This is a genomic window from Halobellus limi (assembly GCF_004799685.1).
GTDB lineage: Archaea > Halobacteriota > Halobacteria > Halobacteriales > Haloferacaceae > Haloquadratum > Haloquadratum limi.
Genome location: NZ_CP031311.1, coordinates 2,076,944 through 2,132,134 on the forward strand (window position 1 = coordinate 2,076,944; position 55,191 = coordinate 2,132,134).

The following is a 55,191-nucleotide window of genomic DNA, read 5'->3' on the forward strand; positions in this document are numbered from 1 at the left end:
GCGCCCCTGACGCGGACGGATTTCGACGCCTCTCCGACGCGGATGTTGAAACGTCTTAGTACCGCGGGACGAACGGGGTGGTGTGACAGAGAATCGAGCCCTCTCAGAGCAGGCCCAAGAACGGCTCGCCGACGTCGTCCGCCTCCAGCCGACGAAGAACAAGGAGCTTCAAGACCAGTGGGGAATGGATTCCGGGAGCGAGGTCCACCAGTACCTCGAAAGCGAACTCAAGGACTACTACTACCGCGACGACAACAGCCTCATCCGCGCGACCGCCGAGGCGGCCGACCTCGTGGACGTCGATCCCGGCGTCGAGGGGGGCGAGGAGGCGGAGGGCGGCGTCCCGTCGGTGATCCGCGTCCCGGAACTCGAAGCGCAGGTGTTCGAGGTCCTTGCGGGTCACGACGAGCGATCCGAGAGCGTCGTGAGCGTCCTCAACAAGGTCCGCGACGCCTTCGACGCGGACCCGCCGGTCGAGGACGTCCGCCAGGCGCTCCAGAGCCTCCGGCGGAAGGGGGCTGTGGAAGTGATCTACCGGACGGTCCCGACGTTCCGCCTCGCCGCGCCGCGCGGGGAGATCGACGTCGAAGTGACGGACTGATACTGATTACTCTTGTCTCTTACCGCCGAGCGCCACCCCCGTTGACAACGCTCGACGGGACAAAGCGAGAGTAATCAGTACGATTCCGTCGGTCCGCGGAGCCGTACGGACGCGACTCCGCGCCTCGTGTCTGACCGGACTCCCGCGCGTCGGGCCGTCACTCCCGTTCGATCTCTCGCTCGCGGACCCGCTCGCGTCGGCGGCGAAGCAGCCGCTTGATTCCCTTTCCGGGCCCGCCCTCGATCGGCCACCCGCGGCTCCGCCAGGCGGGCGGTTCGGGTTCGAACTCCGGACACGACCCGGCGCACTCGGCCGCGGTCTGTGATCGGTCCTTCGCGGCGCAGCGGGGGAGGAGCGCGCGCCCGAACCGCCGGAGCTCGAAGTGCCTGCAGTCCGGTCGCATCGTCTCGTGGTAGGAGCGCCACCCCCGTCCGTAGGCGCGCTCCGCGAGTTCGAGCCGTCGCCGCCGGTGCTCGTCGTCGTTCCCGTCACCTTCGGGCGTCACCTCGCTGGGGTACCACTCGACGGACGCGACCGGCTCGTCGTCGAGTCCGTCGGTCCCGTCGGCGTCGATCGACAGCGTCAGAATTCCGACGTCGACGGGAAGATCCTCCAGCAGCGCGGGCTCGACGCGGCTCCCGGTAGACTCGGTCGCCACCCACACCTCGTCGGCGAGGGCGGTCTCGACGTCGTGTTCCAACTGTCCGGCGAGCGCCCGCGCCGCCGACGCGTCGAGGTCGGGCTTGTTCTCGACGGCGACGATCCGCCGGAGCCAGTCCGGATACGGCGCGATCCGTCTGATCTCGATCCGGTTTCCCCGCCGGCGCTTCTCGACGACGCCGCGGTCGGCCGCCCGGTGGACGGCCGCGCGGACGTACCGCCACGGGTAGCCCGGGTCGGGGAGCGCGTCCCGGTACCACGCCCACTCCTCGGGGGCGTTGCGGACGACGTGCAGGAGGTCCGAATCGAGCTCGCGCCCGCCGAACTGCCGGCGGGCCGCGAGACCCTCGGGGTCGCACTCGAGGACGACGGTGTCCCAGCGGCGCTGCTGCGTTCCGAGCTGTCGCGAGACGAGGACGGGACTCTCGCGGGCCGACTCGGGCGGCCACGACGTCTCCGCCCACCGGCAGACGAGCAGCTCGAACCCGAACTCGGCGTCTCCGGGGTACACGCGTGTCGACTCCGCCGCCTACGCGAGGTACTTCCCGTCCTCGGTCTCGCCGTTCTCGGCGGCCAGTTGATCCAGGTACTCGTGGGCCCGCTCGAATATCTCGCGGGGGCCGTCCTGCGTGATGGTGTTGAGCGCCTGCTCGTAGTCCCGCCACTGGAGGTCGCGGTGCTCGTTCGAGAGCTCCGCGCTCGCCTCGAACGACCGCGCGATGAACAGGTGGACGGTCTTGTGGATCGTCTTGCCGTTCGCCTCGAAGACGTAGTCGTACTCCTCGCGGAACCCGTCGATGAGACGGAAGTCCTCGATCCCCGCCTCCTCTTTCACTTCCCGAATCGCCGTCTGCTGGAGCTCCTCTTCGCCCTCGACCCCGCCTTTGGGGAACTCCCAGTCCCCCGGTCGGCTCTTCAGGAGCAAATACTCCCGTTCGCCGCGGGTGTCGCGGAAGAGGATCGCTCCAGCGCTTACCGCTTCCACTGTCATTAGCTACACAAACCAGACAGGACGTTAAGAGGCTATCGGACGTTGGAGGCGGCGACCCCGGGTGCGGCCGCGAACCGGTCGGACGCCCGCGGCGACGGTCGACTTCATATACGATCGGGCGGCCAGGGGTGCTGTGACGTAGGAGTCACCCCGCGTCGAGTCGCGGTTGCTCGGCACGCCGACGCGGGGACGACGGTGGCGGCCGCCGGTGCAGCGAGGAGCCGGCTGCCGTCCCGTGCGCGTGCCGACTGTTCGCCAGATTGCGTGCCCTAGGAAGGTGAGGTGACGGGGCCTCGGAGTGGCCCGCGGCCCGCTCCGGGAGCTGCGGGACTCCAGTCGGTGCACTCGGTCGTCGCCCGGCGCGGAAGCGGGCGGCTCGCCAGCGACGTCGCCGGCGGGAGCGACCGTCCGATGGATGTACTTTTACCGCTCGGTGCCGACGTCTCTCCTAACCCAGCGAGATCCCAGCCATGACCTTCGTCACGAAGCTCCGCTTCCAGTCGGGGAACCGCTACGAACTGGAATCGGAAGTCTCAGACCTCAAGTCGATGCTCGAACGCAAGGGCGCGGAGTGCAAGGGCCCGCACGCGGACCCGCCCGAGCGAATCACCGTCCCGCAGTACAAGTCGCTGCAGCCCGGCGACGCGTTCTCGGCGTGGGATTACACCGTCTACTCGCGGCAACTCGAGATCCACGGCAACGACCACATCGCTCGCGAAGTCGGTCACATGGACTTCCCCGAGAGCCTCCACGTCGAGATCGAGGTCGAACAGCAGAAGCCCGCCGGCCACCTCCAGAAGTAGCGTCGCGTCGGAACCGGCGACCGAAGCGCGGGATCGTCGTCGACGATATCCGAACCGAAGGATCGTCGTCGGCGACACCCGAACCGCAGGTCGGAGCCCGACGCAGCCGAGGCGTGGGATCGAGATCGACGCCGTAGGCATCCGAATCCGGGATCGGCGCCGACGGATCGAGCCCCGTGGTCAGCCCTCGTTTTGCAGCACTTCGACGACGCGGGCGGTCCCGCGGTGCGTCGACTCGTCGAACGACTCGATCTCGATCGTGACTTTCGCGTCCACGAGCGACTGGTCCGCATCGGGCAGCTCCAGGACCGTGTCGCCGACGCGGACGAGCAACCCGTCGTCGGTTCGACCGGTGACGAACGCCGGGACCTCGTCGCCGACCTCGAAGGACGGCGTCGACGAGCGGAAGCGGAGGCCGGCCAGGAATTTGTCGAGGCGGCTCATACGCGGCTCACCTCCTCGCTCGCGCGGTCGGAGACGTACTCGCGGCCGTAGCCGGTCCACGCCGCAAGCAGGAAGACCGCCACGAGGAACCAGCCGTGGAAGACGAACGGGAACACCGAGGCGGGGTTGACGACCATCGCCTGCGTGAACCACTCGTACTGCTCGGGGAGCCGCTGCATCGCCGAGTAGCCGGCGAGCAGGCCGCCGCCCCACGGGAAGATGTAGCCGAGCGCCGCCGTGTTGGCGTCGAGGATGTTCGCCCGCCGGTAGCCGTTGATGTTGAACCGACGCCCGAGCGTCTTGATGTACGGCGCGATGGCGATCTCGGCGGCGGTGTTGATCGTGATCATCGCGTTGACGATCGCCGTCCCGAGGACCATCGTCGTCTCCGCGCGGCGGACCGAGGTCGCGACGCGTTCGAGCAGGAACTCCTGGATCGCGTCGAAGCCGCCGCCGCGCTGCATCAGCTGTGCCGCCGCGACGATCAGGAGCACGAGGACGATCAGCGGGAAGAAGCCCACCGCGCCGGTGTAGAGGCTCCCCGAGACCGTCGCGCTGCCGGGATCGACGGGGACGACCAGCGCGCCGAGGATCGGGACCGCGTCCATCGACTGGACGAGCGCGGACTCGCGGGACCCCTCGAAGGCGAGGATCGCCGAGGCCTCCGAGAGCCCGAGCACGAGATTCAGTACCACCGAGAGGACGATGCCCCACGAGATCGCCTCGACGATGTGTCGGCCGCGGACCGCGGTCACGATCACGACGGCGATCGAGGCGAGGTGGACCAATCCGAGCGCGGTCCCCTCGCCGCCGGTCGAGGCGGCGGCGACGGACGTGCCCTGCATCGTCTGGCCGACGATCAGGTACGCCGCGAACGCGAAGACGGCCGCGACGATCGCGTACTTGAACCGCGAGGCGACGACGCCGCCGATGTCGGCGTCCTGCGTCACCGCGGAGACGATCGTCGTGTCGCTCACGGGCGCGAGGTTGTCGCCGAAGACCGCCCCCGAGAGGATCGCGCCGAAGAGGAGGATCGGGCTCGCGCCGACCGCGACGCCCGCGGGGAACACCAGGGCGGTGAACGCGATCGCGGTCCCGTAGCCGGTCCCGATCCCCGTCGCCAGGAGCGCCGCGAGGATGAACGTGATCGCGGGGAACAGCGCCGCGCCGACGCGGACGGCTTCTGCGGCCCAGACGAGGCCGTCGACGAAGCCGCCGACCTGGATGGTCTCGGCGAACATCCCCGCCCACAGCCAGGCGACGATCGCGGTCGCGGCGACCCGCTGGGTCATCCCGTCGAAGAGGATGTCGGCGTAGGTCTTCCAGGAGCCGCGGACGAAGAACATCCCGACGATCAGTCCGACCAGGATCCCCACGATGAGGCCGCTGGTGTCGCCGATGCCGAGCAGTCCGCTCTGGACGATCGCCCAGAGGATGAAGAAGGCGATGGGGATCGCACTGGCGGCACGCCCCCCATAGAACCGGAGCGCCGTCGATTCGTCGGTGCTGGTACTCATCGGCCGAGTTGTGGAAAGCGTGCCGGATAAACGAACCGATCCGTCAGGCGATCGGGGCGGGGGTCGGCCGCACGGCCGCGCCCACGGAACCGCTGCCGACGTGATTTTACCGTCCGCCCTCCCAGGAGACGGTATGACCGCGTCCGATCTCGTCGAACTCCGACGCGACCTGCACCGCCACCCCGAACCCGCCTGGCGCGAGTTCTACACCACCGCGCGAATCGTCGAGGAACTGGAGGAACGCGACCTCGACGCGCTCTACGTGGGACCGGAGGCGCTCGCCGAGGGGGACCGCGTGGGCGTTCCCGACGAGGACGAACTCGACGCCTGGCTCGATCGCGCCAGCGACGCCGGGGCGCGAGGAGACGTCTTAGAGCGACTCGCGGGGGGACTCACCGGCGCGGTCGCGGTCGCCGAACGCGGCGACGGCCCCACGGTCGCCCTCCGCGTCGACATCGACGGGCTCCCCATCGAGGAGTCGGCGGCGAACGAGCACCACCCCGCGGCCGCGGGCTTCCGCTCGGAGAACGAGGGCTACATGCACGCCTGCGGCCACGATGCCCACGCGACGATCGGAATCGGCGTTCTGGACGCCGTCCTCGACAGTGACTTCGCCGGCACGCTGAAGGTGTTCTTCCAGCCCGGCGAGGAGCGGATCGTGGGAGGCGAACCGATGGCGAATTCGGGCCACCTCGACGACGTCGACTACCTGCTCGCGGTACACGTCGGTCTGGACCACCCGACCGGCGAGATCGTCGCCGGGGTTGACGGGTTCCTGGCCGTCTCGCAGTTCGAGGCCGAGTTCGTCGGAAATCCCTCGCACGCGGGGGCCCGCCCCGAAGAGGGCGACAACGCGATGCAGGCGGTCGCGACGGCGATCGAGAACCTCTACGGGATCCCGCGGCACGGCGACGGCGCGACGCGCGTCAACGTCGGCGTCGTCGAGGGGGGAACCGCGACGAACGTCGTCGCCGAGCGCGTCGCGATCGAGGGCGAGGTCCGCGGCGAGACCACCGAGCTGATGGAGTATATGGACGACCGGGCCCGCCGCGTCCTCCGGTCGGCGGCCGAGATGCACGGCTGCGACGTCGAGACCGCCACCGCCGGTCGCGCGCCGTCGACGCGGAGCGACGACGGACTCCGCGAGGTCGTCGCGGCCGTCGCCCGCGACACCGACGGGGTCACGTCGGTGCTCGAATCGGACCACCTCGGCGGGAGCGAGGACGCGACGTACCTGATGCGGCGCGTGCAGGAGCGCGGCGGGTACGCGGCGTACGTCGGCGTCGGCACCGACCACCCCGGCGGCCACCACACGGCCACCTTCGACGTCGACGAGGCGAGCATCGACCACGGCGTCGAGGTGCTCTCCCGAGCGGTCGTCGAACTCGGCGCGCGTCGGCCCTGAGCCGATCGCTCGCGCGACGACGGTAACTCTCGCGACAATCTGCCCGGCCGCGTCGCCGATCGGGCGGTGAAACACGTCCGACCACCGTCAGACTCTCCGGAAAGTATTTGATCCGGATTCAGTGATACACACAGGGATGAACAGTCGAACTATCGACGTGGTGACCGACTGGGAGACGGTCGCCGCGCCGGACGGATACGAGGGGCTCCACGAACTCGCCGACGGGGAGTTCAGCGGGGCCGTCTCCGCCGGGATGACCTGGGCGTTCTTCTTGAACGGCCGCGTCGTCGGCGTCTTCGAGGGGGACATCGAGGACTTCGAGCACGCCGAACTGACCGCCTACCGCGCGGCAGATCCGAGCCTTCCGCTCCTGTTCTCGATGCGGGAACGCGGGGGGGAGACACGGGCGAGTTACTACACGAACGAGACGCCGCTGTCGGAGGCGGACGAGACGCTGTCGAACGGCGGCTTCACCGGCTACATCGAGCTTTCCGAGAACGTGCTCTCCGGGGATTACTACGTCGTCTACCACGGCGGGAAGTCGATGAGCGCCGCCTTCGTCGGGAGTTCCGAACGCCTGATCACGGGCGAGGAGGCCTTCGAGAAGGCCGCCGACGAGGTGGGGATCTACGAGGTGATCGACGCCGACGTCGAACTCGTCGAGATTCCGGAACCGCCGTCGGCGGCCGCCGAGGACGACGACGGGGAGTCGCCCGTAGTCGGCGACGCCGGGGGAGAGGACGAAACCGGAGACGGACCCGACGAGGCGGCCGAACGGGGCGACGATATCGAGAGCGAGGCGGACGCGCCGGAGGAGGCCGAACGGGAGGACGAAAGCGAGTCCGACGAGCCCGAGGCCGGACCGGACCCGGTCGCGGAGGCGGAGGCGGACGACGGGACGGAGGCCGAGACGGAAGCCGACGCCGGCGTGGCGACCGCGAAGACCCCCGGCGACGACTCCTCCGAACCGACCGCGCGGGACGCCGATCGAGAGGACCCGTCCCCGCGGGCTGACGCCGAGGAAGAGTCGGCCGAGCGGGATCCGCGGGGACCGGACGCCGACGCGACGGCGGAAACGGGGACGACGGATGGCGAGAGCGAGACGACCCCGGACCGTCCCGCCGACCCGGCGTCCGACGGCCAGCGCCCCGAACGGTCGCAACCCGAGGCGACGGCGGACGCCGGCCCCGACGAAGCCGCCGTGCCGGAGGGACCGGCGGCCGCCGGAGCGGAGACCGACCAGTCGAGCGGGGGGAGCGCCGTCTTCTCCGACGAGGAGCGCTGGCGCGAGGCGAAGACCATCCCGTCGCTCGACCCGAGCGCGTCCAGCGGGAACGGGACCACCGGCGGGACGGGCGGCGAGGAGTCCGAGCGGCGGTCCGCGCGCGAGCGCGTCGCGCGGATGCAGCGGGACCGGAGCGCGCGCAAGGCTGCTCGCGAGCGCGCGGGGTCTGCGTCTCAGACGTCGGCGTCACCGGCGAAGGCGAGCGCGCGGGAGTCCTCTCCGGCGGCGGGTGAGGGGATCGAGCGCCTGAAGAAACGACTCTCGCGGGCACGGGACAGGGTCGAATCGCTCGAAGCCGAGCGGGAGGAACTGGCAGCGGAACGGGACGAACTCGAATCAGAGCGCGCCGAGAGAGACCAGCGGATCGAGGAACTCCAGGCCGAGCGCGAGGAGCACCGCGAGCGCATCGAAGAACTCGAAGCCGAACGCGACGCCCTCGAAGCGGAGGTCGAACGTCTCGAATCGGAACTCGAAGCGGTCTCGTCGGATGGGGAAGTCGCGGGGGAGGCGACGATGTCGCCCGAACAGGCGCTCTCGGGGACGAACCTGTTCGTCCGGTACGACCGGAAGGGAGAGGCGACGCTGGAACACGCACACGACGGCGAGGCCACGCGCGAGGACGTCAGCGGCAACCTCCGGCTCGAACACCACACCACCTTCGAGACCGACGGACTGGTCGTCGACGGGCGCCCGTACGCGGAGTTCTTACACGACAGCACCGAGTACTCCTTCGCGCACTGGCTCGTGACCGACCTGCTCTATGAGATCGGCCAGACCGGAAACCGTTCGGGGCTCGCGGGCGTGTTCGACGCGATACCCGACGTCGACCGCATCGAACTGTACGGCACGGTCGGCGTCGAGACCGACGAGGGCGTCGAGCAGCGCGACTTCGACGTCATCTTCCGCGACAAGATGGGCGATCCGCTGTTCGTCGCGGACATCAACGCCTCCAGGAACGCGACGACGGAGGCGATGGTCGACTCGCTCGTGACCAACACCGGCACCATCGCGGCCGAGGACGACTCGCTCGCGGCGGGGTTCTACGTCACCGAATCCTTCTACGAACCGGGGGCGCTGGAGACGGTCGCAGAGGAGACCGGCGGCGGACTGCTCTCTCGGTCGAGCAAACTGTCGTACGTGAAACTGTCGCGAAAGCGCGGCTACCACCTCTGTCTCGCCGAGGCGCGAAACGGCGAGTTCCACCTGAACGTCCCGGATCTATAGGATTCGGGACGGAGACGAGATACGGAAAAACGCTCGACTGGGCGTCAGTTCTCGACTTCGACGGTCTCTTCGATCTTCATCTCGTCGAGTTTGTCGACGATCTCGTCGAGTTTCCCGTCGAGTTCGTCGACGAACTCCGCGGTCCGTTCGGTCGTGATCGCACCCTGGCTCGACGGTTCGATGAGGTTCTCCTCTTCGAGGACGCGGAGCGAATAGCGCACCTTGTGGTGGGGGTAGCCGGTCTCGTTCGACATCTTCACGATCCCGATGGGTTCGCTCTCGATGACCATTCTCAGGACCTGCAAGTGGCGTTCGAGCATATCCACTTCCTTTTCGAGTCGGTCTATCATGTCATCTGTTAACTTGTCTGGGCAGGATTTAAATGTTGCCCTCCGGACCGCAGAACCGGCCGACGAGGGTCGGAACTCCCGACCCGCACGGGTGTTGTTACCGAGTACGAGCGGGGGTGTAAATAACGGTTCGGGTCGATTCTCACGCGGCGCATCGGTGGGGCCTCGCGCGAGGGGGTCCGTCGGGACCGGGCGGTGGAGTCGTCCGGTCGAGCCGTCCCGATCCTCCGGACGTTCGCGGACCGTAATGGGTTTTACGGGGCGCGGAGAACCGGCGTGTATGACCGTCACGATCGTCGGCTCCCAGCTCGGCGACGAGGGCAAGGGCGCGCTCGTCGACCTGTGGGGAGGCGACGCCGACGTCGTCGCCCGGTATCAGGGCGGCGACAACGCCGGCCACACCGTCGTCGAGGGCGGCGACGAGTACAAGCTTTCGCTGGTGCCCAGCGGCGCCGTCCGCGACAAGGTCGGCGTGCTCGGAAACGGCTGCGTCGTCAACCCGAAGACGCTGTTCTCGGAGATCGACGACCTCCGCGAGCGGGGGCTCGACCCGGACGTCCGCGTGGCCCGTCGCGCGCACGTGATTATGCCGTATCACCGTCGGCTCGACGGCATCGAGGAGGAGGCGAAGTCCGACTCCGACCTCGACGCCGGAACGACGGGTCGCGGGATCGGCCCGACCTACGAGGACAAGGCCGGCCGCCGCGGCATCCGCATCGGCGACCTGCTCGACCCGGACGTGCTCCGCGACCGCCTCGAGTACGTCGTCCCCCAGAAGCGCGCGCTGGCCAGAGAGGTCTTCGGGGTCGATCCCGGCGAGGCCTTCGACGTCGACGCCGTCTTCGAGGAGTACCGCGAGATCGGCGAGCGTTTGAAAGAGGAGTCGATGACCGTCAACGCCGGGGAGTTCCTCGGCTCGCACCTGGACGACGGCGACGACGTCCTCTTCGAGGGCGCCCAGGGCACCTCGATCGACATCGACCACGGAATCTACCCGTACGTCACCTCCTCGAACCCGACCGCCGGGGGGGCCTCCACCGGAACGGGGATCGGCCCGACCGTCGTCGGCCGCGGCGAGGTCGTCGGCATCGTCAAGGCGTACCTCTCGCGGGTCGGTACCGGGCCGCTCCCGACGGAACTGACCGGCGACGACGAGGACCTCGCCGACTACATCCGCGAGAAGGGCGGCGAGTTCGGCACCGTCACCGGCCGTCCCCGCCGGATCGGCTGGCTCGACATTCCGATGCTTCGCCACGCTTCCCGCGCCAACGGGTTCACCGGCATCGCCGTCAACCACATCGACGTCCTCGCCGGCCTCGAGGAGGTAAAGGTGGGACACTCCTACGACCTCGACGGCGAGGAGCTGTTCACGATGCCCGCGACGACAGAGCGCTGGGGTCGCTGTGAACCGAACCTCCGCGAGTTCGACACCTGGCCGGAGGTCGACTGGACGGCCGTCGCCGAGGAGGGCTACGACGCCATCCCCGAGAACGCGCGGACGTACCTCGAGTACGTCTCCGAGGAGGTCGGCGCCCCGGTCTACGCCGTCGGCGTCGGCCCCGACCGCGCGGAGACGATCGAACTGGCGAACCCCTTCGAGGCGTAGGCGCGCGCTCGTTCCGGAGTTGGCCGCGGAGGTCGCGAACCCGTAGCCTTTTCACCGCCGCTTTCCTTCCGTAGCGTGATGAAAGAGTCTCTGATGGACATCCTCTGTGACCCCCTCGACAAGAGCGACCTCGAACTCGAAGTCGACGAGCGCGACGGCGAGGAGATCATCGAGGGACGACTCGTCGGAACCGTCACGGGCGAAGTGTACCCCATCGAGGACGGCATTCCGAACCTGCTGCCGCCGGACATGCGCGACGAGGAGTGAGCGGGGACGGCCACCGTAGTACACCCTGAACGCTTTTACTCGTCGCCTCCGTTGTCACCGACGTGTCAGAACCGCTCCGGGTGGAACTGAACCGCGAGTCCGTCCACGCCATCGACGTCCCCGACTCGTTCACCGCGGAGGGGCCGTTCCACGTCGAACTCCGCAACGACGGCGGCGCGGCCCACGTTCACCTCCACCTCGACGACGACCTCTCGCGCGTCGCACGGCTCGACGACGTGAACCACTTCGTCGAGGCGGGTGCGAGAAAGCGGGTCCCGATCGGTGTCCGCCCGAATCTCGACCCGCGCACGGGGCGACTCAAGATCGTTTCGGGATACGGCGCGGAGGAAGCGTACGTGGACCTCACCGTCGTTCCGAAGTCGAGCGGGCGCGTGGACGCCGGGCGGACGCGGGACCGGCGAACCGGTCCGGGAGACCGCGCCGAGAGCGACGCGGCGGACTCCGCACGGGGACCGTCGGCACCGTCGCGGGCGGGAGGGGAGTCGAGCGAGGACGCCTCGCCGGGCGGAGCCACGGCGCCGGGCGGGTCCGGGGAACGCGACGGGGACGAAGTGAGCGGGGAGTCCGCGACGGCGGCAGACGGGTCCGCGGCGCGGGACCGACGCGTCGCCTCGGCCGGGGCGTCGACGGGCGATGAGGCGGGAGCGAGAAACGACAGAACGGGATCGAGAAACGACGGAGCGGAGCCGTCGAATCGAGCCCGCTCGACGTCCCCCGACGAGGGTGGGACCGCAGGCTCCGCGGCGGGGTCGACGGTCAGCGCGGCCGCGAGCCGATCGGGGTCTCGATCCACGCGTGAGGGGCTGAGAGACGCCGCCAGTCTCGAATCGCTGCCGAGTGGCGTCTCCGCCTGGCGGGAATCGCCCGAGGCGATCACGTTCCTCGCGCTGGCCGTCGTCGCGGTGGTCGTCGGCGTCGGCGTTATCGCCGTCGTCGGCGAACTCCTGCTCGCGTTCGTCGTCGCCGCCGTCGTCGCGGGGGCCGTCGCGGTCGCCGGGTGGCTCCTGCTCGGGTAGCGCTTCGCCGCCGCTCGCGGAGCGCGCCCCTCACTGGAGGTAGGACGGGTCCTCCGCGTCGCAGTTTTCTTCGTGGGCTTTCGCGTCGTCCTCGTCGTCGAGCAACAGTCCGCACTCCTCGCACTCGTACCAGGTCTGGCCGTCCCGTTCGACGGTCGATACCATACCGTGAGCCACGTTGCCACGACTCAAAACGCTTCCCCCGTGACGCGTCGGCGGGCGAAACGCGCGACCGCGCTCTCTCGGGCAAGACAAAAGACCGGGCGAGCCGAATCGGGGGTATGAGCGCGGACGACGCCCTCGAACTGACCGTTCGCGGGGCCGAAAAGCGAGACGCCGGGCGCGGCATCGCCCGGCTTCCGGAACCGGCGCGACGACGCCTGGGCGTCCTCAGCGGCGACACCGTCGTCGTCGCCGGCGAGCGAGAGACCGTGGCGAAGGTGTGGCCCGCGGGCGGCGACGTCCCGAACGACGTCGTCCTCGTCGACGCCGACACGCGGACGAACGCCGGCGCGAAGATCGGAACGACCGTCGAGGTTCGGAAGGTCGACGTCGACGACGCCGACTCGGTGACGCTGTCGATGCCCGAGGACGTCGCCTTCGCGGACGACGACCGCGCGGTCGAACTGATCAAGCGAGCCATCCGCGACCGGCCGATCAAGCCGGGCGGCCAGATCCACTTCGAGACGCTGAGCGACGACCCGTTCGTGGTCTCGGAGACGGTTCCGGAGGGGATGGTCCGCGTCACCGACGAGACGGAGCTCCGACTGACACGCGAGGGGCGGCTGAGTCGCGTCGTCTCCTCCATCTCGGAGGGCGTTCGGGGCTCCGGCGGCGCCCGAGGGTCCGGCGGCGACGACGGCGGCCGAGGCGGGGGTGGGAGCGGAAGCGGCGGCACGGGCGGCGTCGCCGCCGACAGCGGCGTGTCGATCACCTACGAGGACATCGGCGGCCTCGACGAGGAACTCGACCTGGTCAGGGAGATGATCGAACTCCCGCTCTCGGAGCCGGAGGTGTTCGCCCACCTCGGGATCGACCCGCCGAAGGGAGTGCTCCTTCACGGGCCGCCGGGAACCGGGAAGACGCTGATCGCGAAGGCCGTCGCCAACGAGGTCGACGCCACGTTCGTCGACGTCTCCGGGCCCGAGATAATGTCGAAGTACAAGGGCGAGTCCGAGGAGAAACTCAGAGAGAAGTTCACCGACGCCCGCGAGAACGCGCCGGCGATCGTCTTCTTCGACGAGATCGACTCGATCGCGAGCAAGCGCGACGACGGCGGCGACGTGGAGAACCGCGTCGTCGGACAGTTGCTCTCGCTGATGGACGGCCTCGACGCCCGCGGCGACGTCGTCGTCATCGGCGCGACCAACCGGGTGGACACGCTGGATCCGGCGCTGCGCCGCGGCGGCCGCTTCGACCGCGAGATCGAGATCGGCGTGCCGAACGAGCAGGGGAGAAGAGAGATACTCGACGTCCACACCAGGCGGATGCCGCTTTCCGACGACGTCGACGTCGACCGACTGGCCGCGCGAACGCACGGCTTCGTCGGCGCGGACCTCGAATCGCTGACGACGGAGGCGGCGATGATCGCGCTCCGTCGCGGGCGGCGGGCCGACGCCGAGGCGCCGATCACGGATCTGGAGGTGACCCGATCGGACTTCGAGGCGGCGATGGCCGCGGTCGAACCCTCGGCGATGCGGGAGTACGTCGCGGAGTCGCCGACGACGACGTTCGACGACGTCGGCGGCCTCGACGAGGCGAAGCGGACCCTCGAACGCGCCGTGACGTGGCCGCTGACGTACGGCCCGCTGTTCGACGCCGCGAAGGCGGACCCGCCGACGGGCGTCCTCCTGTACGGCCCGCCCGGCACCGGAAAGACCCTCCTCGCGCGCGCCATCGCCGGCGAGAGCGGCGTCAACTTCGTCCAAGTCGCGGGCCCCGAACTGCTGGACCGCTACGTCGGCGAGTCCGAGAAGGCGGTGCGAGAGGTGTTCGAGCGGGCGCGACAGGCCGCCCCGGCGATCGTCTTCTTCGACGAGATCGACGCCGTCGCGACGAACCGCGACGCCGCGGGCGGCGACTCCGGCGTGGGCGAGCGCGTCGTCTCGCAACTGCTGACCGAACTGGATCGGCTGGCCGACCACCCGAACCTGGTGGTCCTCGCCGCGACAAATAGAAGAGGAGCGCTCGATCCCGCCCTCCTGCGACCCGGTCGGCTGGAGTCGCACGTCGAGGTCCCCACGCCGGACGAGGCGGCCCGGCGGGAGATCGTCGACGTTCATCTGGAGGGAAAGCCGCTCGCCGACGACGTCGACCGCGACGAACTCGCCGCGGCGACCGAGGGCTACTCGGGGGCGGACGTCGCCGCCGTGGTCCGCGAGGCGGCGATGCGCGCGATCGAACGCGTCGCGACGGCCTACGAGGGCGAGGCCGCCAACGAACACGCCGACGAGGTCGTCGTCTCCGGAGCGGACTTCGAGGCGGCGCTGGAGGCGGTCGGGCCGTCGGGGTAAGTCGCTGTCTTGAACGCGCGTGGGTGTCGACCTCAGTCCCAGAACGACTGCGTCCGCGCGTACTGCCGCTCCTGTTCGAGGATGTCGCGGTAGAAGTCGGCCTCGTCCTCCCGCAGTTTCCCGATGATCCGGGCGGCCGTCTGCGGCCCGACGCCGCGCCCGGCGAGCGCGATCACGGCCTGCTTGCCGTGGCTCTGGACGAGACTCGCAGAGCGGTAGGCCCGCTCGACGAGGCGCTCTTCCTCGTCGTCGCGCTCGTCGGGATCGGCGCGGACCGCCGCGGGCGTCTCCTCGTCCCACGGATTGAGACAGGCGATCCGGGTCGCGCCGCACTCGGGGCACTCGGGCTGGTCGCGCACGCGACGCACCTTCGTCGTGTGTTCCCACTCCGAACAGTGGAGACAGAGCAGCCGGACGCGGTCGTTTCGAATCCGCTCTTCGATCGCCTCGATCACGCTCGCGTCGGCGTTCTCGGGGACGAGCAGTTCGCGGCCGCTGGAGCGGCCGTCGACCCCGATCGGCGTCCGCTCCCGGGCGGTCGCCAGGGTGAGACGCTCTTTCTCGTCCCGGAGCCGGTCGAGCAGGTCCGCCGTCTCCTCGACGGCGAGGTCGACGTGGAACACCTCCCGGACGGCCTCGTCGTAGACGGGCGTGTCCTCCAGCGCCGCGAGCAGGCGATCGGCACCGAAGCGCTCTCGGCCCTGGTAGCGCTTGAGCGCGCCGAACTTCGCGGCGACCTGCGCGAGCGTGAACTTCAGCGCGTCGGAGTTCTTTAACGCGAGTTCGAGCACGGCCTCGACGTGGTCTGGATCGGTCGTCTCCAGCACCTCGACGACGTCGCGGGCGGACGCCCGCGAGGAGACCTCAAGTTCGATCCGGTAGGGGCTGATCTCCATCCCCACCGACGTGCCGGTTCGCTGCCCGACGAGCGCCGCGAGCAGTCGACCCAGCGTCTCGTTGACGCGGTGGCCGTACGGGCTGTTCAGCACGACCTGCCGGGCTTGCCCCTCGACGACGAGCCTCTCGGCCGTCGGAACCGGGTGGCCGGCCTCGACCTGCCGCTCGATGGGTTCGAGCGCCGCTTCGAGCGTCGCCGCGTCGGTCGGATATCTGGCCCGAAGGTCGCGGGCGACCGCCGCCCGCGACGCCCCGCTCTCGAACTGCCCGGCGGCGACGTCGCGGATCTCGCCCACCTCGTTGGCGACGGCGGCCGGGACGGGGATCTCCGAGCCGGTCCAGGAGGGGACCTCGCCGCTCGGGTCCTCGATCGGCGTGACGTTCACCCGCGCCTCCTCGTCGTCGATGTCGTTGATCCGCCACATCTCGCCGCGCTGGACGAACGCCGCGCCCGGTTCGGCGAAGTTGACGACGAAGCGTTCGTCGAGCGTGCCGATCTGTCCCCGCGAGGAGATGTCGTGGACGTCGTAGGTCTCCTCGTCGGGGATCATCGAGAGGTTGGCGTAGAAGTACTGCCACGTCCCCCCGGACTTCTCAAGGCGGTCGGCCTCTTCGTCGAGCCACAGCAGGCGGTTCTTCGAGAGCTCTCTGACCACCTCGCGGAACGTCTCCGTATCGAGGTCCGAGAACGGATACGCCGCGGTCACGAGGTCGTAGGCCCGTCGCGCCGACACCTCGCCCTCGTCCATCACGACGCCGACGATCTGGTTGGCGACGGTGTCGAGGCTGGCGTGGTGGATCCGCGCGGGTTCGACTTCCCCGTCCTCCGCACGCCGGGCGATCGCGAGGGCTTCGAGCGTGTCGTCGGGGGAGGAGGTGACGAGCGTTCCCCGCGAGACCTCGTCGCGGCGGTGGCCCGCGCGGCCGACGCGCTGGAGGAGCCGCGAGACCTCTCTGGGACTGCCGTACTGCACCACGTGATCGACCCGGCCGACGTCGATTCCGAGTTCCATCGACGACGTGCAGACCAGGGCGTCGAGGTCGCCCGACTTGAACCGGTCCTCGACGTCGATCCGGACGTCCTTCGAGAGCGACCCGTGGTGGACCTCGATCGGCTCTCCGAGGGTCTTGAACCGCGAGCCGAGCGCTTCGGCCGTCTGTCGGGTGTTCACGAACACCAGCGTCGACTCGTGGTCGCGGACGACGTCCCGGATGGCCCGAACGTGGCTCCCGATCTCGTCGTCGGTGGCGAGTTTGCCGGCCAGCTTCTCGTCCTCGGGCGTTATCTCGGGGTGCGTGACGGTGAACGAGACGTCGCTGCCGACGTCGACCTCGACGATCTCGAAGTCCCGATCGCCGGTCAGAAACTTCCCGACCTCTTCGGGGGAGCCGACCGTCGCCGAGAGGCCGATCCGCTGGAACGGCCCCGCGAGCGCCCGCAGTCGCTCTAACGCGACGGTCAACTGCGCCCCGCGCTTCGCGGAGGCGAGTTCGTGGACCTCGTCGACGACGACGTGGCGGACGTCCGAGAGCGCGCGTCTGAGTTTCTTGCCGGTCAGCATCGCCTGCAGCGTCTCCGGCGTCGTCACCAGCACGTCCGGGGGGTCGTCGGCCTGCTTGCCCCGCTGGTATTGGGTCGTGTCGCCGTGGCGGACGTCGATCTCGACGTTCAGCGTCTCTCCCCACCATTCGAGGCGCTGTCGCATATCTCGGTTGAGCGCCCGCAGCGGGGTGATATATAACGCAGAAAGGCCCTCGCGCTCGTCGGGGCCGGAGCGGACGATGGCGTCGAGGACGGGCAGCATCGCCGTCTCCGTCTTGCCCGTTCCGGTGGGCGCGATCACCAGGGCGTTCTTTCCGGCCGCGAGAGGGGGGATGGCGCGGCGCTGCGGCTCCGTCGGCGTCTCGAAGCCGCGGTCGGACAGCGCCGCGCGGACCGGTTCGCCGAGCGACGTGAAAGCGTCCATCCTCTGCGACGCGCCCTCTGACATCGGTGGCACTTCCGGCGCGAGCGGATTAAGCGCAGCGTTCGATCCGGACGAGCCGATCGAAGCGCAGCGAGCGCGTCACTCCCCGAGAAACCGGAGCGCGCCGCCGACGGCCGCGACGAGAGCGCCCGTGATGAAGGTCCCCGGAAGCGGAAGTGCGAAGAGCAACCCACCGGCCAGCACCACTTTCGTCGACGTTCTCATACGGGCGATTTCGTCCAGAGAGGGAAAAAGAGAGCGCCGGCGCCCCCGAGGAGTGGAACCTCGTCGTCGCCGCCGTCGGCGGGGCGGTCCTCTACGCGCTTGGCCTCCTCGTCGGCGCGGTTTGAGCGGCGAAGCCGGCGCGTCGACGCTCCATCGGATCAGACCGACCGGTACGGACCCAGTCTGGTTCCGTCCAAGAGGAACGCCTCCGTCCCGTCGTCGACCAGAGCGTCGGGGAGGAACGGCGACAGGAAGCCCTGGCCGTCGACGTTCACCCAGGTGCCGCCCGAGCGGTCGTTGAACGCCGGGAACACCACGATCTCGGGATCCCGCCAGTCGAGTTCGTCGACGTCGAGGTCCAGGTGCTCGGCGAACGGCTCCGAACGGAGCGGCCCGCGGAGCCAGGCGCGCTCTTTGCGCCCGCCGCCGACGCTGTCTTCGAGGCGGACGGCGGGGTGCTCGTGGCCGACGCAGACCACGTCGCTCTCGACGACCTCACGCGCGGGCCAGGTGTGTCCGTGGACGAACCCGATCCGACCGAGTCGGACCCCGCCGCTGTCGGTGATCCGGAGCCGATCCGCGTCGATCGACTCGAACCGCGCCGGGACGCCGACGTCGTGGTTGCCGCGGACCAGCGTCACGGAGACGCGATCGAGCACGGCTTCGAGCAGTTCGTCGAGTTCCTCGGCCTCTGCGTCGTTCGATCCGCCGATCCGGTGGCCCAGGTCCCCGAGGACGACCAGCCGGTCCGGATCGACCCGGTCGAGGAGGCCGAGCAGTCGGACCCGACGGACGGCGGCGTTGCTCTCCAGTTCGACGCCGCGCTCGTAGCGCAGGCCCGCCTCGATGCCGGCGTGGTAGTCGGCGACGACGAGCGCCCGCTCGCCGTCGATTCGAGCGACTGCAGCGGGCTCGCCCGGAACCGGCTCGACGAGCGGGTCGGATCGGTCGGCGGGTTCCGCAGTCGACGCCGAGACGTCCGAATCGGAGGGGGGCACGGCTCAGATCGACTTCAGCGTCCCCTCGTTGGGTTCGTAGCACATCCCGCTCATCAGCGCCTCCTGGATGGCCTCGGCGACGTCGTCGGGGTCCGCGCCGTACTCCTCGACGACGGCCGCGACGACGGCCTCGCGGTCGGCCCCGTCGCCGTCGTCGAGGTCGGCCATCACGGAGACGGCGGCGTCTTCGAGGTCGACGTCGGCGGCCGATTCCGACTCGGCGGGGGTCGCCTCCGACTCCGCGCCGCCGGCGTCCGACGTCGCTCCGGTGGCTGCCGCGTCGCTTCCGGGTTCCTCCGAGGCAGCTCCGGCGTCTTCCGTCGAGAGTCCGGCGCCCTCCGTGGCGGCTCCGGCGTCCGCGTCGCTCTCGGCAATCGCCTCGTCTTCTTCCCCGGCGGCGTCGGCGGTATCGCCCTCGATCTCCGACTCCAGTTCGTCGACGTCGGGCACGTCGATGTCGGCCTCGCCCGGCTCGTCGACCTCGTTGCCGGTCTCGAACTCCGTGCCGTACTCGGCCTCGATCTCGGCGCGCTCCTCCTCGTCGAGCTCGTACATCTCGTCGTCGGCGATCCCGGCACCGGCGTCGGTCGAGGACTCCTCCGTCTCGGTCCCGAAGTCTCCGAGGTCGCCGGCTTCCGGCTCCTCGGAGTCGTCCGCGGGTGGCTCGGCGGCGGCGTCTTCGGACGACGAACCCGTCGCTTCGACGGAAGACGTCGTCGGTTCGGCGTCGGTCGCCGAACCCTCGGTGGCGGACTCACTCTCCCCGGCGAGGACGTCCGACTCGTCGACGGCACTCGGCGAGTCGGAGACGCTGGCTTCGTCGGCGGTGCTCGGCGAGTCGGAGTCGCTCTCGGCAGCAACGTCCGTAGACGGTGTTTCCTCTGCGGTGTCTGCGGACGGGGACGTCTCCGCGGAATCAACCGGGCCCTCGGCAGCGGCCGTCGCTTCGTTGCTCCCGGCGGCCGTCGTCTCGCTGCTCTCTTCGACCGCCGTCTCGCTGCTCTCGGCGGCCGTCGTTCCCCCGGGGGCCGTTTCCTCGCCGCCTTCGGCGACGCCGGCGGTTTCTCCCTCCGCTTCGGACGCCTCGTCGTCGACCGGAACCGCCGCGGCCGCGTCGCCGGGTGCCGCAGACGACGCGGCGACCGCCGGCAGCGGGCCGAGTTCCCGCGATCCCGGGTCGTTCGGGGAGGCGGTCGGCGCCTCGACGGCGTCGCGTTCGCCGGCGACCAGTTCGAGCGCCTGGACCGCCATCGACCGGATGCCTTCGAGGTAGTGCTCGGTCGGCCCGTAGTGATCGATTGCGAGCGCGACCCCCTGTGCGAGCGCGGACTCGACGCCGCGGGACTCCAACGCCGCGGTCAGGTCCTCGCCGCGGACGTCGAGGTCCAGCGCCGCGGCGGTCGTCGCGACGCGTTCGAGCGTCGCCTCCGCGGCGGCGACGACCCAGCGGTCCCGGGTGTCGGCGTCGACCTCGTTGAGGCTCTCGGGCCTGACGGAGGTGAATATCCGATCCGAGTCCTCCGGCTGGTAGGTCCGGGCCTTGCCCGTCAGAGAGACGAAACACGGCGGCGTGGCTCGATCGAGGAAGTTCATCGCGTCCGGCTGGTACTGGCCGGCGTAGGAGACGAAGGCGCCGGTCGGGTCGGCGATCCGTCCGCGGAGGATCTCCTCGTTGACCTGTTCGACCTCGGTGAGCGCGCCGACGGCGAACAGCCGGTTGACGCGCGCGCCGGTCGGCGTCACCACGTAGTTCGGCGCGCGCTCGTCGTCGCCCTCCGAGTACGACAGCGTCGCGTCGTCGAACTCGGCGGCGAAGAGGCGGCGGGCCACCTCCCGCCCCTGGGGCGCGTCGCTCACGAGCGCACCTCCGCGAGCAGGGCGGTGGCACGCGCGCCCGGATCGTCGCTCGCGCGCTCGAACTCGCTCGCCTCGACGCTCGCGCCGTAGTCGTCGACCGAGAGGTTCCCGCGGACGCGGTACTCCCGACCGACGATCCGCTCGCGGATCTCGTCGGCGACGACCTCCTTGTCCATCGCGTCGCGGGCGGCCGTCATCGCCTCTTCCATCGTGCCGCCGTAGAGTTCCTCGGTGAGGTCGCGGTCGAGCACCGCCGTCACCGTGCCGGTGCCGTCGTCGACGATCGCCTTCACGCGCATGTCGTCCTCGCCGTCGACGTCGCCGTGGCTCCGGCACTGGCCGTTCTGGAGCACGCGCCCGCACTCCGGACAGCGCTCGATGAGCCCCGAGCCGTCGCGGACTTCGAGGACGTTGCCGACGAGTTCGACGTCGAAGAGGCCGCCGGAGCCGACCGCCTCGGCGATGCCCATCCGCGGGGCCTCGTCGTCGACCTCGACGTCTCTCGCGAGCGGAGTGACCGTCGTGAACTCCGAGAGGTTCACCTGCGGGACGCCGCGGAACTCCCGGACGTACACGTCCTCGAACCGGAAGTCGTGGCCCTCGCGGAGTTCCGAGCGGGCCTTCCAGTCGGTGAAGGGGAGCCGTCCGGTCTCGTCGGCGACGACGCCCGAGCGGATCGTGGTCTCGCCGTCCCGGCCGTCGATGACGCGCTCCTCGGATTCGAGGACGCGCACTTCGACGTTCCGGCCGCGGTCGCCCGACCGGAGGTCGACGAGGTCCGAGTCGCCGCCGACCTCGTAGGGGGTCTCGACGGGCGTCGTCTCGACGGCGACCGTCGAAGACTGGCCGACGTTCAGTTCGGGCCGGCCGTCCCACTCGCGGACGCCGGCGTTGCCGACGGTGATCGAGTCGCCGGGCTCGAAGCCGAAGTCCTCCCACGCGGTGTAGGAGATCGTCCCGGTCTCGTCGGCGAACTCGCCCTCGCGGATGACCTGTTCTTCGCCCTGGTACTGGATCGATCGCTGGCCGACCGAGAGCACCCGCACGGTCACGGTGACGTTCCCGTCCTCGGGCGTGACGTCGGCGACGTCCTTCGTCGTGGGCGTCGCGTCGCCGCCGCCGCCGTCGCCGCCGTGCTTGCGGCGGACGCTCTGTTTGGCCTCGTCGATCGGCACGCTGTACGACAGCAGGTTCTCCAGATCGGATCGAACCTCCGCTTTGTCAACCCCGAGGGCGGAGGCGAGCTCCTCGGCGTGTTCGTCTACGTCCATCGTCGTCGAACCTACAGCCGCCTGGGATAAAAAGGGTCGCCGAGACGGTCATCGTCGGACCGGTGACCGAGCGCGAAGCGATGCCGCCCGTCGCCGATCACGCCGGATCGTCGATCCGCCGCGACACGAGGACGACGAGCGCGAGCGGCACGCCGAGGACGAGCGCGAGCGTCAGCCCGCCGTAGGCGGCGAAGCCGAGCGGCGTCGGCGGGAAGGGAACGAGAAAGAGAAACCGCGGCGGTTCGAGCCCCTCGACGAACGTCGCGATCAGGAACCCCGCCGTCGCGGTGACGAGGACGAGAAGGACGTACAGGCCGACGACGAGGCGCGGTCCCGCGAGCCCCGGCCGCGAGCCCTCCGGTCGCCGGTCGTCGTCCTCGGTGGGGTCTGTCGTCTCGCTCACGTCCTCTCTGTGGTTCGGACGCGGTTAAGCCGCCCGCTCTTCGGTCGGGCGACCGACGCACCTTTGAGCACACACCACCAACGGAGCGTATGAGCGATACAGACCTGCTGGGCGTCGTTCTGGGCGCGATCGCGATCCTGATGTTCGCCACCGGCCTCTTTCTCGCGGTCTGATGCCGTCGGACGCAAGTCCGTGAGGCGTTCCGGCATCCCGGAGTGCGAAGAACCGACACAGTTACGTCCGCGGTGTGAGTCCGTCGATAGTCCCCGACGGCCGAACCCGCCGGCGCCCGTCGTCGACTGCCCGGGCGCTGGTCGGTGACACGAACTCGAAGGAAAACGATCCGTCGGAGAACTGTCGAGACGAGGCGTTCGACCCGACTTACGCGTCGGACGCGGTGTCGTCAGCGTCGTCGACGTGACCGCCGTCCGTCAGCGCGGTGTCGTCGTCCGCCTCGCCGCCGTCGGCGATCGCCGTCTGCTGTTTCTGGTCGAACCAGTCCCACTCGGCGGTGTAGAGGCCGGACTGACGGAGGTTCCACGGGTCGCCGCCGTCGATCTCCGGACCTTCGAGCCACGACTGGACAAAGTTCCAGACGAAGATGATCTGTCCGACGAGCAGGAGCAGCGCGCCGACCGTCGCGACCTGGTGCAGCGTCGCGAACTGCGGGAGGAACGTCGCGTACCGGCGCGGCATCCCGCCGTAGCCGAGCAGGATCATCGCGAAGAACGTGATGTTCGTCCCGATCATCGACAGCCAGAAGTGCGCCTTCCCGAGGGTCTTCTGGTACATCCGACCGGTGTACAGCGGGAACCAGTAGTAGAGTCCCGAGAAGCCGGCGAAGGCGATCGCGCCCATCACGACGTAGTGGAAGTGCCCGACGACGTAGTAGGTGTCGTGGAGCACGAGGTCGACCGGAATCGACGCGAGGAAGACGCCGGTGACGCCGCCGATGATGAAGTTCGAGACGAAGCCGACAGAGAACAGCATCGGCGTCGTGAGCCGGACCCGGCCGTTCCACATCGTCGTGATCCAGTTGAACGTCTTCACCGCGCTCGGTATCGCGATCGCGAGCGAGACGGCCATGAACGAGGCGCGCAGGCGCGGGTCCATCCCCGTCGCGAACATGTGGTGCGCCCAGACGCCGAAGGAGAGCACGCCGATCGCGAGCGTGGAGTAGACGACGAACTTGAACCCGAAGAGCCGACGCCCCGAGAAGCGCGGAATCACGTAGCTGACGATCCCCATCGGCGGCAGCACGAGGATGTACACCTCGGGGTGGCCGAAGAACCAGAACAGGTGTTGCCAGAGGATCGCGCCGCCCTCGCCGGAGAAGAACGTCGTTCCGAAGTTGCGGTCGAAGAGCAGCATCACGATCGCGCTGCCCAGGAGCGGGAACGCGAACAGGATGAGCCCCGACTGGGTGAGGATCGTCCACGAGAAGATGTCGAGGTTCGCCCACGAGACGTCCTCGCCGCGTTCGGTGAAGATGGTCGCGATGAAGTTGATCGCCCCCATCGTCGCGGAGACGCCCGAGAGGTGCAGCCCCAGGAGCATCAGGTCGACGCCGGCGTTGGCCTGGTTACCCGCCCCGGCGCCGGTCGAAAGCGGCGTGTACATCGTCCAGGCGGTCTGCGCCGGGATGACGTCCGGTAGCGGGAAGAAGCCCGCCCAGATGAGCAGCGCCGCGGGCGGCAGCAGCCAGAACGCGATGGCGTTGATCCGCGGGAACGCCATGTCGTCCGCGCCGATGAGAAGCGGGACGAGGTAGTTCGAGAACGCCGCGATGATCGGCGTCCCGAAGAGGAAGAGCATCGTGATGCCGTGACTCGTCAGAAGCGAGTTGTAGAACGTGTTCGAGATGAGCGACATCCCGGGATCGATGAGTTCGATCCGCATCACGACGACCATCAGGCCGCCGACGGCGAACGCGATGAGTCCGTAGGCACCGTAGAGGATGCCGATGTCCTTGTGGTCGACCGTCGTCAGCCACCGGATGACGCCGGACGGTTTCTCTTCGGAACCGTAGCTGTCCTTCTGCCCGAAGGCGCCGCCACCCGCGACGGGGGTGTACGAGCGCCAGTTTTCGACCCGCGCGAGCCACGCGGCGACGGCGACGAGGAAGAGCCCCATAAGCACCGTCAGTGCGAGCTGTCCGTTGACCTCCATAGGCAACTCTGAGGAACGAAAGGTAATGAAAGGTTCGGGACGATCCGACCGGATCCGTCGACCGCAATCGGGCGATAGAATCCTCTACGCTCGACTTCACTGGTGGGAAGTCCGTCGGGACGGTGCCGAAGATCGTTCGGCGAAAAGGTTTTATTTTACGACCGGACTCGGCGAGGGTCAGGCGTCCTCGTCGTCGCCGTCGGCCTCGGCGTTGCCTTCGGCGTCTTGGACATCGTCGGCATCTTCGGTGTCGTCTTCGACTGCCGGCGTCTCCTCGGCTTCGGGGTCGATCGCCGCCGGTCCGTGGTCCTCTTCGAGCGGTTTGGCGCCTCTGACACCGGCCTGCCCGGGGAGATACACCTCACCCGACTGTTCGCTGCCGGCGACCGCCCGGCCCGCGAAGTACGTGAGGATCGCGAGCAGCACGAACGGAACGGCCAGCAGTCCGAACTGGATCGCCGACGCGAGCGGGTCGATGCCGAACGGGGCGATCACCGCGAACGCGACGACGAAGAACGCGATGATGAACAGGGGGACGACGTTGACCGTGAGGTCCAAGAGCGTGTCCCGATCGAAGATCTTGTTCGCCATACCTGCCCGTTCCGGCGGAGAATCAAATAGGTTGTTGGTTCGCGGCCGCGGCGCCCGAGAGATGTCCCGTCAGTACGTCGGGCCGCGGTCGGGACTGAACAGGATGCCGGCGACGCCGGCTGCGACGAGGATGACGGCGGCGGCGACGATCGCCAACCCTCGGTTCGGGAGGCCGATGCGGGTGAACATGAACGACAGGCCCAGCACCGCGAGCGGCGCGGCGACGCCGATCAGTCCGCGCCACGGCGTCCGCGCGTACCCCGACTCGGTCGCCATCCCGGCGACGCTCCCGCCGAAGAGGAGGAGCCCGCCGACGGCGATCGGGAACAGGCTGAAGAGGATGCCGAGCTCCGCGATCGGGATGCCGAGCGCGATGAACAGCGGCCACGGACTCGCCATTCGATACTGCTCCGAGAGCCCCGGTTCTGCGTCCATTGTCGGCTCTACGTCCCGAGAGCTACAAAGGGCTTCGATTTTTCGGCCCGTTCGGCCGTCGCCCCGGCCGCGGGAGCGACGGTCCCACGCGACGGACGGGCCCGCTCGGAAAGAACACCTTTTTCGACGCAGATAGCCGAACGGTAACACGATGGGACTGGAGGAAGAGATCGAAGAGATCCGCGAGGAGATCGCCGAGACGCCGTACAACAAGTCGACCGAGGCGCACATCGGCCGACTGAAGGCGAAGCTCGCGGAGAAGAAAGAGAAACTCGAAAACCAGTCCGGAAGCGGCGGCGGTCACGGCTACGCGGTCGAGAAGACGGGCGATGCGACCGTCGCCCTCGTCGGGTTCCCGAGCGTCGGCAAGTCGACGCTGATCAACGCGCTCACCAACGCCGACAGCGAGGTCGGCGAGTACGAGTTCACGACCCTCGACGTCAACCCGGGGATGCTGAAGTACAACGGTGCGAACATCCAGATCCTCGACGTCCCGGGGCTCATCGAGGGCGCGGCGGGCGGCCGCGGCGGCGGCAAGGAGGTCCTCTCCGTCGTCCGGACCGCCGATCTCGTCGTCTTCCTCCTCTCGGTGTTCGAGATCGAACGCTACGAGCGCCTGAGTCAGGAGCTGTACAACAACAAGATCCGCCTCGACACGTCGCCGCCGAACGTCACCATCTCCAAGCGCGGGAAGGGCGGCATCCAGGTGACGACCGCCGACGACGTCGACCTCGACGAGGACACGATCGCCGGCGTCCTCCGCGAGCACGGCTACGTCAACGCCGACGTGACCGTCCGCGGCGACATCACGATCGACGAGCTCATCGACGGCATCATGGACAACCGCGTCTACCTGCCGTCGATCGTCGCCGTCAACAAGGCGGACCTCATCGACCGCGACTACCTGCCGACCGTCGAGGAGGACCTCCGGGAGGTCGGCGTCGACCCCGAGGACGCCGTCTTCATCAGCGCCGAGGCCGAGAAGGGCCTCGACGCGCTGAAAGAGGAACTCTGGGACGCGCTGGGGCTCATCCGGGTGTACATGGACAAGCCCGGCCGCGGCGTCGACTACGACGAGCCGCTGGTGCTGATGGAGGGCGAGAACACCGTCGACGACGCGCTCCGCAAACTCGGCGGGACCCTCGACGAGCGGTTCCGGTTCGCCCGCGTCACGGGTCCGAGCGCGAAGCACGACGAACAGCAGGTCGGCCGCGACCACGAACTACAGGACGAGGACATCCTCCGTGTCGTCTCGCGGAAGTGACGCCGTCGCCGACACCGTAACTGACGGTACCGTCCCCGCCGCCGGTAGAACGGATAGTATCGTCCCCGCCGCCGATAGAACGGGTGGTATCGTCCCCGCCGCCGATAGAACGGATGGTATCGTCGCTGCCGACGACGCCGACGGAACCGACAGGGAGGCCGCGACCACCGCGACGGGGGGCGTCGCCGACGACTCCCGTGTCGCCCGCGTCGCTCCCGGATCGCGTTCGACCGCCGGAACCGTTCTCCTGCTGCTCGCGCTGCTTTTCGTCCCCTGGTCGGTGCAGGTGTTCTCCGGACGCGACGCGACGTTCCTGTTCGCCTGGGGGCTGCTCAACACGGATCCGCCGTCGGTGACGACGCTCTATGAGTTCCTCTTCGTGTACACGCGCGGGCTGCCGGGGTACATCCTCGCGTGGCCGCTCTCGACCGTGCTGTACGCCCTCGCGCTTGCGAGCGCCGTCTCGGGCTGGCTGGTCGGGCGGGAGGACCCGCGCGTCACCGGCGGCCTGTTGGCGGTGGCGGCGGTCGCCCAACTGCAACTGGCGTGGGGGTTCGCGGTCCAGCCGACCCGCACGGCGTGGCCGGTCGGATCGGTCGCGTTGGTCGCTGTCGCGTGGTGGTGCTACTGGCCGGCGGTTCGCGCGTCGGTCGCTCCGGAGGCCTGACCCGACTCCCGGTTCGGGGCCCGTACCCGTCCGCGCTTCAGCACCCTTTTTGATCGCGGCGACCGATCCCTCGGGTATGTCCGGAGTACTCGACCACGTGATGATGCGCGTCGAAGACCTCGAGGAGTCGCTCGAGTGGTACACGACGCACCTGAACTACGAGGAGAAGGGCCGCTGGGAGGCCGACACGTTCACGAACGTCTACCTCGGCCCCGAGGAGATGCACGAGGAGGGCGCGATGCTCGAACTCACCTACAACCACGACGACCGGACCTACGAGATGGGCGACGCGTGGGGCCACATCGCCGTCCGCGTCCCCGAGGGCGAACTCGAAGAGCACTACCAACGGCTGATGGACGAGGGCGTCGAGGACTACCGCGACCCCGAGTCCTGCGGCGGTCGCTACGCGTTCGTCGAGGACCCCGACGGCCACGAGGTCGAGATCGTCCAGCGGGATCCCGACCTGCCGACGTGGAGCCTCGATCACACGATGATCCGCGTCGAGGACGCCGACGAGGCGATCGGCTTCTGGACCCGGAAGTTCGAGTACGAACACGACGGCCGCTGGGAGTCCGACACTTTCGCGAACTACTTCATGAAGCCCGAGGGCGCCTCCGACGCCGCGATGACCGTCGAACTCACGTACAACTACGACGGCCGCTCGTACACGATGGGCGACGCGTGGGGCCACCTCTGCGTGCGCGCGGACGACCTCCACGACTACTGGGAGACGCTGATGGAGCGCGAGGCCGAGGACTACCGCGACCCCGCCTCCTGCGACGATCGCTACGCGTTCACGACGGATCAGGACGGCCACGAGATCGAAGTCCTGGAACCCTGAGGCGGCCGCAGACCGCAGCCCTCGACCCGTCGCGTCGCGGCTGGCGTGTCGCTGACGCGGTCTGTCGACGGAGACACACGGAACGACAAGGGATTTATTCGTCAACTGCGTTCTCACACCTATGCCCGGCCCCCTCTCCGACGCGCTCGCGTGGGTCGTCATCCTGACGTTCGCCGTCGGAGCGCTCTCTGCGGAGCGAAACGAACGGCTCGCGCGCTACGCCACGGTCGCCGCGTGGGTCGGCTTCGCGGTCTTCTGGCTGCAACTGGTCCCGCACTTCGCGTTCGTCCACAAGAGCTACGTCGAGGGCATCCTCTCGATCGCCGCCGTTCCCGCCTCGCTGTACACCGGCTACCTGCTGTGGGGCGGCCGCGACTCGCTTTTCGTCCTCTCGCGAGCGGTCGCCGCGATGGGGATCATCTACCTCCCGTTCGAGACGATTCCGGCGTTCACGCTCTTCGGACTCGCCGTTCCCGCGCCGCGCGGCGTGCTGATGGAGACCGTCGCCGACCAGACGGCGTTCCTGGTGAACGCACTCGGCTACCACCCGGAGATGATCGTCGGCGATCAGGGGTATCACAACACGTTCCTCTTCTTCGACGGCGACCACCGACTGACCGTCGCCGTCGTGCTCGCGTGCACGGGACTGGGAAGCATCGCCATCTTCGCCGGCCTGATCGCCGCGGTGAAGGCCCCGCTCCGCCGGAAACTCCGCGCGATGGCCATCGCCGTGCCGATCATCTACGCGCTGAACCTGCTGCGGACGACGTTCATCACCATCGCCTTCGGCGAGCAGTATATGCAGTGGTTCGTCGACGAGGTTCTCCTGCTTTTCGGCTCCTCTGACCCCTATATGGTCTCGTTTTTCATCTCCGATCGGATCATCAGCCAGTTGCTCGCGGTCGTCGTTCTGGTCGGGATCACCTACCTCGTGGTCCGGGAACTGCCGGAGCTGCTGACGGTCATCGAGGACGTGCTCTTCCTCGTGACCGGCGACGAGTACGACCTGGAATCCGAACTCGGGCTGAACCGGCCGGGCGCCTGAGCCCGCGGTGTCGGTCCGACCCGGCCGGAGTCGAACTCACCGCTCGTTTTCGGCCAGCGCGTCCGCGGGTGCGCCGCCGAGCGTCGCGAGCGCGTCGGATTCGAGATGGTGGAGGTCGCCGGGGACGACGAGCAGGTGCAGCGGATCGCCGAAATCCCGTTCGGCCAGCGCGGAGAGTCGGTCGGCCGCGACGGTGGGGTCCGGACTCCCCGCGCGAGCGACGGCGACGCCGAGGACGTCTTGCCAGTCCTCGGCGAGCATCTCCGCCGCGACGTCGGCGGTCATATACTCGCCGCGGTCGGCCTTGATATCGAGGTAGACGACGGTGTGTAGGCCGCGCTCGCGGTTGGCCTCGATGGAATCGACGACGCTCTGTGGAACGCCGTCAGCCCCGTGCGCGTAGGGGAACGGCAGGGTGACGGCCTTCCCGAAGCGGTAGTTCTGGAGGCCGGTGAGTCCGCTGGCTGCCGTCTGGGCCGTGACGCCGTGGACGACCCGCGTCTCGATGCCGCGCTCGATCGCGCGGAGTCGGAGGTCGACGTGGGTCGTCGAGATCATCGTGTCGCCGGCGGTCAGGAAGGCGACGTCCTCGTCCTCGGCGGCGTCGAGGATCTCTTCGGGGTGCTGTTCGACGCCCGCGCGGTCGCGCACCTCGACGTCGATTCCGTGCGCGTCCGAGAGGTCCTCGACGGTCGCGCCGACGAGGTGACTCGTGTAGAACTCCGCGAACGCGCGGTCGGCGTCGGCGAGCGCGTCGCGACCTTCGACGGTGATCGAGCGCTCGTCGTAGAGGCCGAGACCGATGAACGTGAGCATAGGGGCTCTGGGCGGCCGGTGCGTAAAAGCGGCCTGAAAGCCGTCCCCAGAGGCGGGACCGGACTGCGGGCGCTATTCGGCGTCGAGCAGTCCGAGGTCGTCGGCGACGGCGTCCGCCAGCGCGTCGGCGAGGACGGGGTCCACCTGGGCGATCTCCTCGCCGTCGTGACGGTGGTCGTTGTGGGTGTCGATCGACTCACGGAGTTCCGACAGCGGCACTCGCGAGGTCGTCCCGCAGTCCTCACAGACGATCGGGACTGTCGGCTCGTCGTCGGTCTCCTCGTCGGTCATACCCGACAGTCGGACGACAGCTGTGAAAACTGGTCCGGTTTCCGCGGGCTGCCGTCGAAAGCAGCGCGACGAGCGGGCCGGTGTGAGCGCTTTTCGGGCCCGACGCCACGAGAAGGCGGCGTGAGCGCTCACCGACGGTCGCGACGCCACCACGACTGTGAAGGCGGCGCGAGCGCCAGCAGCCACGCGCCGAACATCACGACGCCGCCGAGTTCCGGCAGGGCGAAGCCGTCGCCGGGGCGGATCCCGTACGACCACAGTATCCATCCGGCGACGTGCCCGGCCGCGAGCATAAGGCTCACGCGACCGGTCGGAGACGCGCGCCGCCGCCAACCGTCGAGCGTCACTGTCGCCGTGGCGAGCAGGAAGAAGGCGATCGCAGCGGGGAAGTGCGGCTCCGTCCCGGCCGGAAAGACGCCGACGAGCGCCATCGCGAGCAGCGAGAGCGCGTAACCGACGGCGAGAGGGGACGAATGCGGGCGCAGCGCGAGCGCGTACGCGAGTCCGAGCGCGGCGCCGCCGACGAGGCCGCCGTTGAAAAGCAGCGCGACGAGCGGGTCGGCGGCGACCCCGAGGTCAGAGAGGGCGCTCTCGGTCCACGAGAAGGTCGGCGAGAGAAGCGTCGCTGCCAGCACGGTCGAACTCGTGAAGACCGCTCCGACCGGTCCGGCGAGGCGCGCGGCGGGCGAGTCTCCGGCCGTCATCGAATCACCGCGAGAAACGGAACCGGTTCGCCGCAGCTACGCGCCGACTTCCGCGCCGACGTAGAGGACGACGACGAGGAACACCCAGACGACGTCGACGAAGTGCCAGTACATCGACGCCGTGCTGACGGAGACGTGCCGTTCGGCCGAGTACTGACCGAAGAGCGCCCGGACGAAGACGATGCCGAGGAGTACCGCACCGAGGCTGACGTGGAGTCCGTGCAACCCGGTGAGGCCGAAGAACGCCGAGGCGAAGAAGCCCGACGTCAGCGTGAAGCCCTCGTGGATGATGAACTCGTAGTACTCGTAGATCTGTCCGCCGATGAAGACCACGCCGAGGAGCAGCGTCACGGCGAGACCCCCGACGAACTTCGCGCGGTCGTCGTTCCGGATCGCGACGTGCGCGTAGTGCAGCGTGATCGACGAGAGGATCAGGATGAGCGTGTTGCCGATGACGAGCGACGTCGTCAGGTTCGGCACGCCGACGAAGATCGAGCCCCAGTCGCCGGCGCGGATGTAGAAGTAGTAGCCGAACAGCGCGCCGAACGTCGCCAGTTCAGAGCCGAGGAACGCGAGCATCCCCCAGCGGAGTTTGTTCGCGCTCTTGGCGTCGGCGTCGCGCTCCCAGAACTTGATCACGAACGCGTGATACACCCAGCCGTACAGTCCGACCAAGAAGATGCCGATCGTGACGACGAGCGCGGCGGGCCCGGCGATCGGGCTGACGATCGCGCCGTCGCCGCGTCCGAGGATGTACAGCGCGGCCGCGACGTAGACCCCCGCCGCACCGAGTGCGGTGACGAACGGCCACCAACTCGCCTCACCGAACCCACGGGGCCAGTCCTCCACCGCGGGGAGGTGATGTCCGTGGTCGTCGTGTGCTTCTTCGGTACCCATAGGCGTCCGTTTCGATCCGACGACTAAAAAGCCTCCCAAAACACGCGGCCGACGGGGGGCGTCCGACCCGGCCGGTCGGGCCGACGGACGGCTCCCACCTGATCACGCCGAACGGACGGACGACCATCCGCTCACCCCCGCCGACCCGTCTCAGTCGGCGTTCGAGGGCGACGCGTGATACGGACCCGCGGCGACCTCCCGGCGGAGTTCCTCTAAGGAGTCGCGGCTGCCGCCGTCCCGCATCTCGGTGACGACCGCGAGCACCTCCTGTCTGGAAATCTTCACGCCCTTCGCGGAGAGCGCGTCTTCCGGCCGCGAGAGCAGTTCCCGGAGGGTCCCGACGGCGAGGAGGAACGGGATGGCCCACGCCTCGAGGGTGTTGCCGTCGCGGAGCGGCACCGTCTCCAGGTACGTCTGTGCGTCGTCGAGGAACGACCCGGCGAACTCGGCCGTTCGGCGCACGACCGACGCGGCGTTCTCCTCGTGTTCGTCCTCGATGATCTCCTCCTGGGGGACGCCGGCGTCGCGGAGCCACTCCGCCGGGAGGTACACGTTGTCCTCGGCGGTGTAGTCGTCGTAGACGTCCTTCGAGATGTTGACGAGTTGCAGGAGCAGCCCGAACTCCTCGGCGGTGTCGTACAGCCGGCGACGGCGGTCGGCCGCGACGTCGTGGCGCGTCACGAGGTTCGTGATGAGGTTGCCGACCGTCCCCGCGGCGTAGTAACAGTACTCCTCTAACTCGCTACGGGTCTGGATCCGGAGCCCGCCGCGGTCGTCGTAGCGCTCGACGAACTCGGCCATCCCCTGAACCAGCTCTCTCGCCGGCGGGACGACGGCGTGCTGGACGTCCTCCGGGAGGCTCTGGAAGGTCTGCAGCACTCGTGGCGAATCGCGCACGACCGCCCAGTCGTCGGTCATCTCCTCCTCAGCGGGGAGGTGTGGCTCGACCTCGCTCGCGAACCGCTCGGCGCCGGTGTCGTCGTCGGGATCGAGGACGGCGTCGTACGTGCGGAGCAGTTCGGCCTGGTCGGTCGGAGGGATGTGCGAGGCGTCTTCGACGGTGTCCGCGATCCGGCAGACGAGATACCCGAGACAGATGTACGAGGACATCGGTTCGTCGAGCACGTCCACCGTGAGCGCGAAGGTACGAGAAACCCCCTGGACCGATTCGTGACACCACTGGAGATCGGCTTGGTCGACTCGGGGGCGTTCATCCTGCTGAGACATTCGGAGTGTCAGCCCCTACGAAGGGCGGGATAAAAAGCTTCGTGGGGTGGATCGGTCGTGGCGGTGACTCGTCCGACGAGAGGACGGACGGACTGTCCGACTTCGGACCGGTCGTCTGCGGTTCCGGCGTGGGTTTATATACGATCGAGCGGCCACCGTCCCCGTGACGTAGAAGCCACCCCGCGCTGCTCCGCGGTCGTTCGGCACGTCAGCGCGGGAATCCGGGTGCGACCTCACGAGGTGTGCCGACTGTTCGCCCAGCACTCTCGGACGCTTCCGCACGGTTCCGTGAGCGACCCGCCGAACCGATCGCGGCGTCGGAGTGTCCACCGAAGAGGTCGGAGGTTCCCCCTACGTGACGTCGTCAGCGATGCAGTAACCCGTTTACGACGTTCTCACGGCTGTCTAAGACGTTCTCACACCTGTCCACGACGCTCGCTCTCCTCGCGTCAACCGTCGACGTCGCGTCCGTCCAGTCGCGCGGTGAGCCACGCGTGGTGTGACTCGACGCCCCGGACGCCGGCCTCGGTGAGTCGGTAGACGTCGTGGATCCCCTCGGTCTCGCAGGCGACCAGACCGCGGTCGACGAGCGCGTCGAGGCTCCCGTAGAACGACTGCGGGTCGAGCCGGGTCTCGTAGTGTCGTTCGAGCGCCGTCTTGAGCTTCTGTCCGCGGAGTTCACCCGCCTCGTAGAGCAGCGCGCACAGGTCCCGTCGTCGACCGCTCTGGAGCCACCGCGACATCGTCGGAACGACGGTCCGGCCGGTGACGTCACTTTCGGTTCGCCGTCCGGTTCGGTCCGGGATTGACGGCGCCACCGCTCGGCTCGAACCGGTAGGTTCGACTTCCCCGACTCCCAACGCCGGCTATGGGAGAACGCGAGGCGAGCGCCAACGGGATCACCGCGCGATACGAGGAGACCGAGACCGAGCGGTTGCTCACGTTCCAGCGCGACGGGAGCGCCGCAGCGATCGCACAGAACATCGAGGGGTACGCGATGCTGAAGGTTCGCCCGAGCGCCGACGGCGACGAACTCGAACGGTACTACGGCTTCGATATGGCGCTGGATCACGCCGCGGAACTGCTCGGCGTCTCGCCGCACGACCTGCCGGTCCCCGACGCCGCGTCGGATATGGGGATGTGAGCGCGTCGGGGCCCCTCAGCTACGGCCCTGATCACGTCGGCTCATACTGATCATCAGTCCCGCCGCCAGTAGAACCGCGGCCCGAGGAAGAGATACGCGAGCGAGAGAAAGAGCAGTCCGAAGGCGAACCCCTCGCCGATGGCGCCGACGAGCCGCTCGCCCATCCGACCGGCGAGGAGGATCGCCGCCGCCTGGACGATGCCCATCACCAGCGCGTCCTGGGCGTGCAGGTCGGGATACGTGATCGGCGCGAGCATCAGCGCCGCCAGCAGATACACCAGCGGGACGAGGACGACGGGGCTCGTGAACCCCGCGAGCACGGACGCGCCGATGATCGTCGCCGCGAGCGTGGTCTGGACGCCCTCCGTCTCAGCGGCGTCGCTGTCGTAGGCGGTGTAGAGGCCGAGACGCGTGACCGCGGCGGCGACGAAGAGCGCCCCGCCCGCGAGCGCGAGTAGCCCTCTCCCGCCGGTCAGTCCCCACGACGTCGACACCGCCATCGAGACCAACAGCGCGGGCGCGACGCCGAAGGAGGCGACGTCGGCCAGCGAGTCGAGGTAGGGGCCGACCTCCGTCCCGCCGCGTCGCCGCGCCACGACGCCGTCGAGGGCGTCCGCGATCGCCGCGAGCAGGAGGATCCGCGCGGCGAGTTCGACGTCGACGGTGGCTGCGACCGCCGAGACGAAGCCGAGCGCGGCGTTGGAGACGGTCACCGCGTCGGCGAGTCCCACCCGACCGACGAACCGCGGCTTCATACCACCGCCGTCACGGAGGACGGGTTTACCTCTTTACATCCGGAGTGGCGTTCGCCGTCCGCTCCGGGGACCGCCTCGGCTCCGAGCGCCGCGTCCGGACCGGTCCGCATTTAGCGCTCGCACCCCGAACCTCACGTATGACAGGACAGCGAGCGTCGGGCGGCGGTCGTCTCTCCCGGCGGCGCCTCCTCGGCGGACTCGGCGCGGTGGCGACCGGAGGGATCGCCGGCTGTTCGGCATCGAGCGCGGAGGACGACTACGACGTCGGGATGACCGCGGTCGCGTTCGATCCGCCGGAGTTCACAGTCGCCGCCGGCGAGACGGTCGTCTGGCGGAACACGAGTTCGCGCGGGCACACCGTCACCGCCTACGACTCGGGGATCCCCGAAGACGCCGAGTTCTTCGCCAGCGGCGGCTACGAGACGACACAGGAGGCCCGCGACGCGTTCACCTCGGAGTTCGGCGGCGCCATCGACAGCGGAGAGACGTGGTCACACACCTTCGAGGTGCCCGGCGAGTACCAGTACTTCTGTATCCCGCACGAACAGGCCGGAATGGTCGGAACGATCGTCGTCGAGGAGTAGATCGGACAGCACGGTCAGAGATCCGATAGCGGCGTCGCTCACCGGGTCGCTCTCGACGAAAAAACGAATCGTCCGCGGACCGAATCAGGCGTCGTCGACCGCGACGTCTTCCTCGTCGACGTCGACGGCGGCCTCTTCCTCGGCGGCGACCTCCTCGGGTCGCGCTTCGAGGGTGAGCTTCTGCACCTCGACCCGGCGGAGCGGGTAGATCGTCTTCGCCTCGCCGTAGATCGCCGAGGAGAGCCGTCCCTCGATGACGCTGTCGACGAGCTCCTCGAAGGTCCGCTCGGCGGCGGCCTCCTCGACGAGGTCGATCATCACTCGACGGATCGCCTTCTCCTGGCTCCGGTCTGCCTTCTTCGTCGTGAAGGCGACGGGCTGGAGCTGGACGCGGTAGTCGTCCGTCGTCAGCACCGTGATCGCCACGTCGACCTTCGAGGCCCCGCGGCGGACGAGGCTGCGCACGTAGTCGCGCGCGAGTTCGTGCTTGATGAACTCCGTGTAGGCCGCGTCGCTCGTGACCTCGTTCACCTTGAAGGTGAGCTTCGTGTTGTTCTCGCCCTGATCGCCGGTGATGTCGCCGAGGGTGACCTCGACGGTCCGACCGTCGACCTTCTCGGGTTCGTCCGCGAAGGTCGAACCGATCTCGGTCCGGTCGAACTGCTCCGGCGCGATGAGGGTGTACCATCGCTTGCCGCTCTTCTGCTTCGAAACTGATCGTTCACTCATAGATGTGTGTCCGTGTCGTGTCGACGATGGCGTCCGCCACCGTCAGGTTGACCACGGTGTCGTCCACCGTGGACTGCAGCCCGCCGACCGTCTCGCGGGAGATCCGCGTCGAGAGCGTGTCGCCCTCGACGGTCGTTTCCATCGCGTCGGTGTTGTCCGGGCGAATCGCCGCCGCCACCGTCTCGGCGTCGGCGTGGGTCGTCCGGAGGCGGGCCGTCCGCGACTCGCGAGTGCGAGTCGCGTCCGTCGCGTTCGGTTCCGTCTCTGTGCTGTCAGTCGTCGTCCCCTCGGAGTCGGTCTCCGCTCCGTCGTTCGAGTCGTCCCGGCTCATCGTGTCGCCTCCCTGATCGCGGCGATGACGTCGGCCTCCGGCGTCTCCGGATCGAACCGCGCGACCGCCCGGGTCGGACCGCCGGACCACGCCGCGGTCGCTGTCGCGAACTCCGTCGCGAGCGCGGCGGCGGCCTCTCCCGCACCGGATTCGCGGGCCGCCAGCGCGGCGACGCCGTCGCCGAGCGCGGCGACCAGCGGTTCCGGCGACCGGAAGTCGCGGACGAGCCCCGCGGCCGTTCGGAGTCGGCCGAGCGTGGCGTCTTCGTCGTCAACGTCGTCCTCGGCGTCGCCTCCGTCGCCGCTGACGTCGCCTCCGCCGCTACCGACATCGCCGCGAACGACGAACACGCCGTCGTATCGCCCGGTGTGGGCCGTACCGATCGCGCGGTGAACCGCCCTCGCGTGGGTGCGCCACGCGTCGAGCGCGGCTGACCGCCCGCCGTGTCCGAGCGCCAGCGCCACTCCCACGCCGGGGCGTTCGACCGCGACGGCGTTCAGCACGTCGGCGAAGCCGCCGAGCGTCGCCACCGGGCCGTCGGGCGTCTCGTACGGGCGGAGCAGCCGTTCGACGGCGGTCGCCCCGCGCGGCGTCGACTCGTCGTCACCGGCGATGGCGAGCGCGACGAGCGAGGCGATCGATCGCCGCGTCTCCTCGTCTCTTGCAACCCTGTCGCCCTCGATGACCGACGAGAGTTCGGCTCTGACGGCGTCCTCGTCGCCGGAGAACGGCGCGTGCACCAGCGTCGAGTGGGCGAGCCCGTCGACGACGTCGTCGACGGGGATCGCCACGCCGGGACGCCGCTCGATCGAACCCGACTCCGTCGCGGCCTCGACGAGCGAGGCGGCGACCGAATCGGGGTGTTCGCCGGAAGCGACGGTCCCGGCCAGCGCCAGCACCGGATCGACGGCCCCGTTCGGTTCCGGGACGCGTCCGGAGTCACCGACGAGCGTCGTCGCCACGTCGTGCGCGCGGAGGCTCGCCGGCCGGCCGGCCGCGTCGATCGTGACGTCCGCCTCCGGGAAGTCCGAACCGACCGCCACCAGCAGGCCGTCGGTACTCGCGGTCGACACGTCGGTGCCGAGCGGGGCGACGCGGACCTGGAAGGGGACCTCGACGCCGCGGAGTCCGCGAGCGAGCAACCCGGCGCCCGCCAGAGCATCGCCGTCCGCGCGGGCGGCGATGCGGACGAACGCGGCCGAAGAGAGCGCCGCTGCGACGCTCTCTGCGGGGGCGTTCGCGTCGGCGGTGGCGTCGGGCTGGGATGACATCGGAACGGGAGACTTACTCTTCGAGGAGCTTGACGGCGACGTCGTACGTGTAGGTGAAGTCCTCGTCGAGCTCGTCACCGCGGTAGTAGTCGACGAGCCGACGGATCTTCGATTCGGTGTTCTGCAGGGCGCGCTTGTTCTGCATATCCTGCTGGTTCTCGTTGACGTGCCGACGGAGACCGACGGCGCGCTCCATCAGGTTCCGGAGGTCTTCGGGAAGCTCCGGGGCGGCGTCGTTCTCTTCGAGGATCGTGGTGACCTTCTTGCCGGTCGCGACCTTGACGTCGGGGACGGGAACGCCCTTGACGCCTTCGTCGCGGAGCTTCAGGCCGATCTGGCTGGGCTCGTAGCCCTGCTCTGCGAGTTCGACGACGCGCGCTTCGATGTCGTCGGGGTCGACGTCGCTCCACTCCGGGGGTTCGTCTGCCACCGGCTTGTCCGAACCGGACGAGCCGCGGCGGCGGGTGTGCATTCGTGCCATTGTTATCGGGTTGGAACGGCACAGACCGCAGAATACGCGATGTGACGCCGCCGACGGGTGTCGGCGGCATCGCACTTCCGCAATCCCAAGCCGCGCGAGCGCGGCGAGTCAGATTTGCGGCCGTGCTGTTCCCACCTGTTCTCACCGTCGTCGTCGACAAAAGGATTCCGACCCGCGGTCGCCATCTCGCAAGTCGAAGCCCTTAAGAACGAAAACGGAATACGGACGAGTGCGAACGAGGGCTCGTAGATCAGCGGTAGATCATCCCCCTGGCACGGGGAAGGCCGCGGGTTCAAATCCCGCCGAGTCCACTCGCTTCCTTCGGTCGCTTCGCTCCCTCAGTCGTTCGTGTCCTCGGCGTAGTCCCCCCTCGCTCGTTGCACTCGCTCGCGGGACTCCCGCCGAATCCACGCCTACCACCACCCGTAACTAGAAGACCGTCAACTGTGGTTCCGGGTCAGTGATCAAATCCGATCGGTCAGGATCGACCGCCGCGAAAGGGCAAGTGGACCGAACGGATCGATCGCTCGCCTCTCCGCAGTCGTCTCCGCGCCGTTTCGGCGGGAGGAGTCAACCGTGAACAGCGCCAAATGACCTCCACAAGACGTTTTGTATCCCTCGACGAAGCCCGAGGGGATGCCCGACCTGACCCGCCGCCGAGCCCTCCTCGCGGCCGCGTCGGGGGTCGCCGCGCTGGCCGGCTGTTCCGGCGAGAGCGACCGCCCGACCGTCGACACACCGAGAGAAGACGAAACGCTCGACGACTACGAGTCCCGACACGTCCGCAACACCGACGGGGCCGTGCTGTTCAGCCAGCGCGAGGAACTCCCGACCGTGACCGACGAGCGCGGCCGGTACGCGCGCTCCGGACGGGCGGTCCTCGTCGACGGCGCCGACCTCGAAGCGCTCACCTTCAACGACGTTCCCGAGGCCGAGGAGCTCCGGGCGTACGCGGCGGAGACGGACTTCGAGTCGGCGTCGCTCTACCTCTTCGCGATGCCCGTCGGGGCCTGCTACGAGATCCGGCTCCGATCGGTGAGCGTCGAGTGGGACGAGACGGAGGCCGACGACCTCCACCCGCACGCGGACTTCTGTCGGGCCACCCGCCCCGCCGACGTCGAGTGCGGAGCCGACGAGACCCACACTGCCGGGTTCGCGATCCGACTCCCCGTCGCGGCCGAGCGGTCGTCGGGAAGCGGGAGCGGGATGTCGAGTTCCTGCGGGCCGCTGCGCCGCGGCGAGCCGTTCGATCCGACGGTGACGCCCGCCGGAGGAGGTGAGGAGCAGTGACCCGTCGCCGCCGGTTCCTCGCCGGACTCGGAACGCTGGGCGTCGCCGGACTGGCCGGGTGCTCGGGGCTTCCCTCCCTCGGGAGCGACGACGGCGACGAGTACGTCGACCTCCCGCCCGACGCCGCCGGGTCGATCGAGTGGCCCGACGCCCCGTTTCCCGTCGCGATCCCGCCGCGGCTCGCTGCTTCCCACCGCGAGCGCGCCGAGGCGTTGCTGGCGGCGGTCCCGACCGACCCCTCGGTTCCCAACGGGGCGGTCGCCGAGGAACTCCGCGCGGAGCGCGAGCGCGCCGCCGAGCGGATCGACGACGGGGTCGACGAGCCGTGGCCGACCGACGGCCTCGACGCGTGGCGGGGGCGGCGAAGCGACGCCGCGGCCCTCCTCGGGGCCTACCGCGCGGCGACCGGCGAGGACGACGCCGGCGAGGTCGGGTCGCGTCGCCGAGAGGTTCGCTCGGCGCTCGGCTCGCTCGCCGCCGATCACGAGTACCGCGCGTCGTCGGCGCTGGAGGCGGTGCTCGCGCACGAACCGATCGAGAGGCTGCTCGCGGACTGCCGCCGCCGAACGCGTCCGAACCCCGCCTACCCGGAGGATCCGATCGCCCGTCCCTTCCGCGCCGGCGACGCCCTCGCCCGCGTCGAACTCGCGCGCGCGACGCTCGGGGACGCGGGGCGCCTGCGGGCGATCTATCTGAGTGAACGCGACGACCCGCCCTCCCGGTGGTCGGCGCTGATCGACGCCTCGGACCGCCTCGGGCTGGCGGTCTCCCGAACCCGATCGACCGTCCGCGACTTCCTCGACGTCGACGAGTCACCGTTCCGCGCAGAGCTCGACGGGACGCCCGCCCGAGCGCTCTTCCGTCGGGCCAGCGGGCAGGTCAGCGCCGCGGTCGACGACCACGAGGAACGCCGCGAGGCGGGCGACTACGCGACTGCCGTGATCGAGGCCGGACACGCGCTGGCCGCCGTCGAGGCGCTCCGGGCGGCGATCGAGGGGATCCGAGACGAGGCCTACCGGGATCCGGTGTCCGTCGAATCGGTCGAAGAGACCGCCGATCGCGCCAGAGACGCGATCGCTTCGATCGAGAGCAGCGAAGACGCCCGACTGGCGTCCCGGCTCGCACGCCCCGCCCTCGACACGTTCGGGTACCTCCCCGAGTACATCGAGCGCGGCTACGTGGACGCGGCTCGCGCGCAGGGCGACCTCGCGTGGGCCGAACTGTACGCCCGCGCCGTCCCGCCGGCGGCCGCGTTCGTGACCGAGCGGCTCGGCTAGGCGGTGCCCGCGCGAGAGCCGGATCGCGCGGGAGCCCACCCCACGACTCCCCCGGAACCGGCGTCGTCGACGGTGAACCCAACGATTAACACGGCGTCCGATGACCGGGTCAATATGTCACGCGGATATCCGTACGCCTACCCGCCCGATCGGTTCTTCCGCGTGGGCGGACGGCGGATATCCACGACCGTCGTCGCTCTGGCGCTTCCGGTGGTGGTGGCCGGCGTCGACCTGCTGCTGTTCGGGTTCCCGGAGACGGGGATCCCCTACAACTACCCGCTCTTCGGCGACCTCGTGCTCGTCTGGACGGCGGTTCTGTTTCTCCGGCTCTCACACCGCGTGCTCTGGAACATCGGCGACGAGTTCGCCACGCTGATCCGGCTGAGCCGCGGTAACCCCGTCTCGCTCGTCCGGTCGCTCACGCCGGAGGACATCCAGAACGACCTCCAGAACGCGCTGTACCTCGCGTACCACCCGGCGGTTCTGGGGGCGGGTGCCGTCCTCGGCGGGACGTTCGTGAGCGCGATCATGTCCCTGATGGGCGTCTTCGAGGCGTACCCGTACCTGGGGATGAACTTCGGGTTCGGCGCGGCCCACGGCGTGTTCTTCGGGCCGGTGCTCGGCGGGGCGTACGTCGTCGTCCGGGCGTACTCCACGTACATCGCCGACATCAACCTCCTGGACCCGAACGGCGTCGGCGGCTACCGACAGATCGGCAACGGCATCGTGAAACTGGCGACGTACGCCATCGGGATCCTGACGCTCGATTTCGTCATCCTCTCCAGCGTGACGTTCACCGCGTTCGAGCGGTTCCAGACCGTCGTCAGCGTGCTGTTTCTGACCGTCCTCGCCGTCGTCGTCGTCGGCACGATACTGGTCACGGTCCTGGTTCGACGAAAGCTGTTACAGGTCAGAGGCGAGAAGGTCACCGTGATGCGTGAGACGTTCGCCCACGTCGAACGGGAGTACTGGCGGAAGTACCACGCCGAGGAGAACAACCTCTCGGAGGCCCTGAACCTCCTCTCGATGTACGCGATGTTCTATCAGATGAGCGATATGGATATGTGGCCCATCAACCTCTATTCGCTCCTCCGGCTCGGGGCGAGCGTGAGCTTCTCGCTGGCGGTGTACTACCTCGACCTCATCAACTCAGTCGAGTCACTCGCGTCCCTGTTGTGAGGGCGCGCGGACGAGACGAGCGATCGTCACCAGGTGCGCGTAGAGAACCACGAGGGGAGTCAGAACGACGAACCCGAGGTCCGGCTCCGGGTCGGATCGAAGCGCGAGAAACCGGCGGCGGTACCACCGGGGAACCGGAGCGAGGTCGACCGCGCGGTCGAGCGACCCGGACGGGCCGTCGCCGAGGTGGAACGCGCAGTTGTACGCCGTCCACTTCGCCGCCTCCAGCGAGTAGTCGATCGCCCGCGGGGAGACGAGCGCGTATCCGACCTGCGCGGCGGCGAGGGCGACGGTCGTCAGGAGGCTCCGGAGCAGTTCGCGGTACGGGAAGGCGAAGGGCGTGCCGACCGCTTCCCACCGGGGTTCGACGGGCCGGCCGTAGACCGTGACTCCCGTCTCGAAGACGCCGAACAGGACCGTCCGCCAGGGCGCGACGAAGGGGGCGATCGGGCTGGTGTCGAAAACCGCGGGGAACTCCCCCGCCGCTACCGCCGCCTCGGTGGTCACGAACCCCGACCGGTACATCCCGGTTGCCCGTTCGACGGCTCGTTCGAGCGCCGAGCGATCGTCGGTGCCGGCGTCGAGGTGTGCCGCGGCCAACTCCTCGCAGCGGCGTTCGACGTCGGCGACGTACGACTCCGAGACGTCCGAGGCGAGAACCACGATCAGATCGACGTCGCTGATCGGGGTCGTCTCGTCGGAGACCACGCTGCCGAACAGGTGGACGGCGACGACCGCCTCCTCGTCGAGGGCCGCGGCGAGCGCGGCGAGGTACGCGCGGGCCCGATCGGACAGCGCGGAGTCGACCGCCTCCAAGGACAGTTCCACGCTCATCGGGTCGTCTGGGGGTCAGGCCAGCCGTTCGGCCGCCAGATCGGCGCCCTCGCGTAGTGCTTCCAGTTTCTTCCAGGCGATCGCGGGGTGGACGGCGTTGGCGCCCTCGACGACCGTCTCGAAGCCGCAGTCCGCGCCGGCGACGACGCGTTCGGGGTCGCCCACCGCGTCCGCGAAGCGCTCGATGCGCTCGGCGACGACCTCCGGATGCTCGACGACGTTGGTTTTCACGTCGATCACGCCGGGGATCAGCCGCCAGCCGTCCGGCAGCGGATGCTCCTCGAAGGTCCGGTACTCGTGTTGGTGCCGCGGGTTCGCGCCCTCGACGACCAGGCCGCCGACGTCGGCCTCGTAGAACGCCCCGATCACCTCGTCGAGCGCGACGTCGTGGTGGTGTGGGCCCTCGTAGTTGCCCCAGCAGCCGTGCAGGCGGATCTGCTCGTCGGGGATCCCCGCGACCGCCCGGTTGAGCGCGTCGACGTGGGTGCGGACGCGCTCGCGGAACTGGTCGACGGAGTCGTCCTTGTACGTGAGCGTGAAGCCCGCCAGCAGGTCTGGGGCGTCGATCTGGAGGATCGCCCCCGTCTCGGCGATCGCCTCGTACTCGGTGGCGAGCGCCTCCGCGAGGTCGAACAGGTACGCCTCGTCGCTGTCGTGGTAGTCGGTCTCGGTGAACCGCAGGACGGCTCCGGGCGAGGGCGCGGTGTGGAACCGGGCGGGGAACTCGACGCCCTCGGCGGTGACCGCCTCGTCGAAGCGGGCGAGGTCGCGTCGCAGATCGTCCTCGCCGACGTACTCGATCGGCCCCGTCGCGACCGGGCCGCCGATGTTCTCGGTGTCGCCGAGCAGTTCCTCGGCGTACTCCGGGAAGTCGTCGAGGTCCGAGGGCCACGCGCGCTCGACGGTCCCCTCGCCGAAGCCCGAGAGGCGGTTGGTGACGTCGACGGAGTAGGCGATGCGGCTCTGTTCGCCGTCGTTGGCGACGTCGATGCCGACCTCGGCCTGGCGGCGCACGACCTCCCGGACCGACTCGTCGACGGCCTCCTCGAACGCCGCGTCGTCGCGGTCGGCGGTGTCGGTCAGCAGCGATCGGAGCCGGTCCGAGCGGGGGAGACTCCCGACGTGCGTGGTTCGGATCGTGGGCGGTGACATCGGTTCGACCGTCTCGCGGCGGCCACAAAGGGATGTCGGGGTCGAGACCGGGCTCGGACACGCACGAGCGACGCACTCACCACCGGAGCCACACGAGCATCGCGAACCCGATCGCGAGCGTCGCGGGAACGAGCATCCCGAGGAGCGCGAACAGTCCGACGTCGCCGAACGTGACTCGTCCCGCGAGTTCGATCAACGCCCAGAGGCTCACCGCCAGGACGGCGAGGCCGACGAGCGCAGCGGTCAGGCGGTCGTCCATCTCTCCGGGGACCTCCATCGGCTACCCAGACGGTCGCAGTCGGCGTAACGTTTGCCCCGGACGTCGGATCCGACCACCGAGAGCGTGCCGCGTCTCTCGGGAGATGGAGTACCGTTTATGTCGGGGGACGGAGTACCGGGGACGTATGTCAGACGGAGAGTTCGAGGGATACGGCGGACGGCACGTCCCCGAACCCCTCGCCGAGCCGCTCGAACAGCTGGCGACCGCCTACGACGAGATCAAGGAGACCGAGGAGTTCCGGAACGAACTCGACGACCTGCTCGAAGACTACGCCGGACGGCCGACGCCGCTCTACCACGCCGAGGGGCTGAGCGAGCGCTACGGGGCGGAGATCTACCTCAAGCGCGAGGACCTGCTCCACGGCGGCGCGCACAAGATCAACAACGCGCTCGGACAGGCGCTGCTCGCGAAACAGGCCGGTAAGTCCCGGCTGATCGCCGAGACGGGCGCGGGCCAGCACGGCACCGCCACGGCGATGGTCGGCGCCCTACTCGATCTCGACACGGAGATCTACATGGGGGAGAAGGACGTCGAGCGCCAGAAGATGAACGTCTTCCGGATGCGGCTGATGGGCGCGGAGGTCAACGAGGTCACGCGCGGCGGGGCGGGCCTGTCGGACGCCGTCGACGCCGCCTTGGAGGACTTCGCGGCGAACATCGACGACACCCACTACCTCGTCGGCTCCGTCGTCGGTCCCGACCCCTTCCCGCGGATGGTCCGGGACTTCCAGGCCGTGATCGGCGAGGAGGCCCGCGAGCAGTTCCTCGACCGCACCGGCGACCTCCCCGATGCCGCGGTCGCCTGCGTCGGCGGCGGCAGCAACGCGATGGGGCTGTTCCACGCCTTCCGCGACGACGACGTCGCGTTCTACGGCGCGGAGGGCGGCGGCGAGGGCGAGGGATCGAAGCGCCACGCCGCCCCGCTGGCCGACGGCGAGGACGGGACCATCCACGGGATGCGGACCCGCGTCATCGACGAGGACGTGGAGGTCCACTCCGTCTCGGCCGGCCTCGACTACCCCGGCGTCGGCCCGGAGCACGCGATGTTCCGCGCGGTCGGTCGCTGTGACTACCGCGCCGTCGACGACGGGGCCGCGACGGCCGCGTTCAGAGAACTCGCCGAGGAGGAGGGCATCATCCCCGCGCTCGAATCCAGCCACGCGATCGCGCTCGCGAAGGACCTCGCCGACGAGCACGACACGATCCTCGTGAACCTGAGCGGCCGCGGCGACAAGGACATGGAGCAGGCCGCAGAGCTGTTCGATCTCGGCTGAGTTGGCGCGGTCGGGGGGCGCCGGCGGAGGGATCTCGATTCCACCCTCCGCAAACTCTAATTCGGTCGGCGCGGTATCGGTTCTCGGAGACTATGTGTCGGGAACTGAAGCGGGAGCCGACCTGGGTGGCGGCGATCCGGCTGGCGATGCTCGAAGGACGGGTGGACACCGAGTCCGTGATCGAAGAGGCGAACCTGATCCCGGGGAGGGAACGCACCGTCCGCGACGTCCTCACGACGATGGACGAACGCGGGGTGTTGAACGCCGTCGGCGAGGACACGTACCTCCCCGGCGAGGTGCTCTTGAACTCGGACCGGTTCGACCTCGACTTCGAGAACGCCTCCGACGGGGGCGCGCATCGCTGGAAGTCCTCCGTGTGAGAGAACCCGCGGGAACCGCGGACGAACCGGTCGACTGTCCATAGCGTAAGCTATGTAAATACCACGAGGAAACGTAGCCTATGGGCACGCTGACGAACACCAAAATCTCGGAGAAGAACCTGACGACGGTCCCCAAACCGGTCCGAAACTTCCTCGACGTCGGCGCCGGCGACCGCGTCGAGTGGCAGGTCGAAGACGGGAAGATCATCGTCGAGAAGTTCGAGAGCGGAGAGTAACGACGCCGGCGCCGCCCGTCGCGGTCCCCGCGATCTTCCGATCCGTGCGGTCGCCCCCGTCCGCTTTTCACCCGTCCAGATCCCCAGGTTCGTCGACGTCCCGACGGACGCCCGGGTCCGGAACCGACACGCAGGCGCCGTCACCGCTCGCGAGGAGGATCTCGCGACCGCCGACGTCCCCCGAAACGTCGGCGAGCGCGTCGAAGAACCGACGGTCGAACAGCACCGGGTTGCCGCGGACGCCGTCGTGAGCGGCCGCGAGCGCGTCGCCGACGCCCGCGTCGTGGGCGGCGACGAGCGTCTCGACGGTTTCGGGGTCGACGAACGGCATGTCGCCGAGCGCGATCACCGCCGCGTCCACTGGCTCGACCCGATCGCGGAGCGCGCCGATGCCGGCCCGGAGCGACGAGGCCTGTCCCGTCTCGTACCGGTCGTTGACGACGACGGTCACGTCCAGTCCCGACAGGGCGTCGGCGACGCGGTCGGCCTCGTGGCCCACGACCGCGACGACCGGGTCGAGGCCGGCGTCGAGGAGCGTGCGCGCCGCGTGCCGGACGAGGGGGTCGCCGTCGCGTGTCGCCAGCAGTTTGTTCCGGTCGCCGAAGCGGGTGCTGGTTCCAGCCGCGAGGAGCACGCCCGCGATTCGGGGGCGGTCCCGGATCCGGCGGCGGCCGCCGTTTTCCTCGCCGAAGGGCGGCGAGACGACCGGCAGGTCAGCCCCGTCTCGGCCGTCCGTCATTTCTCGACGGCGGGGTACGGGACGACGTCCACCATCTGACCGCGCTCGACGCCCTCGCCCGTGAGGACGAACCCGTCGGCGCGGGTGGCTCTGGTGCTCGACGAGAGGACGCTCGGGTCGAACGAGTCCTCGTAGACCGAGAGGGCCGAGTCGGCGTGGCCGAGCGGCATCGCGACGTCGGCGCCGTCGCCGTCACCGGTACCGTCGCTGTCGCGGGCGTCGTCGCCGGCGTCGTCACCTGCACCACCGCTGCCCGTCTCGCCGCCGGCTTCGAGCGTGACCGGAATCGCGTAGGCGAACCCGGGCGTGGCGATGCCGACGTCCCGCGCCATCCGCGCGGGCACCGTCGGCAGCGACGCCTCGCCCGTGAAGAGCGGTCGCGCGACGAGCGTCGTCACCGCGTGGGCGCCCACCGGCTTGCCGGGGATGGCGAGAGCGACGGCGTCGTGGTCGGGTAGTTCGGCGACGGCGATCGGCTTGCCGGGGCGGAGCCGCACCCGGTGGAAGAGCACCTCGCCGAGCGACTGGAGCGCGCGGACCACGTAGTCCTTGTCGCCGACGCTCGTCCCGCCCGTCGTCACGACCACGTCGTGGTCGTCGGCCAGGTCCGCGATCCGGGACTCGACGCGGTCGTAGTCGTCCGGCACGGTCCCCTCGTAGGCGACCTCGTGGCCCCACGAGCGGACCAGCCCCGCGAGCATCGGCGAGTCGAGGTCGGTGTGCCGGCCCTCGTGGATCTCCGTTCCGGTCGCGAGCAGGCCGACGGAGAGGCGCGTGCGGACCTGGACGGATTCGATTCCGAGGTCGCCCAGCAAGATGGCGTCCTTCGGCGAGAGCCGCTCGCCGGCCGCGAAGAGCCGCTCCCCCTCGGCGACGTTGCTGCCGCGCTCGTAGACGTAGGTGCCGGGTTCGAGGTCCGGACCGGTCAACTGGCCGTCCTCGACGGTCGCCTCCTCCCGCTTGAGCACCGCGTTGGCGGCGGGCGGGACCGGCGCGCCCGTCGCGATGCGGACGGCCTGCCCACCCTCCAGTTCCGGTGGTTCGTCCTCCGGGAACACGTCGGCGTCGACGACGTCGAGCGGGTACGCCGCCGTCGCGTCGAAGGCGAAGCCGTCCATCGTCGCGTGGCTCCGTGCCGGCACGTCGACGGGTGAGTCGATCGGCTCGGCGAGCGCCCGCCCGGCGATGCGGTCGAGCGCGACCGTCTCGGTTCCCAGCGTCGGAAGCCACCGCTCTCGGAGGGAGCGGACCCGCTCGGCCCCCTCGTCCCACGCGATCAGGTCGTCGTGGCCGTGGCCAGCGTCGCCCGTCATCTCTCTTTCCCGTCGCGTCCGCCGGTGCGGTCGGACTCGTCGCGCCGAGCGCGTCCGTGGCCGCGGTGCCATCCGAGAGTGCGGCCGCGTGACCGGACGCCCCAAACGCGCCCCGAGCCGTACCGGGGCGCGTCATTCGGTCCAACACAAACTTTTATTTGGTATCTGCGTGTTATCATAGATCGTGATAATAGTGTGCACATAGTGAGGATATATAAAAGATGGCGACGCGCAGCTGCCGACCGACCGGAGACACCGACGATGGACACATATGGAATTTGACGGAGAGTTCGAGTTAGACAGCGTACCGCCCGAGAAAGCGTGGATCGTTCTGTCGGACCCGATGGCGGTCCGAGACTCGCTGAAGGGGTGTCGCTACATCACTCCAATGGACGACGACTTCAACTTCGACGAGTACGAGGCCGAAGAGGACGTCGAGATGCTGCCGGACGCGGACCCGGAGGTCGTCGCCGAGCGGGCCTTCGTCGAGGGGCAGAAGTACGCGGCGCTGATGCAGGTCGGCGTCGGGAGCGTGAAGCCGCGCTTCGAGACGACCGTCACCATCGACGAGCGCGACGGCGAGAACTTCAGGATGATCGCGACCGGCGGCGGCGACGCCTCCGGGAGCAGTTTCAGCATGGAGTCGGGGATGCAGATCCACGAGCTCGAAGACGGGGAGGGCTCCCGGATCGAGTGGTGGACCGAGGCCGACATCTCGGGGCGGATCGCCCAGCTCGGCTCGCGGGTCATCAACCCGGTCGCCAACAAGATCGTGAACAACTTCTTCAGTAGCATCGAGCAGCAGATGACGGACGTCGACGAGGACACGAGCTCCGGCGTCACCGACAGACTCAGGAACATGTTATGAAAGCGGCACCGTTCGAACACCACGAGCCGACGTCGGTCAGTCAGGCAGTGAGCCTCATCGAGAGCCTCGACGAGCCGACGATCCTCGCGGGCGGGCAGAGCCTGGTTCCGATGCTCCGGTTCCGGCTCGCCCGTCCGGACACGGTCGTCGACATCAACGGCATCGACGAACTCGACTACCTCCGCGAGGAGGACGGCTACCTCAAGATGGGCGCGCTCGCGCGCCACGCCGACGTCGAGGACGACGAGCTGATCGAGGAGAAGTACGGGAGCTTCGCGGACGCGGCCCCGCTGGTCGCGGATCCGCAGATCCGAAACCGCGGGACGATCGTCGGATCGATCGCGCAGGCCGACCCGAAGGGCGACTGGGGGTCGATCCTCATCGCCCACGACGGCGAGGTCGTCGCCGCGGGTCCCGACGGCGAGCGGACGATCCCCATCGACGAGCTGTTCCTGCTCCCGTACGACACCTCCCTCGGCGAGGACGAACTCATCACGGAGGCGCGCGTCCCGACCCCCGAAGAGCGGGAGGGCAGCGCCTACCACAAACTGAAACGGAAGACCGGTGACTACGCGATGGCCGGCGTCGCGGCCCGGCTGATCCTCGACGAAGACGGACGAATCGAGACGGCGGGCATCGGGATGACCGCGGTTGATATCACCAACGCGCGCGCCGCCGACGCCGAGGAGCGTCTCGAAGGCGAGCGACCCGGCGCCGACCTGTTCAAATCGGCGGGGGAACTGGCGGCCGAGCAGTCGAACCCCGAGTCGGACGAACACGGCGACGCGTCGTACAAGGAGCGGATGGTGGAGGTGCTGACCCAGCGGGCGCTCGGCGACGCCGCCGAACGTGCGGGGGTCACGAAACGGAGGGCAACACCGTGACTGACGAACGCGAAATCACGCTGACGATCAACGGAACCGAACGCACGCTCGAAGTCGAACCGCGACGCCTGCTCGTCCACGCGATCCGCGAGGACCTCGACATGACGGGCACGCACATCGGCTGCGACACCGGCAACTGCGGGGCCTGCACGGTCCTGCGGGACGGCGAACCGATCAAGTCCTGTATGATGTTCGCCACGCAGGCCGACGGCAGCGAGATCATGACCGTCGAGGGGATGGAGGACCTCCCCGAGGCCGGCGAGGAACTCCACCCGCTTCAGGAGGGGTTCCACGAGGAACACGGCCTGCAGTGCGGGTACTGTACGCCCGGGATGTTGATGTCGGGGAAGGCGCTGCTGGATGAGAACCCCGACCCCGACGAGGGGGAGATCCGCGACGCGATCAGCGGCAACCTCTGTCGGTGCACCGGCTATCAGAACATCGTGCGGTCGATCGAGTACGCCGCCGAACGGCTCGACGAGAAGGCGGCAGCCGACGGCGGAACCGTCGCGGAGAGCAGCGGCGACAGCCCGGTCGCGGGCGACGGCGACAGCGCGAACGCGGCCGACCCGACGCGAGCGCCGACGGCGACCGAGGAGGCGGCGGCCGGCGAGTTCGACTGCGGCGTCGAGAACTGCTGTGGCGGCCCCGCTTCCGACGCGACACACGTCGAAGGCGCGGACCCGCAGTTCGAGCGCGTACCCGAGGAGGGCGACGATCACGGAACCGGGCGGAGCGACGGCGGCGGAACCGAGGAGGCCGACGACCAATGAGCAGCGACTCGGAGTTCACGACCGAACCGACGGAGTATCAACACGACGACGACGGCGGCCCGCAACCGGAGAAACACTGCGGGCACGGCCGCGGTGGAATGGGCGAGGAAGTGGCCCGGAAGGAGGACAAGCGCTTCATCACCGGCCGCGGCAACTACGTCGACGACATCAAGAAGCCGGGGATGCTCCACTGCGAGATCGTCAGGAGCCCGCACGCCCACGCCCGAGTCGAGGAGATCGACGGGTCGCGCGCGATGGATCTGGACGGCGTCGTGGCCGTGTTGACGGCCGACGACCTGCTGGAGCACGACCTGGCGACGATGCCGACGCTGATGGACGACACCCAGGACGTCCTGGTCAACGAGAAGGTGAAGTTCCAGTCCCAGGAGGTCGCCGCCGTCATCGCCGAGGACCGGTACACGGCGAAGGACGGGGCCGAGAAGGTCGAGGTCGACTACGAGGTGCTCGACCCCGTCGTCGACGCGAAGGAGGCGCTCGAGGCCGACGCGCCGGTCATCCGCGAGGAGCTCGACGACCAGGAGGACAACCACATCTTCGACTGGGACACCGGCGACAAGGAGGAGACAGAGCGGGTCTTCGAGGAGGCCGACGTCACGGTCGAAGAGCAGATGGAGTACCAGCGGATCCACCCCGCGCCGATCGAGACCTGCGGCGCGGTCGCCGACTGGGACCCCGGAAAGGACAAGATGACGGTCCACATGACGTCGCAGGCGCCGCACGCCCACCGGACGCTGTTCTCGCAGGTGTCGGGCATCCCCGAGCACAAGGTCCGGATCGTGAGCCCGGACGTCGGCGGTGGCTTCGGCAACAAGGTCCCCATCTACCCGGGCTACGTCGTCGCCGCCGCGGCGTCGTACGTCCTGGAACGACCGGTGAAGTGGATCGAAGAGCGCTCGGAGAACATCCAGACCACGGGCTTCGCCCGCGACTACGACATGACGGGCGAGGTCGCCGCCACGGAGGACGGCGTCATCGAGGGCGTGAAGGTCGACGTGCTGGCGAACCACGGGGCGTACAACGCGGCGGCCCAGCCCTCGAAGTTCCCGGCCGGGTTCTTCAACATCTTCACCGGCTCCTACGACGTCGAGGCGGCCTACGGGTCGCTGACGGGCGTGTACACGAACACCGCGCCGGGCGGCGTCGCCTACCGGTGCTCCTTCCGCGTCACGGAGGCCGTCTATCTCATCGAGCGGATGGTGAAGGTGCTCGCGGACGAACTCGACGTCGATCCGGCGGAGATCCGCCGGCGGAACTTCATCCCCTCGGACGCGTTCCCCTACGAGAGCGCGACCGGCTGGAACTACGACTCCGGCGACTACGAGAAGGCCCTCGACAAGGCCCTCGAGATGGCCGACTACGAGCACTACCGCGAGGAGCAAAAGCGCCGCATCGAGGAGGACGCGGACAAACTGCTGGGAATCGGCATCTCCTCGTTCACCGAGATCGTCGGCGCGGGGCCCGGCAAGCAGTGCGACATCGCCGGCATCGAGATGTTCGACTCCGCGGACCTCCGCGTGAACCCGACCGGGAACGCGGTCCTCCGAATCGGCGTCCAGACGCAGGGGCAGGGCCACGAGACGACGTTCGCCCAGATCGTCGCCGAAGAGCTGGGGATGGACGTCGACAACATCGTCGTCGAGCACGGCGACACCGACACCGAACCGTACGGCCTCGGCACCTACGGCTCCCGGTCGACGCCCGTCGCGGGCGCCGCGGCCGCCGTCGCCGCGCGGAAGGTCCGCGACAAGGCGAAGTCGATCGCCGCGAACGAACTCGAAGCCGCCGAAGAGGACATCGAGTGGGACCGCGAGTCCGGCGAGTTCCACGTCGTCGGCGCGCCGGACCGCTCGATCACGATCACCGAGATCGCCGCCGGGGCGTACATGAACCACCCCGGTTCCGAAGAGCCCGGATTGGAGGCGGTGAACTACTACGACCCGCCGGAGATGACGTACCCCTTCGGCTCCTACATCGTCGTCGTCGAGGTCGATCGCGAGACCGGCGAGGTCGATTTCGAGAAGTTCGTCGCGGTCGACGACTGCGGCAACCGCATCAACCCGATGATCATCGAGGGGCAGATCCACGGCGGCCTCGCGCAGGGCATCGCGACCGCGATGCTGGAGGAGGTCACCTACGACGACAACGGCAACGTCACCGGCGGTGACTTCATGAACTACCTGCTGCCGACGGCCCACGAGATCCCCGAGTTCGAGACCGGACACACGGTCACGCCGTCGCCGCACCACCCGATCGGTGCGAAGGGCGTCGGCGAGTCACCGACCGTGGGGTCGCCGCCGGCCATCGTCAACGCAGTGGTCGACGCGATGTCCCACGCCGGGACCACCCACGTCGAGATGCCGATGACGCCCGACGTCGTCTGGGAGGCGCTCGACGAGGCCGGCCTGGCGCTCGACCCGAGTCAGAACGTGAGCTTCGAGTTCGAGGGCGGACAGAGTGAAGAACCAGCCGACGACTGAGACGGGCGGTCGTCGGGTGGTCTCGCCCGTCGGGCCCCGACCGCCGCGGCGGGAGCGACGGCGAGACACTTCGGTCCGGCCGAACGTGCGAGCCAGCACTCGGCGACAGCCCCATTGGCGCTGCCGACGTGGAGACACCAATCGATGACAGAGAACGAACCCACCGAGACGAGCGGCGATCCGCCGCATCTAGCGGCCGTCAGCGACGGCGACGTCGCCGCGCTGGAAGCAGAACTCGCGGACCGAGGCGAGGCGTACGCCCGCGTGACGATCGTCCGCCGCGAACCACCGGTGTCGGCGAACGTCGGCGACCGCGCGGTCGTGACCGGGGACGGCGAACTCCACGGCTGGATCGGCGGTGCGGCCTGCGCGCAGACGACCGCCATCAGCGAGGCGAAAGCCGCTATCGACGACGGGAAGCCGCGCTTGGTCGGTATCGCGCCCGATCCCGACGAGGTCGATCGCCCGGGGCTGGAGGCGTTCCCGATGCACTGCCACAGCGAGGGCGTCCTCGAACTGTTCGTCGAGCCGGTGAACCCGACGCCGGAGCTGCTGATCGTCGGCGACTCGCCGGTCGCGCGGTCGCTCACGCGGATCGCGGGCGAACTGGCCGTCGACGTCGTCCTCGTCGATCCGGACGCCGGCGACGACCACGCCGCCGACCGGGTGATCGAGAGCACCGATCCCGACGCCGTCGCCGACGCCGTCGGCCGCTCGCCGCTGGTCGTGGTCGCGTCGATGGGCAAGTACGACGCCCGCGGGGTCGCCGCCGGCGTCGCGGCCGACGCCTCGTACGTCGGCCTCGTCGCCAGCGACACCCGGAGCGGGGAGGTGATCGAGCGTGCCGCGACGGTCCTCGATACGGACCCCGAGCGTGTTCGGGGGGCCGTGACGAACCCCGCCGGCGTCGACGTCGAGGCGTACACGCCCGCCGAGATCGCGGTGAGCATCCTCGCCGAGGTCGTGGACGCGCGAGCGGCCGCGGCCACGACCGCGAGCCATCCGCGGCGGTCGCCGGTCGGAGAGGAGTCGGCGACCGAGGACGGCGCGAACACCGAAGAGACGTCGGAGAGCCGGAACGGGGCGGATTCTGGGGAATCGACGAGGGACGCGGCGGAAGACGAGACCGCGACACCCGAACTGGCGACCGATCCCGTCTGCGGGATGACGGCCGATCCCGAGACGGCACCGGCGGTCGAACACGGCGGGGAGACGTACTACTTCTGCTGTGAGGGCTGTGCGGACTCGTTCCGCGCGGAGCCGGAATCGTACCTGGAACGGGAGGCAGCGTGAGCCGGAACGCGTTCGCGTCGCTGTCGGCGTCGGACCTCGAAGACCGCTTCGAGGCCGAGGCGTACGTCGCGGACGACCGGACGGTCACGACCGTCCACCTCGCGCTGACGCTCGGCCGGCCGCTGCTCGTCGAGGGGCCGCCGGGGAGCGGGAAGACCGAACTCGGCAAGGTCCTCGCGAGCGCGTTCGACACGGAACTCATCCGACTGCAGTGTTACGAGGGGCTGACCGCCGAGAACGCGCTCTACGAGTGGAACTACACGAAGCAGCTACTCGCGGTGCAGGCCGACGAGGGGACGGTCGCGGGCGCGTCGGCCGTCTCCGAGGCGTCGGAACCGGGCGTCGACGAGCCGTCCCCG

At 69.2% G+C, this 55,191-nt stretch carries 57 protein-coding genes and 1 tRNA gene (1 of these 58 running past the window's edge); 27 read left to right on the forward strand and 31 right to left on the reverse strand.

Annotated elements, in window-relative coordinates; translation table 11 throughout:
* Positions 1-82: 82 nt before the first annotated feature.
* A complete protein-coding gene (locus DV707_RS10165; protein WP_103991808.1) occupies positions 83-601 on the forward strand; it encodes a DUF5797 family protein in 519 nt (172 codons plus the stop codon).
* 157 nt (positions 602-758) lie between these two features.
* Here the strand turns inward: DV707_RS10165 and DV707_RS10170 are convergent, their stop codons facing one another.
* Positions 759-1,772, reverse strand: coding sequence for a DUF5787 family protein (locus DV707_RS10170; RefSeq protein WP_103991807.1), 1,014 nt, complete (start codon positions 1,770-1,772; stop codon positions 759-761).
* A gap of 18 nt (positions 1,773-1,790) precedes the next feature.
* On the reverse strand, positions 1,791-2,252 hold the full coding sequence (locus DV707_RS10175) for a bis(5'-nucleosyl)-tetraphosphatase (RefSeq protein WP_103991806.1): 462 nt from the start codon (positions 2,250-2,252) through the stop codon (positions 1,791-1,793).
* Between the two features lie 470 nt (positions 2,253-2,722).
* Here DV707_RS10175 and DV707_RS10180 point away from each other — a divergent pair, with 470 nt between their 5' ends.
* The gene (locus DV707_RS10180; RefSeq protein ID WP_103991805.1) at positions 2,723-3,055 is read left to right on the forward strand and encodes an uS10/mL48 family ribosomal protein; all 333 of its coding nucleotides are present in this window, start codon (positions 2,723-2,725) and stop codon (positions 3,053-3,055) included.
* Positions 3,056-3,235: 180 nt separating this feature from the next.
* Here the strand turns inward: DV707_RS10180 and DV707_RS10185 are convergent, their stop codons facing one another.
* Together DV707_RS10185 and DV707_RS10190 are read right to left on the reverse strand one after the other, a co-directional pair.
* Complete coding sequence (locus DV707_RS10185) at positions 3,236-3,499, reverse strand: DUF7513 family protein (protein WP_103991804.1); 264 nt, start codon at positions 3,497-3,499, stop codon at positions 3,236-3,238.
* Positions 3,496-5,016, reverse strand: a complete 1,521-nt coding sequence (locus DV707_RS10190) for a Na+/H+ antiporter NhaC family protein (protein ID WP_103991803.1) — start codon at positions 5,014-5,016, stop codon at positions 3,496-3,498. The genes DV707_RS10185 and DV707_RS10190 overlap by 4 nt, the downstream gene beginning before the upstream one ends.
* Before the next feature lie 133 nt (positions 5,017-5,149).
* Here DV707_RS10190 and DV707_RS10195 point away from each other — a divergent pair, with 133 nt between their 5' ends.
* Together DV707_RS10195 and DV707_RS10200 are read left to right on the forward strand one after the other, a co-directional pair.
* Positions 5,150-6,421, forward strand: a complete 1,272-nt coding sequence (locus tag DV707_RS10195; protein ID WP_103991802.1) for an amidohydrolase — start codon at positions 5,150-5,152, stop codon at positions 6,419-6,421.
* 136 nt (positions 6,422-6,557) lie between these two features.
* Positions 6,558-8,930: a DUF7527 domain-containing protein gene (locus tag DV707_RS10200; protein WP_103991801.1), complete on the forward strand. Its 2,373-nt coding sequence runs from the start codon at positions 6,558-6,560 to the stop codon at positions 8,928-8,930.
* Between the two features lie 44 nt (positions 8,931-8,974).
* Here the strand turns inward: DV707_RS10200 and DV707_RS10205 are convergent, their stop codons facing one another.
* Positions 8,975-9,280 carry a hypothetical protein gene (locus tag DV707_RS10205; RefSeq protein ID WP_103991800.1) on the reverse strand — a complete coding sequence of 102 codons (306 nt, stop codon included), beginning with the start codon at positions 9,278-9,280 and terminating at the stop codon, positions 8,975-8,977.
* A 280-nt stretch (positions 9,281-9,560) separates the two neighbouring features.
* Here DV707_RS10205 and DV707_RS10210 point away from each other — a divergent pair, with 280 nt between their 5' ends.
* The 3 genes from DV707_RS10210 (at position 9,561) to DV707_RS10220 (ending at position 12,190) form a co-directional block, all read left to right on the forward strand.
* Positions 9,561-10,886, forward strand: coding sequence for an adenylosuccinate synthase (locus tag DV707_RS10210; RefSeq protein WP_103991799.1), 1,326 nt, complete (start codon positions 9,561-9,563; stop codon positions 10,884-10,886).
* A gap of 78 nt (positions 10,887-10,964) precedes the next feature.
* Positions 10,965-11,153, forward strand: coding sequence for a methytransferase partner Trm112 (locus tag DV707_RS10215; RefSeq protein WP_199722983.1), 189 nt, complete (start codon positions 10,965-10,967; stop codon positions 11,151-11,153).
* A 62-nt stretch (positions 11,154-11,215) separates the two neighbouring features.
* A complete protein-coding gene (locus DV707_RS10220) occupies positions 11,216-12,190 on the forward strand; it encodes a DUF7524 family protein (RefSeq protein ID WP_136361850.1) in 975 nt (324 codons plus the stop codon).
* Between the two features lie 30 nt (positions 12,191-12,220).
* Here DV707_RS10220 and DV707_RS19185 read toward each other — a convergent pair whose 3' ends face one another.
* Complete coding sequence (locus DV707_RS19185) at positions 12,221-12,355, reverse strand: DUF7128 family protein (RefSeq protein WP_268806876.1); 135 nt, start codon at positions 12,353-12,355, stop codon at positions 12,221-12,223.
* A 116-nt stretch (positions 12,356-12,471) separates the two neighbouring features.
* On the opposite strand from DV707_RS19185, the gene DV707_RS10225 reads away from it, so the two are divergent.
* Positions 12,472-14,703, forward strand: coding sequence for an AAA family ATPase (locus tag DV707_RS10225; RefSeq protein ID WP_103991797.1), 2,232 nt, complete (start codon positions 12,472-12,474; stop codon positions 14,701-14,703).
* 32 nt (positions 14,704-14,735) lie between these two features.
* Here the strand turns inward: DV707_RS10225 and DV707_RS10230 are convergent, their stop codons facing one another.
* The 9 genes from DV707_RS10230 to DV707_RS10265 form a co-directional block, all read right to left on the reverse strand.
* Positions 14,736-17,591: a DEAD/DEAH box helicase gene (locus tag DV707_RS10230; protein ID WP_103991796.1), complete on the reverse strand. Its 2,856-nt coding sequence runs from the start codon at positions 17,589-17,591 to the stop codon at positions 14,736-14,738.
* A 75-nt stretch (positions 17,592-17,666) separates the two neighbouring features.
* Positions 17,667-17,792 carry a hypothetical protein gene (locus DV707_RS19190; RefSeq protein WP_268806875.1) on the reverse strand — a complete coding sequence of 42 codons (126 nt, stop codon included), beginning with the start codon at positions 17,790-17,792 and terminating at the stop codon, positions 17,667-17,669.
* A 158-nt stretch (positions 17,793-17,950) separates the two neighbouring features.
* Positions 17,951-18,790 carry a metallophosphoesterase gene (locus DV707_RS10235; RefSeq protein ID WP_103991795.1) on the reverse strand — a complete coding sequence of 280 codons (840 nt, stop codon included), beginning with the start codon at positions 18,788-18,790 and terminating at the stop codon, positions 17,951-17,953.
* Positions 18,791-18,793: 3 nt separating this feature from the next.
* Positions 18,794-20,647: a hypothetical protein gene (locus tag DV707_RS10240; RefSeq protein ID WP_103991794.1), complete on the reverse strand. Its 1,854-nt coding sequence runs from the start codon at positions 20,645-20,647 to the stop codon at positions 18,794-18,796.
* Positions 20,644-21,918 carry a Single-stranded DNA binding protein gene (locus DV707_RS10245; protein WP_103991793.1) on the reverse strand — a complete coding sequence of 425 codons (1,275 nt, stop codon included), beginning with the start codon at positions 21,916-21,918 and terminating at the stop codon, positions 20,644-20,646. Before DV707_RS10245 ends, DV707_RS10240 begins: the two co-directional genes overlap by 4 nt.
* 97 nt (positions 21,919-22,015) lie before the next feature.
* Positions 22,016-22,231 carry a DUF7520 family protein gene (locus tag DV707_RS10250; protein WP_170216864.1) on the reverse strand — a complete coding sequence of 72 codons (216 nt, stop codon included), beginning with the start codon at positions 22,229-22,231 and terminating at the stop codon, positions 22,016-22,018.
* A 471-nt stretch (positions 22,232-22,702) separates the two neighbouring features.
* The gene (locus DV707_RS10255; RefSeq protein WP_103991994.1) at positions 22,703-24,454 is read right to left on the reverse strand and encodes a cbb3-type cytochrome c oxidase subunit I; all 1,752 of its coding nucleotides are present in this window, start codon (positions 24,452-24,454) and stop codon (positions 22,703-22,705) included.
* Positions 24,455-24,667: 213 nt separating this feature from the next.
* Positions 24,668-25,081: a DUF6684 family protein gene (locus tag DV707_RS10260; protein WP_103991791.1), complete on the reverse strand. Its 414-nt coding sequence runs from the start codon at positions 25,079-25,081 to the stop codon at positions 24,668-24,670.
* A gap of 69 nt (positions 25,082-25,150) precedes the next feature.
* Positions 25,151-25,516, reverse strand: coding sequence for a DUF7541 family protein (locus DV707_RS10265; RefSeq protein ID WP_103991790.1), 366 nt, complete (start codon positions 25,514-25,516; stop codon positions 25,151-25,153).
* 151 nt (positions 25,517-25,667) lie between these two features.
* Here DV707_RS10265 and DV707_RS10270 point away from each other — a divergent pair, with 151 nt between their 5' ends.
* From DV707_RS10270 to artA, 4 genes are all read left to right on the forward strand, one after another.
* On the forward strand, positions 25,668-26,780 hold the full coding sequence (locus tag DV707_RS10270; protein ID WP_136361851.1) for an OBG GTPase family GTP-binding protein: 1,113 nt from the start codon (positions 25,668-25,670) through the stop codon (positions 26,778-26,780).
* Complete coding sequence (locus DV707_RS19260; protein ID WP_327328802.1) at positions 26,761-27,447, forward strand: TIGR04206 family protein; 687 nt, start codon at positions 26,761-26,763, stop codon at positions 27,445-27,447. The genes DV707_RS10270 and DV707_RS19260 overlap by 20 nt, the downstream gene beginning before the upstream one ends.
* Before the next feature lie 76 nt (positions 27,448-27,523).
* On the forward strand, positions 27,524-28,288 hold the full coding sequence (locus DV707_RS10280; protein WP_103991788.1) for a VOC family protein: 765 nt from the start codon (positions 27,524-27,526) through the stop codon (positions 28,286-28,288).
* A gap of 121 nt (positions 28,289-28,409) precedes the next feature.
* The gene (gene artA, locus DV707_RS10285) at positions 28,410-29,333 is read left to right on the forward strand and encodes an archaeosortase A (protein ID WP_103991787.1); all 924 of its coding nucleotides are present in this window, start codon (positions 28,410-28,412) and stop codon (positions 29,331-29,333) included.
* A 36-nt stretch (positions 29,334-29,369) separates the two neighbouring features.
* Here artA and dph5 read toward each other — a convergent pair whose 3' ends face one another.
* The 6 genes from dph5 to DV707_RS10315 form a co-directional block, all read right to left on the reverse strand.
* Entirely contained in the window at positions 29,370-30,149 is a 780-nt protein-coding gene (dph5, locus tag DV707_RS10290; protein WP_103991786.1) for a diphthine synthase, read from the reverse strand.
* Between the two features lie 72 nt (positions 30,150-30,221).
* Entirely contained in the window at positions 30,222-30,440 is a 219-nt protein-coding gene (locus tag DV707_RS10295; protein ID WP_103991785.1) for a hypothetical protein, read from the reverse strand.
* Between the two features lie 128 nt (positions 30,441-30,568).
* Positions 30,569-31,144, reverse strand: coding sequence for a DUF998 domain-containing protein (locus DV707_RS10300; RefSeq protein WP_103991784.1), 576 nt, complete (start codon positions 31,142-31,144; stop codon positions 30,569-30,571).
* 36 nt (positions 31,145-31,180) lie between these two features.
* On the reverse strand, positions 31,181-32,041 hold the full coding sequence (locus tag DV707_RS10305; RefSeq protein WP_103991783.1) for a cytochrome c oxidase subunit 3: 861 nt from the start codon (positions 32,039-32,041) through the stop codon (positions 31,181-31,183).
* A 150-nt stretch (positions 32,042-32,191) separates the two neighbouring features.
* Positions 32,192-33,268, reverse strand: coding sequence for a phytoene/squalene synthase family protein (locus DV707_RS10310; protein ID WP_103991782.1), 1,077 nt, complete (start codon positions 33,266-33,268; stop codon positions 32,192-32,194).
* Positions 33,269-33,717: 449 nt separating this feature from the next.
* Complete coding sequence (locus DV707_RS10315) at positions 33,718-34,011, reverse strand: helix-turn-helix transcriptional regulator (RefSeq protein WP_103991992.1); 294 nt, start codon at positions 34,009-34,011, stop codon at positions 33,718-33,720.
* Between the two features lie 125 nt (positions 34,012-34,136).
* On the opposite strand from DV707_RS10315, the gene DV707_RS10320 reads away from it, so the two are divergent.
* Positions 34,137-34,412: a DUF7111 family protein gene (locus tag DV707_RS10320; protein ID WP_103991781.1), complete on the forward strand. Its 276-nt coding sequence runs from the start codon at positions 34,137-34,139 to the stop codon at positions 34,410-34,412.
* Between the two features lie 53 nt (positions 34,413-34,465).
* Here DV707_RS10320 and DV707_RS10325 read toward each other — a convergent pair whose 3' ends face one another.
* On the reverse strand, positions 34,466-35,167 hold the full coding sequence (locus tag DV707_RS10325) for a protein sorting system archaetidylserine synthase (protein ID WP_103991780.1): 702 nt from the start codon (positions 35,165-35,167) through the stop codon (positions 34,466-34,468).
* A 137-nt stretch (positions 35,168-35,304) separates the two neighbouring features.
* Here DV707_RS10325 and DV707_RS10330 point away from each other — a divergent pair, with 137 nt between their 5' ends.
* Positions 35,305-35,751 carry a cupredoxin domain-containing protein gene (locus tag DV707_RS10330; protein ID WP_103991779.1) on the forward strand — a complete coding sequence of 149 codons (447 nt, stop codon included), beginning with the start codon at positions 35,305-35,307 and terminating at the stop codon, positions 35,749-35,751.
* An 84-nt stretch (positions 35,752-35,835) separates the two neighbouring features.
* On the opposite strand, the gene DV707_RS10335 is transcribed toward DV707_RS10330, so the two are convergent.
* The 4 genes from DV707_RS10335 to DV707_RS10350 are packed head-to-tail and all read right to left on the reverse strand — an operon-like array spanning position 35,836 to position 38,563.
* On the reverse strand, positions 35,836-36,480 hold the full coding sequence (locus DV707_RS10335; protein ID WP_103991778.1) for a 30S ribosomal protein S3ae: 645 nt from the start codon (positions 36,478-36,480) through the stop codon (positions 35,836-35,838).
* Entirely contained in the window at positions 36,473-36,811 is a 339-nt protein-coding gene (locus tag DV707_RS18980) for a KEOPS complex subunit Pcc1 (RefSeq protein ID WP_235010773.1), read from the reverse strand. The genes DV707_RS10335 and DV707_RS18980 overlap by 8 nt, the downstream gene beginning before the upstream one ends.
* Entirely contained in the window at positions 36,808-38,082 is a 1,275-nt protein-coding gene (locus DV707_RS10345) for a hypothetical protein (RefSeq protein ID WP_103991777.1), read from the reverse strand. The genes DV707_RS18980 and DV707_RS10345 overlap by 4 nt, the downstream gene beginning before the upstream one ends.
* 13 nt (positions 38,083-38,095) lie before the next feature.
* Positions 38,096-38,563, reverse strand: a complete 468-nt coding sequence (locus tag DV707_RS10350) for a 30S ribosomal protein S15 (protein ID WP_103991776.1) — start codon at positions 38,561-38,563, stop codon at positions 38,096-38,098.
* Between the two features lie 239 nt (positions 38,564-38,802).
* On the opposite strand from DV707_RS10350, the gene DV707_RS10355 reads away from it, so the two are divergent.
* The 4 genes from DV707_RS10355 (at position 38,803) to DV707_RS10370 (ending at position 42,309) form a co-directional block, all read left to right on the forward strand.
* Positions 38,803-38,874: transfer RNA gene (locus tag DV707_RS10355), tRNA-Ala, on the forward strand.
* 325 nt (positions 38,875-39,199) lie between these two features.
* Positions 39,200-39,853, forward strand: coding sequence for a hypothetical protein (locus tag DV707_RS10360; protein ID WP_103991775.1), 654 nt, complete (start codon positions 39,200-39,202; stop codon positions 39,851-39,853).
* On the forward strand, positions 39,850-41,130 hold the full coding sequence (locus DV707_RS10365; protein ID WP_103991774.1) for a hypothetical protein: 1,281 nt from the start codon (positions 39,850-39,852) through the stop codon (positions 41,128-41,130). The genes DV707_RS10360 and DV707_RS10365 overlap by 4 nt, the downstream gene beginning before the upstream one ends.
* Positions 41,131-41,244: 114 nt before the next feature.
* The gene (locus DV707_RS10370; protein WP_103991773.1) at positions 41,245-42,309 is read left to right on the forward strand and encodes a hypothetical protein; all 1,065 of its coding nucleotides are present in this window, start codon (positions 41,245-41,247) and stop codon (positions 42,307-42,309) included.
* Here the strand turns inward: DV707_RS10370 and DV707_RS10375 are convergent.
* The 3 genes from DV707_RS10375 to DV707_RS10385 form a co-directional block, all read right to left on the reverse strand.
* Positions 42,289-43,143 (reverse strand): nucleotidyltransferase domain-containing protein, encoded by an 855-nt coding sequence (locus DV707_RS10375; protein WP_103991772.1) that lies wholly within the window; start codon positions 43,141-43,143, stop codon positions 42,289-42,291. The two genes, DV707_RS10370 and DV707_RS10375, sit on opposite strands and share 21 nt — an antisense overlap.
* Positions 43,144-43,158: 15 nt before the next feature.
* A complete protein-coding gene (locus DV707_RS10380; protein ID WP_103991771.1) occupies positions 43,159-44,295 on the reverse strand; it encodes a cobalamin-independent methionine synthase II family protein in 1,137 nt (378 codons plus the stop codon).
* A 76-nt stretch (positions 44,296-44,371) separates the two neighbouring features.
* Complete coding sequence (locus tag DV707_RS10385) at positions 44,372-44,572, reverse strand: hypothetical protein (protein WP_103991770.1); 201 nt, start codon at positions 44,570-44,572, stop codon at positions 44,372-44,374.
* 127 nt (positions 44,573-44,699) lie between these two features.
* Between DV707_RS10385 and trpB the strand changes: the two genes are divergently transcribed.
* The 3 genes from trpB to DV707_RS10400 all read left to right on the forward strand — a co-directional run bounded on the left by trpB (position 44,700) and on the right by DV707_RS10400 (position 46,464).
* The gene (gene trpB, locus DV707_RS10390; protein WP_103991769.1) at positions 44,700-45,848 is read left to right on the forward strand and encodes a tryptophan synthase subunit beta; all 1,149 of its coding nucleotides are present in this window, start codon (positions 44,700-44,702) and stop codon (positions 45,846-45,848) included.
* 92 nt (positions 45,849-45,940) lie between these two features.
* Positions 45,941-46,228, forward strand: coding sequence for a hypothetical protein (locus tag DV707_RS10395; RefSeq protein ID WP_103991768.1), 288 nt, complete (start codon positions 45,941-45,943; stop codon positions 46,226-46,228).
* Positions 46,229-46,308: 80 nt separating this feature from the next.
* Positions 46,309-46,464 carry an AbrB/MazE/SpoVT family DNA-binding domain-containing protein gene (locus DV707_RS10400; protein ID WP_103991767.1) on the forward strand — a complete coding sequence of 52 codons (156 nt, stop codon included), beginning with the start codon at positions 46,309-46,311 and terminating at the stop codon, positions 46,462-46,464.
* 67 nt (positions 46,465-46,531) lie between these two features.
* On the opposite strand, the gene DV707_RS10405 is transcribed toward DV707_RS10400, so the two are convergent.
* Together DV707_RS10405 and DV707_RS10410 are read right to left on the reverse strand one after the other, a co-directional pair.
* Positions 46,532-47,203 carry a nucleotidyltransferase family protein gene (locus tag DV707_RS10405; protein WP_103991766.1) on the reverse strand — a complete coding sequence of 224 codons (672 nt, stop codon included), beginning with the start codon at positions 47,201-47,203 and terminating at the stop codon, positions 46,532-46,534.
* Complete coding sequence (locus DV707_RS10410; RefSeq protein ID WP_103991765.1) at positions 47,200-48,516, reverse strand: molybdopterin molybdotransferase MoeA; 1,317 nt, start codon at positions 48,514-48,516, stop codon at positions 47,200-47,202. Before DV707_RS10410 ends, DV707_RS10405 begins: the two co-directional genes overlap by 4 nt.
* A gap of 271 nt (positions 48,517-48,787) precedes the next feature.
* Here DV707_RS10410 and DV707_RS10415 point away from each other — a divergent pair, with 271 nt between their 5' ends.
* The 6 genes from DV707_RS10415 to DV707_RS10440 all read left to right on the forward strand — a co-directional run.
* Complete coding sequence (locus tag DV707_RS10415; protein ID WP_103991764.1) at positions 48,788-49,384, forward strand: CoxG family protein; 597 nt, start codon at positions 48,788-48,790, stop codon at positions 49,382-49,384.
* Positions 49,381-50,268 (forward strand): FAD binding domain-containing protein, encoded by an 888-nt coding sequence (locus tag DV707_RS10420; protein ID WP_103991763.1) that lies wholly within the window; start codon positions 49,381-49,383, stop codon positions 50,266-50,268. Before DV707_RS10415 ends, DV707_RS10420 begins: the two co-directional genes overlap by 4 nt.
* Positions 50,265-51,041 (forward strand): (2Fe-2S)-binding protein, encoded by a 777-nt coding sequence (locus DV707_RS19195; RefSeq protein ID WP_103991762.1) that lies wholly within the window; start codon positions 50,265-50,267, stop codon positions 51,039-51,041. The genes DV707_RS10420 and DV707_RS19195 overlap by 4 nt, the downstream gene beginning before the upstream one ends.
* Positions 51,038-53,539 carry an aerobic carbon-monoxide dehydrogenase large subunit gene (locus DV707_RS10430; RefSeq protein ID WP_103991761.1) on the forward strand — a complete coding sequence of 834 codons (2,502 nt, stop codon included), beginning with the start codon at positions 51,038-51,040 and terminating at the stop codon, positions 53,537-53,539. The genes DV707_RS19195 and DV707_RS10430 overlap by 4 nt, the downstream gene beginning before the upstream one ends.
* A gap of 144 nt (positions 53,540-53,683) precedes the next feature.
* Entirely contained in the window at positions 53,684-54,832 is a 1,149-nt protein-coding gene (locus tag DV707_RS10435; protein WP_103991760.1) for an XdhC family protein, read from the forward strand.
* On the forward strand, positions 54,829-55,191 hold the start of the coding sequence (locus DV707_RS10440) for an AAA family ATPase (RefSeq protein ID WP_103991759.1). The gene runs 627 nt beyond the window's last position; 363 of the gene's 990 nt are visible here — the first part of the coding sequence; its start codon is at positions 54,829-54,831; its stop codon lies off the right edge, out of view. Before DV707_RS10435 ends, DV707_RS10440 begins: the two co-directional genes overlap by 4 nt.

Excerpts from the sequence above, each read along its gene's own strand:
- artA (WP_103991787.1), top strand. The coding sequence starts at position 28,410 with ATGCCCGGCCCCCTCTCCGACGCGCTCGCGTGGGTCGTCATCCTGACG.
- DV707_RS10305 (WP_103991783.1), bottom strand. The coding sequence starts at position 32,041 with ATGGGTACCGAAGAAGCACACGACGACCACGGACATCACCTCCCCGCG.
- dph5 (WP_103991786.1), bottom strand. The coding sequence starts at position 30,149 with ATGCTCACGTTCATCGGTCTCGGCCTCTACGACGAGCGCTCGATCACC.
- DV707_RS10280 (WP_103991788.1), top strand. The coding sequence starts at position 27,524 with ATGTCCGGAGTACTCGACCACGTGATGATGCGCGTCGAAGACCTCGAG.
- DV707_RS10185 (WP_103991804.1), bottom strand. The coding sequence starts at position 3,499 with ATGAGCCGCCTCGACAAATTCCTGGCCGGCCTCCGCTTCCGCTCGTCG.
- DV707_RS10345 (WP_103991777.1), bottom strand. The coding sequence starts at position 38,082 with ATGTCATCCCAGCCCGACGCCACCGCCGACGCGAACGCCCCCGCAGAG.
- DV707_RS10225 (WP_103991797.1), top strand. The coding sequence starts at position 12,472 with ATGAGCGCGGACGACGCCCTCGAACTGACCGTTCGCGGGGCCGAAAAG.
- DV707_RS10215 (WP_199722983.1), top strand. The coding sequence starts at position 10,965 with ATGAAAGAGTCTCTGATGGACATCCTCTGTGACCCCCTCGACAAGAGC.
- DV707_RS19185 (WP_268806876.1), bottom strand. The coding sequence starts at position 12,355 with ATGGTATCGACCGTCGAACGGGACGGCCAGACCTGGTACGAGTGCGAG.
- DV707_RS10360 (WP_103991775.1), top strand. The coding sequence starts at position 39,200 with ATGCCCGACCTGACCCGCCGCCGAGCCCTCCTCGCGGCCGCGTCGGGG.
- DV707_RS10190 (WP_103991803.1), bottom strand. The coding sequence starts at position 5,016 with ATGAGTACCAGCACCGACGAATCGACGGCGCTCCGGTTCTATGGGGGG.
- DV707_RS10435 (WP_103991760.1), top strand. The coding sequence starts at position 53,684 with ATGACAGAGAACGAACCCACCGAGACGAGCGGCGATCCGCCGCATCTA.
- DV707_RS10380 (WP_103991771.1), bottom strand. The coding sequence starts at position 44,295 with ATGTCACCGCCCACGATCCGAACCACGCACGTCGGGAGTCTCCCCCGC.
- DV707_RS10315 (WP_103991992.1), bottom strand. The coding sequence starts at position 34,011 with ATGTCGCGGTGGCTCCAGAGCGGTCGACGACGGGACCTGTGCGCGCTG.
- DV707_RS10325 (WP_103991780.1), bottom strand. The coding sequence starts at position 35,167 with ATGAAGCCGCGGTTCGTCGGTCGGGTGGGACTCGCCGACGCGGTGACC.
- DV707_RS10375 (WP_103991772.1), bottom strand. The coding sequence starts at position 43,143 with ATGAGCGTGGAACTGTCCTTGGAGGCGGTCGACTCCGCGCTGTCCGAT.
- DV707_RS10335 (WP_103991778.1), bottom strand. The coding sequence starts at position 36,480 with ATGAGTGAACGATCAGTTTCGAAGCAGAAGAGCGGCAAGCGATGGTAC.
- DV707_RS10295 (WP_103991785.1), bottom strand. The coding sequence starts at position 30,440 with ATGACCGACGAGGAGACCGACGACGAGCCGACAGTCCCGATCGTCTGT.
- DV707_RS10310 (WP_103991782.1), bottom strand. The coding sequence starts at position 33,268 with ATGTCTCAGCAGGATGAACGCCCCCGAGTCGACCAAGCCGATCTCCAG.
- DV707_RS10430 (WP_103991761.1), top strand. The coding sequence starts at position 51,038 with ATGAGCAGCGACTCGGAGTTCACGACCGAACCGACGGAGTATCAACAC.
- DV707_RS10370 (WP_103991773.1), top strand. The coding sequence starts at position 41,245 with ATGTCACGCGGATATCCGTACGCCTACCCGCCCGATCGGTTCTTCCGC.
- DV707_RS10180 (WP_103991805.1), top strand. The coding sequence starts at position 2,723 with ATGACCTTCGTCACGAAGCTCCGCTTCCAGTCGGGGAACCGCTACGAA.
- DV707_RS10200 (WP_103991801.1), top strand. The coding sequence starts at position 6,558 with ATGAACAGTCGAACTATCGACGTGGTGACCGACTGGGAGACGGTCGCC.
- DV707_RS10350 (WP_103991776.1), bottom strand. The coding sequence starts at position 38,563 with ATGGCACGAATGCACACCCGCCGCCGCGGCTCGTCCGGTTCGGACAAG.
- DV707_RS10330 (WP_103991779.1), top strand. The coding sequence starts at position 35,305 with ATGACAGGACAGCGAGCGTCGGGCGGCGGTCGTCTCTCCCGGCGGCGC.
- DV707_RS10270 (WP_136361851.1), top strand. The coding sequence starts at position 25,668 with ATGGGACTGGAGGAAGAGATCGAAGAGATCCGCGAGGAGATCGCCGAG.
- DV707_RS18980 (WP_235010773.1), bottom strand. The coding sequence starts at position 36,811 with ATGAGCCGGGACGACTCGAACGACGGAGCGGAGACCGACTCCGAGGGG.
- trpB (WP_103991769.1), top strand. The coding sequence starts at position 44,700 with ATGTCAGACGGAGAGTTCGAGGGATACGGCGGACGGCACGTCCCCGAA.
- DV707_RS10400 (WP_103991767.1), top strand. The coding sequence starts at position 46,309 with ATGGGCACGCTGACGAACACCAAAATCTCGGAGAAGAACCTGACGACG.
- DV707_RS10255 (WP_103991994.1), bottom strand. The coding sequence starts at position 24,454 with ATGGGGCTCTTCCTCGTCGCCGTCGCCGCGTGGCTCGCGCGGGTCGAA.
- DV707_RS10395 (WP_103991768.1), top strand. The coding sequence starts at position 45,941 with ATGTGTCGGGAACTGAAGCGGGAGCCGACCTGGGTGGCGGCGATCCGG.
- DV707_RS10175 (WP_103991806.1), bottom strand. The coding sequence starts at position 2,252 with ATGACAGTGGAAGCGGTAAGCGCTGGAGCGATCCTCTTCCGCGACACC.
- DV707_RS10210 (WP_103991799.1), top strand. The coding sequence starts at position 9,561 with ATGACCGTCACGATCGTCGGCTCCCAGCTCGGCGACGAGGGCAAGGGC.
- DV707_RS10230 (WP_103991796.1), bottom strand. The coding sequence starts at position 17,591 with ATGTCAGAGGGCGCGTCGCAGAGGATGGACGCTTTCACGTCGCTCGGC.
- DV707_RS10320 (WP_103991781.1), top strand. The coding sequence starts at position 34,137 with ATGGGAGAACGCGAGGCGAGCGCCAACGGGATCACCGCGCGATACGAG.
- DV707_RS10405 (WP_103991766.1), bottom strand. The coding sequence starts at position 47,203 with ATGACGGACGGCCGAGACGGGGCTGACCTGCCGGTCGTCTCGCCGCCC.
- DV707_RS10245 (WP_103991793.1), bottom strand. The coding sequence starts at position 21,918 with ATGGACGTAGACGAACACGCCGAGGAGCTCGCCTCCGCCCTCGGGGTT.
- DV707_RS10410 (WP_103991765.1), bottom strand. The coding sequence starts at position 48,516 with ATGACGGGCGACGCTGGCCACGGCCACGACGACCTGATCGCGTGGGAC.
- DV707_RS10195 (WP_103991802.1), top strand. The coding sequence starts at position 5,150 with ATGACCGCGTCCGATCTCGTCGAACTCCGACGCGACCTGCACCGCCAC.
- DV707_RS10205 (WP_103991800.1), bottom strand. The coding sequence starts at position 9,280 with ATGATAGACCGACTCGAAAAGGAAGTGGATATGCTCGAACGCCACTTG.
- DV707_RS10300 (WP_103991784.1), bottom strand. The coding sequence starts at position 31,144 with ATGACGGCCGGAGACTCGCCCGCCGCGCGCCTCGCCGGACCGGTCGGA.
- DV707_RS10265 (WP_103991790.1), bottom strand. The coding sequence starts at position 25,516 with ATGGACGCAGAACCGGGGCTCTCGGAGCAGTATCGAATGGCGAGTCCG.
- DV707_RS10415 (WP_103991764.1), top strand. The coding sequence starts at position 48,788 with ATGGAATTTGACGGAGAGTTCGAGTTAGACAGCGTACCGCCCGAGAAA.
- DV707_RS10385 (WP_103991770.1), bottom strand. The coding sequence starts at position 44,572 with ATGGAGGTCCCCGGAGAGATGGACGACCGCCTGACCGCTGCGCTCGTC.
- DV707_RS10260 (WP_103991791.1), bottom strand. The coding sequence starts at position 25,081 with ATGGCGAACAAGATCTTCGATCGGGACACGCTCTTGGACCTCACGGTC.
- DV707_RS19190 (WP_268806875.1), bottom strand. The coding sequence starts at position 17,792 with ATGAGAACGTCGACGAAAGTGGTGCTGGCCGGTGGGTTGCTCTTCGCA.
- DV707_RS10420 (WP_103991763.1), top strand. The coding sequence starts at position 49,381 with ATGAAAGCGGCACCGTTCGAACACCACGAGCCGACGTCGGTCAGTCAG.